Source organism: Candidatus Aminicenantes bacterium, assembly GCA_026393795.1.
GTDB lineage: Bacteria > Acidobacteriota > Aminicenantia > UBA2199 > UBA2199 > UBA2199.
The window spans coordinates 1-52,816 of record JAPKZL010000223.1 but is presented as its reverse complement, the minus strand read 5'-3'; the positions used below and the strand labels follow the sequence as shown (position 1 = coordinate 52,816).

The 52,816-nt window shown below is 56.3% G+C and carries 48 protein-coding genes, 2 tRNA genes and 2 pseudogenes; 21 read left to right on the top strand and 31 right to left on the bottom strand.

Annotated features, from left to right (window positions below; all coding sequences use genetic code 11):
• Window positions 1–29 precede the first annotated feature (29 nt).
• From NTW95_11235 to NTW95_11160, 16 genes and pseudogenes are all read right to left on the bottom strand, one after another.
• Window positions 30–2,051, bottom strand: a complete 2,022-nt coding sequence (locus NTW95_11235; GenBank protein MCX6557984.1) for a tetratricopeptide repeat protein — start codon at window positions 2,049–2,051, stop codon at window positions 30–32.
• Window positions 2,041–3,303, bottom strand: a complete 1,263-nt coding sequence (locus NTW95_11230; protein MCX6557983.1) for a glycosyltransferase — start codon at window positions 3,301–3,303, stop codon at window positions 2,041–2,043. The genes NTW95_11235 and NTW95_11230 overlap by 11 nt, the downstream gene beginning before the upstream one ends.
• Window positions 3,300–4,490: a glycosyltransferase gene (locus NTW95_11225; protein MCX6557982.1), complete on the bottom strand. Its 1,191-nt coding sequence runs from the start codon at window positions 4,488–4,490 to the stop codon at window positions 3,300–3,302. Before NTW95_11225 ends, NTW95_11230 begins: the two co-directional genes overlap by 4 nt.
• Complete coding sequence (locus NTW95_11220; GenBank protein MCX6557981.1) at window positions 4,487–6,250, bottom strand: sulfatase-like hydrolase/transferase; 1,764 nt, start codon at window positions 6,248–6,250, stop codon at window positions 4,487–4,489. Before NTW95_11220 ends, NTW95_11225 begins: the two co-directional genes overlap by 4 nt.
• Before the next feature lie 10 nt (window positions 6,251–6,260).
• Window positions 6,261–7,472 (bottom strand): hypothetical protein, encoded by a 1,212-nt coding sequence (locus NTW95_11215; GenBank protein ID MCX6557980.1) that lies wholly within the window; start codon window positions 7,470–7,472, stop codon window positions 6,261–6,263.
• A 16-nt stretch (window positions 7,473–7,488) separates the two neighbouring features.
• Complete coding sequence (locus NTW95_11210; protein ID MCX6557979.1) at window positions 7,489–8,544, bottom strand: class I SAM-dependent methyltransferase; 1,056 nt, start codon at window positions 8,542–8,544, stop codon at window positions 7,489–7,491.
• Window positions 8,545–8,759: 215 nt separating this feature from the next.
• Window positions 8,760–10,754, bottom strand: coding sequence for a methyltransferase domain-containing protein (locus tag NTW95_11205; GenBank protein MCX6557978.1), 1,995 nt, complete (start codon window positions 10,752–10,754; stop codon window positions 8,760–8,762).
• On the bottom strand, window positions 10,751–11,476 hold the full coding sequence (locus NTW95_11200) for an amino acid racemase (protein ID MCX6557977.1): 726 nt from the start codon (window positions 11,474–11,476) through the stop codon (window positions 10,751–10,753). The genes NTW95_11205 and NTW95_11200 overlap by 4 nt, the downstream gene beginning before the upstream one ends.
• The gene (locus NTW95_11195) at window positions 11,473–12,267 is read right to left on the bottom strand and encodes a class I SAM-dependent methyltransferase (protein MCX6557976.1); all 795 of its coding nucleotides are present in this window, start codon (window positions 12,265–12,267) and stop codon (window positions 11,473–11,475) included. Before NTW95_11195 ends, NTW95_11200 begins: the two co-directional genes overlap by 4 nt.
• A gap of 60 nt (window positions 12,268–12,327) precedes the next feature.
• Entirely contained in the window at window positions 12,328–13,050 is a 723-nt protein-coding gene (locus tag NTW95_11190) for a phosphocholine cytidylyltransferase family protein (GenBank protein ID MCX6557975.1), read from the bottom strand.
• A gap of 2 nt (window positions 13,051–13,052) precedes the next feature.
• Window positions 13,053–14,348 (bottom strand): ABC transporter ATP-binding protein, encoded by a 1,296-nt coding sequence (locus tag NTW95_11185; protein MCX6557974.1) that lies wholly within the window; start codon window positions 14,346–14,348, stop codon window positions 13,053–13,055.
• Between the two features lies 1 nt (window position 14,349).
• On the bottom strand, window positions 14,350–15,189 hold the full coding sequence (locus NTW95_11180) for an ABC transporter permease (GenBank protein MCX6557973.1): 840 nt from the start codon (window positions 15,187–15,189) through the stop codon (window positions 14,350–14,352).
• Between the two features lie 6 nt (window positions 15,190–15,195).
• Complete coding sequence (locus NTW95_11175) at window positions 15,196–15,963, bottom strand: class I SAM-dependent methyltransferase (GenBank protein MCX6557972.1); 768 nt, start codon at window positions 15,961–15,963, stop codon at window positions 15,196–15,198.
• Complete coding sequence (locus tag NTW95_11170) at window positions 15,960–17,075, bottom strand: DegT/DnrJ/EryC1/StrS aminotransferase family protein (GenBank protein MCX6557971.1); 1,116 nt, start codon at window positions 17,073–17,075, stop codon at window positions 15,960–15,962. The genes NTW95_11175 and NTW95_11170 overlap by 4 nt, the downstream gene beginning before the upstream one ends.
• Window positions 17,059–17,508, bottom strand: a complete 450-nt coding sequence (locus tag NTW95_11165) for a hypothetical protein (protein ID MCX6557970.1) — start codon at window positions 17,506–17,508, stop codon at window positions 17,059–17,061. Before NTW95_11165 ends, NTW95_11170 begins: the two co-directional genes overlap by 17 nt.
• Window positions 17,505–18,562 (bottom strand): annotated as a pseudogene (locus NTW95_11160) (DegT/DnrJ/EryC1/StrS family aminotransferase). The gene NTW95_11165 and the pseudogene NTW95_11160 overlap by 4 nt, the downstream one beginning before the upstream one ends.
• A gap of 428 nt (window positions 18,563–18,990) precedes the next feature.
• On the opposite strand from NTW95_11160, the pseudogene NTW95_11155 reads away from it, so the two are divergent.
• The 4 genes and pseudogenes from NTW95_11155 to NTW95_11140 all read left to right on the top strand — a co-directional run bounded on the left by NTW95_11155 (window position 18,991) and on the right by NTW95_11140 (window position 22,692).
• A pseudogene (locus NTW95_11155) lies at window positions 18,991–19,071 on the top strand (prepilin-type N-terminal cleavage/methylation domain-containing protein).
• Window positions 19,051–19,449, top strand: a complete 399-nt coding sequence (locus NTW95_11150; protein MCX6557969.1) for a type II secretion system protein GspG — start codon at window positions 19,051–19,053, stop codon at window positions 19,447–19,449. The pseudogene NTW95_11155 and the gene NTW95_11150 overlap by 21 nt, the downstream one beginning before the upstream one ends.
• Before the next feature lie 59 nt (window positions 19,450–19,508).
• Window positions 19,509–20,912, top strand: a complete 1,404-nt coding sequence (locus NTW95_11145) for an O-antigen ligase family protein (protein ID MCX6557968.1) — start codon at window positions 19,509–19,511, stop codon at window positions 20,910–20,912.
• Window positions 20,860–22,692, top strand: coding sequence for an O-antigen ligase family protein (locus NTW95_11140; protein ID MCX6557967.1), 1,833 nt, complete (start codon window positions 20,860–20,862; stop codon window positions 22,690–22,692). Before NTW95_11145 ends, NTW95_11140 begins: the two co-directional genes overlap by 53 nt.
• Here the strand turns inward: NTW95_11140 and NTW95_11135 are convergent, their stop codons facing one another.
• The 10 genes from NTW95_11135 to NTW95_11090 form a co-directional block, all read right to left on the bottom strand.
• Window positions 22,693–23,373: a DUF1573 domain-containing protein gene (locus NTW95_11135; GenBank protein ID MCX6557966.1), complete on the bottom strand. Its 681-nt coding sequence runs from the start codon at window positions 23,371–23,373 to the stop codon at window positions 22,693–22,695.
• Complete coding sequence (lpxD, locus tag NTW95_11130) at window positions 23,370–24,392, bottom strand: UDP-3-O-(3-hydroxymyristoyl)glucosamine N-acyltransferase (GenBank protein MCX6557965.1); 1,023 nt, start codon at window positions 24,390–24,392, stop codon at window positions 23,370–23,372. Before lpxD ends, NTW95_11135 begins: the two co-directional genes overlap by 4 nt.
• Window positions 24,367–25,254, bottom strand: coding sequence for a YihY/virulence factor BrkB family protein (locus tag NTW95_11125; protein MCX6557964.1), 888 nt, complete (start codon window positions 25,252–25,254; stop codon window positions 24,367–24,369). Before NTW95_11125 ends, lpxD begins: the two co-directional genes overlap by 26 nt.
• A 45-nt stretch (window positions 25,255–25,299) precedes the next feature.
• On the bottom strand, window positions 25,300–25,644 hold the full coding sequence (locus tag NTW95_11120; protein ID MCX6557963.1) for an ATP synthase F0 subunit C: 345 nt from the start codon (window positions 25,642–25,644) through the stop codon (window positions 25,300–25,302).
• Between the two features lie 25 nt (window positions 25,645–25,669).
• Window positions 25,670–26,383 (bottom strand): F0F1 ATP synthase subunit A, encoded by a 714-nt coding sequence (atpB, locus tag NTW95_11115; GenBank protein MCX6557962.1) that lies wholly within the window; start codon window positions 26,381–26,383, stop codon window positions 25,670–25,672.
• Entirely contained in the window at window positions 26,373–26,759 is a 387-nt protein-coding gene (locus tag NTW95_11110; GenBank protein MCX6557961.1) for a hypothetical protein, read from the bottom strand. The genes atpB and NTW95_11110 overlap by 11 nt, the downstream gene beginning before the upstream one ends.
• On the bottom strand, window positions 26,743–26,958 hold the full coding sequence (locus tag NTW95_11105) for an AtpZ/AtpI family protein (protein ID MCX6557960.1): 216 nt from the start codon (window positions 26,956–26,958) through the stop codon (window positions 26,743–26,745). Before NTW95_11105 ends, NTW95_11110 begins: the two co-directional genes overlap by 17 nt.
• A gap of 43 nt (window positions 26,959–27,001) precedes the next feature.
• A complete protein-coding gene (locus NTW95_11100) occupies window positions 27,002–27,358 on the bottom strand; it encodes a hypothetical protein (protein MCX6557959.1) in 357 nt (118 codons plus the stop codon).
• Window positions 27,359–27,419: 61 nt separating this feature from the next.
• Window positions 27,420–29,804 carry a hypothetical protein gene (locus tag NTW95_11095; protein ID MCX6557958.1) on the bottom strand — a complete coding sequence of 795 codons (2,385 nt, stop codon included), beginning with the start codon at window positions 29,802–29,804 and terminating at the stop codon, window positions 27,420–27,422.
• Window positions 29,805–29,838: 34 nt separating this feature from the next.
• Window positions 29,839–29,911, bottom strand: a tRNA-Arg gene (locus tag NTW95_11090).
• 274 nt (window positions 29,912–30,185) lie between these two features.
• Between NTW95_11090 and NTW95_11085 the strand changes: the two genes are divergently transcribed.
• Window positions 30,186–31,052 carry a nitroreductase family protein gene (locus tag NTW95_11085; GenBank protein MCX6557957.1) on the top strand — a complete coding sequence of 289 codons (867 nt, stop codon included), beginning with the start codon at window positions 30,186–30,188 and terminating at the stop codon, window positions 31,050–31,052.
• 34 nt (window positions 31,053–31,086) lie between these two features.
• Here NTW95_11085 and NTW95_11080 read toward each other — a convergent pair whose 3' ends face one another.
• Entirely contained in the window at window positions 31,087–32,199 is a 1,113-nt protein-coding gene (locus NTW95_11080) for a DUF362 domain-containing protein (protein ID MCX6557956.1), read from the bottom strand.
• Window positions 32,200–32,429: 230 nt separating this feature from the next.
• On the opposite strand from NTW95_11080, the gene NTW95_11075 reads away from it, so the two are divergent.
• The 3 genes from NTW95_11075 to NTW95_11065 all read left to right on the top strand — a co-directional run bounded on the left by NTW95_11075 (window position 32,430) and on the right by NTW95_11065 (window position 35,533).
• Window positions 32,430–32,504, top strand: a tRNA-His gene (locus NTW95_11075).
• A gap of 188 nt (window positions 32,505–32,692) precedes the next feature.
• Complete coding sequence (locus NTW95_11070; GenBank protein MCX6557955.1) at window positions 32,693–33,982, top strand: redoxin domain-containing protein; 1,290 nt, start codon at window positions 32,693–32,695, stop codon at window positions 33,980–33,982.
• A gap of 681 nt (window positions 33,983–34,663) precedes the next feature.
• Window positions 34,664–35,533 carry a transglutaminase-like domain-containing protein gene (locus tag NTW95_11065; protein ID MCX6557954.1) on the top strand — a complete coding sequence of 290 codons (870 nt, stop codon included), beginning with the start codon at window positions 34,664–34,666 and terminating at the stop codon, window positions 35,531–35,533.
• A 43-nt stretch (window positions 35,534–35,576) separates the two neighbouring features.
• Here the strand turns inward: NTW95_11065 and NTW95_11060 are convergent, their stop codons facing one another.
• The 3 genes from NTW95_11060 to NTW95_11050 are packed head-to-tail and all read right to left on the bottom strand — an operon-like array spanning window position 35,577 to window position 36,910.
• Window positions 35,577–35,801, bottom strand: a complete 225-nt coding sequence (locus tag NTW95_11060; GenBank protein ID MCX6557953.1) for a hypothetical protein — start codon at window positions 35,799–35,801, stop codon at window positions 35,577–35,579.
• Window positions 35,798–35,998, bottom strand: coding sequence for an Arc family DNA-binding protein (locus NTW95_11055; GenBank protein MCX6557952.1), 201 nt, complete (start codon window positions 35,996–35,998; stop codon window positions 35,798–35,800). The genes NTW95_11060 and NTW95_11055 overlap by 4 nt, the downstream gene beginning before the upstream one ends.
• An 18-nt stretch (window positions 35,999–36,016) precedes the next feature.
• Window positions 36,017–36,910, bottom strand: coding sequence for an SPFH domain-containing protein (locus NTW95_11050; protein ID MCX6557951.1), 894 nt, complete (start codon window positions 36,908–36,910; stop codon window positions 36,017–36,019).
• Between the two features lie 303 nt (window positions 36,911–37,213).
• Between NTW95_11050 and NTW95_11045 the strand changes: the two genes are divergently transcribed.
• The 12 genes from NTW95_11045 (at window position 37,214) to tsaD (ending at window position 49,340) form a co-directional block, all read left to right on the top strand.
• Window positions 37,214–37,582 (top strand): PilZ domain-containing protein, encoded by a 369-nt coding sequence (locus NTW95_11045; protein ID MCX6557950.1) that lies wholly within the window; start codon window positions 37,214–37,216, stop codon window positions 37,580–37,582.
• Window positions 37,583–37,680: 98 nt separating this feature from the next.
• Window positions 37,681–39,090 (top strand): hypothetical protein, encoded by a 1,410-nt coding sequence (locus tag NTW95_11040; GenBank protein MCX6557949.1) that lies wholly within the window; start codon window positions 37,681–37,683, stop codon window positions 39,088–39,090.
• A 39-nt stretch (window positions 39,091–39,129) separates the two neighbouring features.
• Window positions 39,130–40,713: a hypothetical protein gene (locus NTW95_11035; GenBank protein ID MCX6557948.1), complete on the top strand. Its 1,584-nt coding sequence runs from the start codon at window positions 39,130–39,132 to the stop codon at window positions 40,711–40,713.
• Window positions 40,714–40,808: 95 nt separating this feature from the next.
• The gene (locus NTW95_11030) at window positions 40,809–41,462 is read left to right on the top strand and encodes a polyprenol monophosphomannose synthase (protein ID MCX6557947.1); all 654 of its coding nucleotides are present in this window, start codon (window positions 40,809–40,811) and stop codon (window positions 41,460–41,462) included.
• A gap of 1 nt (window position 41,463) precedes the next feature.
• Window positions 41,464–42,012 carry a hypothetical protein gene (locus NTW95_11025; GenBank protein MCX6557946.1) on the top strand — a complete coding sequence of 183 codons (549 nt, stop codon included), beginning with the start codon at window positions 41,464–41,466 and terminating at the stop codon, window positions 42,010–42,012.
• Window positions 42,013–42,193: 181 nt separating this feature from the next.
• Window positions 42,194–43,174: a cysteine synthase family protein gene (locus NTW95_11020; protein MCX6557945.1), complete on the top strand. Its 981-nt coding sequence runs from the start codon at window positions 42,194–42,196 to the stop codon at window positions 43,172–43,174.
• A 94-nt stretch (window positions 43,175–43,268) separates the two neighbouring features.
• Window positions 43,269–44,744 carry a TolC family protein gene (locus NTW95_11015; protein ID MCX6557944.1) on the top strand — a complete coding sequence of 492 codons (1,476 nt, stop codon included), beginning with the start codon at window positions 43,269–43,271 and terminating at the stop codon, window positions 44,742–44,744.
• A 92-nt stretch (window positions 44,745–44,836) separates the two neighbouring features.
• On the top strand, window positions 44,837–45,106 hold the full coding sequence (gene rpsO / locus NTW95_11010; GenBank protein MCX6557943.1) for a 30S ribosomal protein S15: 270 nt from the start codon (window positions 44,837–44,839) through the stop codon (window positions 45,104–45,106).
• An 18-nt stretch (window positions 45,107–45,124) separates the two neighbouring features.
• Complete coding sequence (locus NTW95_11005) at window positions 45,125–47,209, top strand: polyribonucleotide nucleotidyltransferase (protein ID MCX6557942.1); 2,085 nt, start codon at window positions 45,125–45,127, stop codon at window positions 47,207–47,209.
• A 35-nt stretch (window positions 47,210–47,244) separates the two neighbouring features.
• The gene (locus tag NTW95_11000; protein ID MCX6557941.1) at window positions 47,245–47,763 is read left to right on the top strand and encodes a prepilin-type N-terminal cleavage/methylation domain-containing protein; all 519 of its coding nucleotides are present in this window, start codon (window positions 47,245–47,247) and stop codon (window positions 47,761–47,763) included.
• Window positions 47,764–47,833: 70 nt separating this feature from the next.
• Window positions 47,834–48,283, top strand: coding sequence for a hypothetical protein (locus NTW95_10995; protein ID MCX6557940.1), 450 nt, complete (start codon window positions 47,834–47,836; stop codon window positions 48,281–48,283).
• 19 nt (window positions 48,284–48,302) lie between these two features.
• A complete protein-coding gene (gene tsaD / locus NTW95_10990) occupies window positions 48,303–49,340 on the top strand; it encodes a tRNA (adenosine(37)-N6)-threonylcarbamoyltransferase complex transferase subunit TsaD (GenBank protein MCX6557939.1) in 1,038 nt (345 codons plus the stop codon).
• 213 nt (window positions 49,341–49,553) lie between these two features.
• On the opposite strand, the gene NTW95_10985 is transcribed toward tsaD, so the two are convergent.
• The gene (locus NTW95_10985) at window positions 49,554–51,197 is read right to left on the bottom strand and encodes a phosphoenolpyruvate carboxykinase (ATP) (protein ID MCX6557938.1); all 1,644 of its coding nucleotides are present in this window, start codon (window positions 51,195–51,197) and stop codon (window positions 49,554–49,556) included.
• A gap of 131 nt (window positions 51,198–51,328) precedes the next feature.
• Here NTW95_10985 and NTW95_10980 point away from each other — a divergent pair, with 131 nt between their 5' ends.
• Window positions 51,329–52,666 (top strand): hypothetical protein, encoded by a 1,338-nt coding sequence (locus NTW95_10980; GenBank protein ID MCX6557937.1) that lies wholly within the window; start codon window positions 51,329–51,331, stop codon window positions 52,664–52,666.
• The last annotated feature ends 150 nt before the right edge of the window (window positions 52,667–52,816 follow it).

The following is a 52,816-nucleotide window of genomic DNA, read 5'->3' as shown; positions in this document are numbered from 1 at the left end:
CGGCACGTTGATATTCAGTACGCTTAAATTCATTCGAACCGCTCAGAAAATTTATTTCCTGTAATCAGCTTGATGCGTTCAATTAATGCGGTTTGCCTGGTGTTTATGCGCAGGGAGCGTTGATAGAAGGGCAGCGCCTCATCGGAGCGCTGCAGTTCGAAAAAAAGATTGCCGAGCGAATTGAGGATGCGGAAGTCGTTCGCTCCCTCCCGGGCCAGGGTTTCGCTCTTGTTTTTTCCCTCTTTTTCTTTCCCGGCCAGGAAGGCCAGCCTGGCCAGCTGCAATTGTTCGGCGTACCCTGTCGGCGCTGTCTCCCTCGACCAAAGCTCCCAGGCATAAGCGAAGTTGCCGCGCTCTATAAAATAGCGGGCCTGTCCCTTTCGGGAAAGGGATTGAAAAGCGCTTTGGATTTTGTCGATCCGCGCCAGCCAGGCGCCCGCCTGCGGGAATGCGAACGCTTGGGCGGTTTCCCGGGCTTGGGTCCAATTGGCGAAGGCCAGGCAAAGTTCGAGGCGCATGGTTTTTGACTCCAACGCCGGCGCGGCTTGCTCCAGCGTCCGCTGGGCCGCTTCGGCCTCCGCCTGTTCGCCGCGGGCCAGGCGGATCCTCAGGAGCTGCAGCAAGCGATTCTGCGCTTGCAGCGGTTCGAGGGTCAGGACCTTGATTTTTTCCAGCCACTCCAGGCTTTCGTCGTAGCGGGCCTGGCCGCGGGTCAGGTCGGCCAATTGCAGGGCGATGGCCACGGCGGTGGAATTGCCCATGGGGAAGTTCAGGGCCCGGCGCAGCAGGATTTCGCTGTTGACGAAATCGCCGTTTTCGCGGAGCTGCCCGGCATATTTGCTCAGGAAAAAACTGTCATTGGGGCAGGACTTCAGGGCGCTGGCCCAAAAAGCCGTTTCGCTTCGATACTTTTGCCCGTTGCCGCCGATGGCTGCGGCTTGAACCAGGAGCAGCGCGAGCAGGACGAACCTGCCCCAGTGTTTGGGCATGGACCTGAGAAGATGGGCCAAAAGCCAGGCCAGACCGACGGCCGGGATCGCCAGGTAGCGGGTGGAGATGCTGAAGGGGTAGATGGGGGTAAACACCATCAGCAGGTGGCCGGCCAAAAAAGGAACGATCCATATCCAGGCCTGAAGGCACGGGGCCCGCTTCCGTCCCTGCCGCAACAGCAGCAGCAGGAGAAAAAGCAGCAGCACGCCGGCGAGCGAGTAGGCGGGGGTCTTGACCTTGTTGGCGGGCAGGAACAGGTCATAGCGGAAAGGGAACAGCAGGGAGCGGAAATAGTAGCCCAGGACTCCCAGCAAGACGCGGCCATTTTCCCACAACGGCGAGAAGAATCGAACGGGCAGGTTGCCGCGGCCGATGACCGCCGACTTGGCCCACCAGTACAGAAGGGTAACGGCCAGGAAGGTCGCATGCAGCGGAACGGTGATGCGTCTGCGCTTGCCCAGCTCGTGCAAAAGGAGGACCGGTAGAAAAAAAAGAGCGGCTTCCTTGGCGAACAGTGCCAGCAGGTAGCTGGCCACGGCCAGAAGCGCGAAGAAGATATTTCTCCGGGCCAGGAAAAGATCGAAGCAATAGAGGGCCAGCAGGCCGAATAAAAAGATCAGCAGGTCATTGCGGCCGACGACCCAGGTGATGTTGTCCAGGTGGAGCGGGAAAAGGGCGAAGAGCAGAACGGCGCTTCGGGCGATTCCATCGTCAGGGGTTTGCCGGTCGAGAAAAAAATAAAGGATGAACAGCCCGGCGATAAAAATAATCAGGTTCACCAGGCGCAAACGGAAAGGGTTTAATCCCCAGACGGCTTTTTCCATCATGAAGGAGAGGATCATCAGCGGCCGGTAGTAGTCGTAGCCCGCCATTTTTTGGCTGGTCGACGCCCAATAGCCGGAACGGAATGGGGCCAGCCAGGAGAATTCCCCGTCCAGCAGGCTGTTTTCCAGGATGACCGGCTTGGAATCCCAGATCAATTCATGCTTCAGCGTGGGCAGGTAGACCAGCAGCGGCAGCAGGGCCAGGACAAGGAGAAACAAGAGGTTTTTACGCTTCATGGCCGCCGGTCGCCCTGGCCAGAACATGGCACAGGAGGGCGTTTAGCTGCTGCATCTGCCGGGTGGCGGAATAGGCCTGCACGCTCGCGGCTGAGGGGATTCGTGCCGCGAGTGTGCTGCGGTCGCGAATGATTTCTTCGAGGATCGCACCAATCGCCCGCGCGTCGCGTGCCGGCACGACCCAGCCGCCGCCGCATTCCCTGACGATCTCTCCGGCATAAGTTCCGTCATCCAGGGCCAGGATCGGTTTTTGCACGGCCAGGTACTCGAAAAGCTTGCCGGGGGCAATGCCCGGCCTCGCCGCCGATGTGATCAGCAGCAGCAGATCGGCTTGCCGCTGCATGGCCAGGGAAGCCGCGTGCCCTTTTTCGCCGTGGAGGCTGGCGAGCCCCGATCGCCGCAAACGGGCCAAGTCCCTCTTTTCCCCGGTGCTCAAGCGCCCGATAAAGTGCAGGTGCAATTTTTCGGCCAGCCCCGGATCGGCGCCGCGCAATCGTTCCACCGCTTCGGCGAACGGCCGCAGCGAGCGCGTGGCATCCGAAAGCGCGATCCTGCCGGCGTGAACGACATGCAGTCCTTTGCCGGCAAATTCCGTTCCGGCCGGAAAATCGCGCCGGTCGTCCTCATCGTAGCCGTTGGGGATGGTGCTGACGTTGCCAGGTCCGTAGCGGCTTTCGAAATAGGCGCTGAGATAAGGCGAAACGGTGATAAGCGCGGCCGCCTTGGCCACGACCTCGGCCTCGATGCGTTCATATCGGCGCCGCAAGCAGGCGAAGCGATCCAGGCGTTTCGCCTCCACCGGTTCGAAAAGAAGCCCGTCGCGAAAATCGGCCACCAGCGGCACCCGCGCCAGCTGCGCCAACCGCAGGCCGATCTCTAGGCTTTCGACCGGGGGGTAGGTGGCGAGGATGAGCTCCGGCCGGGCTGTTGCCAGGATGGCGTCGGCCCGGCGCAGGACCTCCTGCTGCCAGCGCAAGTAGATGGATGAATAGCGGCCGAAGCGGTTGCTGATTTCGACCGGCAGGCGCCGGCAGAACCATTGCAGCCGATGCAAGCCGCGGCGGTCCAGGTTGTGGCTGGGGTCGTAGACGCGGATCAGGTCCGGTCCCGCCAGGTCCGTCTGCGTGTAGGACGGCGCCAGCACGGTGACTTGGTTGCCCAATCGGGCCAGGTGCCTGTGCATCCGCGCCGGCCGCTGCGAGCCGCCGCTGACCAGCGGCGGGAAATAATAAGCCACCAGCAGGATGTTCACGACCGACTCCCGGTTTTCTTCAGCGCTTCCTGGTACAGGAGCAGGAAACGTTTTCCCACTTCGGCGTAGCTATAATTTTCCTCGGCGAAGCGGCGCGCGGCCCGGCGGTCCAACGACACGTTTCCGTCCAGGATGTCGGACATGGCCTTCGCCAGGGCGGCTTCGTCGCCTGGAGGGACGAGAATTCCCGTTTCCGCTTGCACCTGCTCCGCGATCCCGCCCACCCTTGAGGCGATGACCGGCAGACCGCTGGCCATCGCCTCGGAGATGACGCAGGGCAGGTTTTCGTAATGGCTGAACAAAACGAAGCAATCGGCCTGGCGCATGATTTCGGCCAGGGCGGCCTCGTCCTTCCGGCCCAAAAAGCGCACGAAAGCCTCGCCCAGAGAGAGGGTCACGGCCAGCTTCTCCAACGATTTCCGGTCTTTGCCCTCGCCGACGATGTGCAGGCGGAAATCGCGGCCCTGGCCGCGCAGCACGGCGGCGGCGCGCAGGATCCCCGCCACGTTTTTCAGCGGCGTCAGGCGCGACACATGGAGAAAAAGCGGCAACGATCCGGAGCGCGGCGTAGCGGCCGGGTAAAAGAGATCGCAGCGGACGGCGTTGGGGACGACCCGGTAGCGGCCGCGCAAGCCGTGGCTTTCCATGATTTCCTGGAGATTGCGCGAGACCGTCGTCACGGCGAAAGCCCGGCGGACGACCCAGGCCGTCAGCCGTTTGCGGAAAAAACCGCGGAACTCGCCGCTGGCGCGGTGATAGCCGGACCAATGCTCAGTGAAGATGAAGGGACGGCCCGGGAGGGATGCCTTTATGGCCGCGATCTGCCCCCAGGGGGGATTGACCTGCAGGTGGACGATGTCGGGCGTTCCCCAGCCCGAGCGCAAGGTGCGGATGCCGCGGCGGGCGGCGCGGAAGTAGCGCCAGACGTTGAACAGGCGCAACGGCCGCCAGGGCACCGGAAACGGCCGGAAATAGACCCGCACCGCCAGGCCGGTTTCGTCGCGGCTGACGTCGCAATCGTAGGTTTGCTTTTTCAGCCCGGCATCGGCCGCGATGTACAGCACCGCGACATCGGCCAGCGGCGCCACCGTCTCGGCATGGCGGCGGACGAATATGCCGTTGCCGGGGTCCAAGCGGTCCGGGTACCAGCAGCCGGGCCAGAACAGGACTTTTATCTTGTCGCTCATCTGGGGGCGGCGGGTTCCCGGCTCAGCCGGTAGGCGCTGAAAACGCTTTCGAATTCGGCCTGCAATGGGCTGCCGGCCAGGGCGAATTTTCCCAGCAGGGTTTCCTGGAAGCCCCGCACGATGTACGCGCAGCAGAAGTCTTTCTTGCCCGGGTCGACGACAAACTTGAGAATCGCGCCGGCCTGGTCCTTGTACAAATTCAAGAACTGCTCGCGGCGCACGCTGGAATACTCGGTGAGCGTCGTCACCGCGTTTTTTTGGCCGCCGCTGAAAAGCGACAGCGCGCCGCGGTCGAGCTTTTGCTTCACCCTGAAATTTTCGAGCACGGTCTGGGTGATGTCGATCGTTTCGCCCAGGCCGGAGCTCCTTTTCGGCAATGTGGCGTTGAACACCAGCAGCGGCACCCGGGCGACCTCCTCGTTGTTGTGGAAGCCGTACCAGACCTTGTGGTCGCGAAAAATTTTTCCGTGGTCGGCGGTCAGGATGACCAGGGTGTCCCGGTCCCAGCCCTTGGTCTTCAGGAAATCGTGGATATTCTTCAGGCAGGCGAAGCCGGCCCGGGAGGCGGCAAGCGCCTTGGCTTCCCACTCGCGCACCAGCCATTCCTCGCCGTCATCGTAACGGAAATCGTTCTTCGTGATGCCCTCGCTGATCCGGTCCCGCTGGTTCCTGATCTTCCCCGTTTCCCACAATTTTTCCGGTTTGCTGGTTTCGCAGGCGGGAAACTCGTGGATTAGGAAAAAAAACGGCCGTGGATCGCTGCGCAGCCTCTTGATCTCGCGATGGACCTCGGCGGCGAAATCGACGCGGCGGCTGGAAAAAAGATCGATGAGCCCGTGGGCCGCGTAGATCATGGTTCCATCCTTCTTGAAAGGGGCCCGGTAGATATTGTAATCGATGCCCAGCAGCGCCGGCAGCCAGGAAAAACGGTAATTGAAAAAATACGAACGCAAACCGCGGTAGTTCTTGACGGCATGGTTGTCGGGAACGGCGTTGCCCTGGGAGGCCAGCCAGCGGGTATTGACCCCGTTTTGCTGCAGCAGGGAGAGCAGGTTGGCCGCGCCGGACCGGCCGCTCTTGCGGCCGCCAAACAACGCGTCGAAGTATCCGTAGGTGTAGGTGAAATTGGTCCTGACGTTTTCAAACAGGGCATAGTCGGCGGAAATATCTTCAACGGACAAGGCTGCGCCTGGGTCGTATTCGCGGATGGATGCCGCGCTCAGGCTGTCCAGGACGACCAGGATGACATTTTTCGGCTTGCCGGTGCGTGGTTCATGCGACTGGAGGATGAAATAGGCCTTGGCCGAGACGATGAAGAGAAGCGCGGCCAGCAGGAACCAGCGGCCGATCGGCTCGATGCGGCCGAAGATCGTCAGGTCGCAAAATTTCCGCGCCGCAACGTAGGCCAAGGCCAGGCAGAGCAGGTTGACGATCGCCAGCTGCAGCAGCGACTGGGTTTGAAAAACGAACGGGTTGTTGAAGAGGTTCATCAGGATGGTGTAGGCGATCATGAAGGTGATCGCCCGGGCGTAAAGGATCTTCAGGTTTGGCCTCCGTTTTTCCAGGACACGGGCGGCCAGGCAAAAGGGAGGCAGCGCGATGAGCACCAGAAGCCAATTCAACGAGAGCAGAAAATAGCCGAGGGTAAGCCAGTCGGTCTTGAAAAGGAGCCGGTCCTGCAGGATGGTGCTGAGAAAGACCATCAGGAAAATGAAAGAGGCGAGATGCAGGAGGCCGATGGCTCTGAAAAGTTTTTTCATTTTATTAATTTTAACCCGGCCGCCCGGTTTCTGCCAGATCGAGGAAATCGAGGATCGGCTGCCGGTAGTTTTCAAAGCGGTAATTTTTTTCGTATTCACGGCGGGCGTTGGCGGAAAACTCGTCGTAGTTGGCGGCGATGCGCTCAAGCGCGGCCGGGATTTCGTCCAGGCCGGCGACGCAGATCCCGCAGCCGGGGGTAGCCAGGGCGGCTTCGGTGCTGGGATAGCGGTTGGCGATGACCGGCAGCCCGAACTTCAGGTAGGCGGTTATCTTGCCCGACGACTGCCCGGCGCTGCGGAAATTGGCGTTCAGGTCATTGTACCAGGCGATGCCGACGCTGGCCGACATCAGGATGCGGTCCAGGGCGTCGATTTCGCTGAAGAACTTTTTTAGCACCACGATGTTGCGCGCCCCGCTGCGTTTGGCCAGGGCGCGGATCTCCTCACCGTACCCGCGCAGATGGTTGCCCTGGAAAAACAGATGCCAGCCTTCGATTTTCGTGAATACCTCGGCGATGGCCAGGCTGGAATAATAGGGATTGGCGCCGCCTAGGTGGATGGCGATGCCCCCGTGCGCCGGGATGGCGAATTGTTCGTGCAGCTGGCGGAGCCGCTCCGCCTTCGCCGGCCCGCGGCCGGTCACGGGCAGGTGCAGGGCCGGAACGTTTTCGCCCAGGCGCTGGTCGTGCCGGAACAGCATTTCCCGCTCTTGGGATTGGATGATCAGGCCGCGGATGTCGCGGCTCCAGCCCTGCGCTTTTTCCAGATAGGCGAGGTCAGCGGCAAGCGCGCCGGCGGCAGAGGCTTCGGTAAGCAGGGCCAGTTCCAGGCTGTAATAAAAAGGCTTGGCCATCGGGAAAAGCTCTTTGCACAACAACAGCCCCGGCGCATCGAAGACGATATGGCAATGGTAATCTTGGCCGTCAAAGCGCCTCGCCGCCGCGCTGATGCCATGGACCGGCCGCAGGGCGTTTCGCCACTGCCCCCTGATGGCGCCGGCCAGGCGCTGGCGGGTGGAGGCCAGCGCCTGCCCCCGGTGCGGTGGCCGCCTGATCTCGGTTAGCCGCACATTGGCTTTCTTCAGCACCGGGCTGTTTTTCATCTGCGCATTGCGGACAAACAGATCGATGGCGCAACGGTCGCTCAAAAAATCGAGCAGGTTGATGATCGAGGGGCTGTAGTCGATGTTGTAATTTTGGATGAAGACGGCGATCTTCTTCATAAGCGCCCAGCCTGGGTCATGCCTTGCGGGCGATGACGATCCATTTGCCCGTCGGCGCGATTTTTTCCAAGCCTGAGACAAGCCATCGGCGCCGCTTTTCCCCCGGGCTTTCCGCATCCGATTTTTTCAGTATCTCGGTCGTGAACTTCAGCGGCGTCATCCCCGCATGCTTTAAAAGCAGCGCCAGCTCGCGCCGTGAAAATTCGGTGTGGAACAAAACTTCGCCTGCCCATTGAGCGGTGATCACCCGCGGCCGCAGAAGGCCGGGGCGCAGTCGGCCGAGGAAATATTCCAGCCAGGAAAGCGGACTCCGGCGCCGCAGATAGGCGCGATTCGGGGTTTCCAGGACAAGATGGCCGTTTTTTTTCAATACCCGCGCTGCTTCCCGCATGCCTGCTATCGGGTCAAAAAGATGCTCGAGAATATCGGTAAAATTCACCACATCGAATGTCTCGTCGGCATACGGCAAGGCCGAGGCATTGGCCAGCTGCGCCTCGCCATGAGCGCTGAATTCTTCAACATACGACCTGACCGCGTCGACGCCGAAGTTGACGAATCCGGCTTTTTGGTATTCTTCGGGGATGGCTTCGTTGCATTCGCCCCCGCAGCCGACATGCAAGACCTTGTTCCCGGTATGCGGTAGCGAAGAAACATGACGCAGGATATTTTTTGCTTTCCAGGCGGTGGCTTGTTTTTGGCGGACGAAATCCGCTGCGGCGCGATCGTCCACCATGAACTCCACCCGGCGCCGTTCGCTGGCGCCGTACTTTCTGATGGTTTCCTTCAGTTCTCGCAGATCGCTCGTCCAGCGGGCGTTGAATGCCCGCCGCCGGAAGATCCGATCGGCAATACGGTGCGTCGTCGCCTCAGGCAAGGCCAGGATTTTCGCTTCCGAAAAAAGCAGATGCGCAAGCGCCGGCGGATATTCGGTTTCGGGCGGGACGGAGTCGGGCAGGTAAAAATCGTAATAACCTTCAATCCGCCCATATTCGTTTCCGCACCCGGCGCAGCGCCAGGCGGCCGGCTTGAGCTGCAGCCGGTCATGGCACTTCGGGCAGAGATACGGATTCATTTCAATAGCGTCAGGTTTTTGGGCGGATCGAGGGGTCATGCGTCAGCGATGGGAAAAACAGTCGTTTCCTTCACGCCGAGTCTTTCCAGGAATGGGTACAAAGCCAGTCCGGATGCAAGACCGAGGCGCGAAAAGCGGGTGGCCATCAGCCCGCCTTCAAGGGAAAATACGAAATCCAGCTTTATTTCCGCTATTGAAAGCGGCCGGTTCAGGATTCATTTTTGCAGGATGAAGTAATTGGAAAATGAAGCACCATACAATTCTGAAAATTCATCGACGATCCGCAAGCCCTGAATTTCCAGCCAAAGGCGGAGCAATTTTTCAGGGACGATCACGGGGAAGCGCCACGGCGTTTTCCGCCAGGCCTCGATCGTCTCGATGCTGAAGCCCGTGTCCAGCAGGCAATCGAAGGCGATGTATCCTCCGGGCCGGCAGGCTCGGACGGATTCCCGAAGATAATCGAACGTGGTCAGCAACGGGGTGTAAACGAAGACGGCATGGGCGTGTACCAGATCGCACGAGTTGTTTTTTGTATCTTTCAAGGTGTGGCCGTCGGCGTGATGAAACCGGAATTGGCAGTCATTTTGCTTCGAAAAAGTCCTTTTTAGATAGCGCACCCAATCCCGGGCGGTTTCGTATACTTCATACTGCTGGGGGCGGGCGAGTTCCAGGACCTGGCTCAGGTACATGCCGGTCCCCGCACCAATCTCGCATGCATTCCGGCATTCTTTGAAAACTCCGGCGGCACGCATGCGCTGGATGATCCGATCCCGGCGGCCCCGTTTGCCGGGATGGCTTTCCCGGTTTTCCAGATAATGGCAGAGGGAGCTTTTTTCTTTTTTGGCGGCGGCGATGGTCGGCTTCGCCGGCAGGTAATTTTCACCGTTCTTCTGCAACGAGTGGCCCGAGAAAAGGAATAGCCGGTTGAGAAGCGCAATCAGCTTTGCTGCAGCGAGGGCCTTCGATCGTTTTGCCAGGAGCGAATGAAAAGCATGGTGGCCGTCCGGGCGGCGGCTTCTGGCCCCCCGCTTGAGGAGCTTATCCATTTCGTTGACAGCCGCCCGGGTGGCTTGGCCGGAATTGAAGAGCAGAAAGTCCCGCAGCCTTTCCGGCTCCGGCGGACAGCAGGCCGGGTGCTCGGAAACAGAGACGATGGCGGCGGGGAGCTCGCTGGGCTTCTTGATCAGGATCCCGAACTCGCGCCCGCCGTTGATGGTCGTCAAGGAGCTCCATGAGGCGGTATCCTGATCGGGGAAATACTTTTTTAAATAGCGCGAGAAAAAAAGCGGGGTGTCGATGAAGATGACGGGTTTTCCCAGGGCGAGAAATTCGAAACTGATGCTGGACACGCACGTGACCAGAATGTCAGCGGCAGCCAACAGCGGGTCGGCCACGGGGCTGCGGGAGAGGCGAAAGTTGGGGTAACGGTTTTCCAGCCGGCCGATTTTTTCCATCCAGTCGACGGTCGGGCTTTGCCTCGGGCGGCGATTGGTCTCAAGGCATTCCATCGGCAGCTTGGCAATGACATTGTTTTTCGGGTCGGCGGCCAGAATCTCGATGATCTCGCCGCCGAACTCCTCCAATGAAGCATGCTCATCAAAGGCCGGCGCATAGAGGATGGTTTTTTTCAGGGGGTCGAGACCGAGCCCGGCCAGGGTTTCCGCCCGCTGGAAATGGCCATTCAACAGTCCGTCCGATTTGCTGTAGCCGATGTCAAACAATTCCAAGTGCTCGGGAAGCTCAATTCCCTCGCGCCTTAAAAACTCCCGCAACGCCTGATGGTGCAGCTGGCCGTACATGAAAAAAGCGTCGAATGACTGGAGAATTTTCTGGGTGAAGGTCAGGCCCTTGGAAGGCTGGCCATGAAACAGGCAGATGCTGTATAGGCCATTGACCCCCAGGCTGTATTGCTCGCTGGTCAGGAACAGGTCGGCTTTGGCGAGCAGCCCCATATCGAGGTCACGGCGCCGGACATGCCTTATCTTTCTCTTCAGGTCGGGGAACAAGCGATTGAATTCCGCTTTCGTTTGCCGGCAGTGGGCGATATAGAAGATGGATTTCGGGAAGCGCTCGATGGCGGCCAGCAGAATATTTTTTATGAACTGGATTTCTCCCGGCGAGGCGACTTCGAAAATGATTATCCGGCGCTGGCCGCGGAACAAAAGTTCCGTTTTGATCGACAGGGCGGCCAAACTGTCCCGGATGATCATGGGCGGTCTGTTCCGGCGGATGCTCTCGCCAGTTGGACGGTGAATTTGGCCAGTTCCAGGGTGGAGTCGATGACGGGGATGCCTGCCTTGACCTGGGCGATGTAGCCGAATTCGGTGCAACCCAGGATAATCGCTTCCACTTTTTCCTTTTCCTTCAATTGCTTGATTAGCGTTTTCATTTTTTTTAGGATTGCCGGGCCCAGTTCATTGATCTTGATTTGTTCAATGAGAGCTTCGACTTGCTGCTGGATCGCTGGCGAATGTTGAACATGGATGAATCCCAGCTTTTGCAGGAAAGGCTGGTAGGTCCTATGATGATAGGTGATGGCTCCTCCCAATACGGCCACCCGGCGGATGCCGGGAAAGTTGGAAGCCAAACTCCTGGCCGTTGTCTCCATGATGTTCAGAATGGGGACCGTCACGTGGGGCTGGATTTCAGGGAGGAAAAATGAGGCGCTGTTGCACGGGATGACGATGAAATCGACCGGATAGGCTGCCAGTTTTTGACAATCGGCAATCATCCTGGCTACCGGCGATTCCTCCTGATATAAGAAATGACGGGTGCGGCTGGGGATTTGCGGATCATTGTCGATGATCACGCGCAGGTGTTCCCAATCCTTTTTTGCCGGCGTCGCTTCGATCAGTTTTTTAAAAAAAAGGGCAGTTGCCAACGGTCCCATCCCGCCGAGGACCCCCACTGTTTTTGCTCGGCTCTTGCTCATGGTTGTTTAAAGACGAGAAAATCGTGCGAGCGCATTCCGCCTTCAAATGAAATTGGCTTGATGGCGTCGGCCAGGATGGTAGCCAGGTGCAGCACGTGGAAGGAAAGCGGTCGCGTCCAGTAAACCAGCTTGGCCAACCATTTATTCAACCGCGGCTGGCGGAGGAGTTTCCCCCCCCTTAAAAAACGGTAACTTCTTTTTCTGTAAATGAGCGCAAAACCGATGCTTTTTAAAAGCCGTTCCAATTCGTTGGCGGTGCGGAACAGGGCCCAGTAATCTCCGTTTTCCATGATTTCCCTTTGCTTGAGATTGATGGTGCTTCTGTCCACGATGACCGTCGCCGGGTGGCAACAGGGGCGGATGTGCTCCAGGGTAAGCTGAAACTCTTCATCCGACAAATATTGGCTGACGCCGCTCAGATAAATCAGGTCATATTTGTCCGCGCCCATGAATTCGACGATGTTTTTTTCGATGAGCGATATATTTTTCGATCTGTTTTTTTCAACTTGTTTTTGGGCAACCTGCAAAGCCGAATGACTGAAGTCAACACCGACATAGGCCTTCACTTGTGGCGCTATAGAAAGTGCCCACCGGCCATTGCCGCATCCCAATTCCAAAACCTTCATATCCTTGCGGAAGTTACAGATATTTTGTAGATGACGAAATTCAAAATAGTGTCGGTAGCAAACTTCTATTAGCCCGCCTCCACCCATGCCGTGAACTCCGATCAGTGGCGGAGAAACACCCTGCATATTATTCCAAAAACGGAAAGGAACTTTATTTGGAGGCATTGGTGGGGATGTGGTCAAAAATGTTTTTCCTGAAGAATGGTAGACAACTCATTATCATCTTCATTTAAAGAGTTCCTGCGCCGCCTTCAGATCGGCTGGAGTATCAATTTCGAACCAGCGTGAACCATGGATGTCTACCACCGAAATCAGTCTTTCCTCAAGATGATCCGCAAAGATCAAATCATAATACAGATTGCTTTGCTGATTTGCCAATCCGCCGGACAGCCATTTTTGTATAATCGGTACGGCGGCCATGGAGAGATGAAGGATCCCGATCGACTTAAAGTTTCCCATCTGGGCTTTTTCCGGAGGACGGATGATGCGTAGGGACTGGACTATCCCATGCTGATCCGTTTGCAGGAAGGCCCCATCCATTTGCAGCGCCTGCGAATCCACAAACCACGATATTTCAGCGGGACGGGGCAGGTGTAGAATTTGTCCATCAAATACCACGTCTCCTTCCAGGATCCAGATCGGCCCTGATACTTCTTGCAGGCCCAGATGCAGACTGTACATGCTATTGGTTGATTGGTAGATGGGATTTTCCATATACTCCAAGCGCATGCCAAGAAAGGAATCACCAAAGCAGTCGCGAATTAACTGTCCCAGGTGACCGATGACGATGACAACCCTTTCCACTCCTGCTTCAGCGAGGTGGGTAAGGGCGTTTTCCAAAATAGATTTTCTGTTGACCAGCAACAGGCTTTTGGGCAGGTCCTTGGTGAGCGGGAGCAGCCTGTTTCCGCTTCCCGCCGCTAAAAACAAAGCGTGTTTTGTTTTCATCGTTATTCTCCACGCCAGAATCGCCAGTGGCTGGGCAGGTAAACCTCCCCTCCGCTGTGGGCATATTTTTCGAAGGTGTTTTTGATATTGTGCTTGCAAAAGTTCCCGGTGATATCCTTGCCGATAACTTCAATGGCAGTGATTTCCTGGACATGGTCATCTGACCAGAATCCATCCCTGAGTATCCAAGTTCCCAAGATGTATTTGCCGGGAAAAAGCAATATTTCCGGTATGGTCACTTCATAAACGTAGGTCCCGGGTTCCAAATCCTGCTTCAAGCCCTCCCAGCTTGAACTGAGGTAATGAATGGCGGCATGGTTGATGCTGCTGATTTTCAAGCCGACTTCCACATCCTTGAACTGTTTCAGGCACGTAAACTCGATTCGGGCAATCAGTGGCATTCCCATGGTGAATGTACTGCATGGGCTTTTTTCCGAATTGAACAAAGACAACTTTTTGGTAAAAACATATTCATGCGGGCCAGAGTGGGAGAAATGGGTTAGGTCGATAGAAGAAAGTGTGGAGATATCCTTGGAATAGGCAAGGATAGTCGACGAAACTTCGCCCACGCTTTCAATCCGGCCGGCGTTTAAAAGAACAGCTCGAGAACAAAGGGCGGATATCAAAGACATGTTGTGGCTGACGAAGAGAATGGTCCGCCCCTGGCGGGTGATGTCCTCCATCTTGCCCAGGCACTTTTTCTGGAACTGCGCGTCACCGACGGCGAGGACCTCATCCACCAGCAGGATGTCGGTGTCCAGATGGGCGGCGACGGCAAAGGCCAGGCGCACGTACATGCCGGACGAATAGCGTTTGACCGGCGTGTCGAGGAATTTTTCCACCTCGGCGAAGGCCACGATCTCGTCGAACTGGCGGCGGATCTCGGCGCGCTTCATGCCCAGGATGGCTCCGTTGAGATAGATGTTCTCCCGGCCGGTCAATTCCGGGTGAAAGCCGGTGCCGACCTCCAGCAGCGAGCCGACCCGGCCTTTGAGCAGGAGCCGCCCCGCCGAAGGGGCGGTGATGCGGCTGAGCAGCTTCAGCAGGGTGGACTTGCCGGCGCCGTTGCGGCCGATGATGCCCAGTCGTTCGCCCTGCTTGACGGCCAGGGAGACGTCCCGCAGGGCCCAAAAGTCCTCTTTGGTGACCCGGCCCTGGCGGCCGCGTCTTCGCAGCCGGCGGCCCAGGCCGCGCAGGCTTTCGCCGAGAACGTCGCGCAAGGCCTGGTAATGGGCGCTGCTCTGGTGGCGCAGGCGGTACTTTTTGCCGACGCTTTCCAGGCGGATCACTTCGTTCATGTCAGATCACGTCCGCGAATTCCCGCTCCATTTTGCGGAAATGGGCGAGCCCGCTGCCGAGCAGGACCAGGGAAACGGCCGCGGAAACGAGGAGCGCGGTCAGGCTCAGCGCCGTGCGGCCGCCGCTGACGGCCCAGCGGAAGCCGTCGATCACCCCGACCATGGGGTTCAGGGCGTACAGGGAACGCCAGGCCGCGGGAACGATCGTGCTGGAAAACCCCACCGGCGAAATGTAAAGCCCGAACTGCACGACGAAGGGAATGACATAGCGGAAGTCGCGGTATTTCACGTTCCAGGCCGCGAACCACAACCCGGCGCCCAGGGCGGCGGCGCAGGCGAGCAGCAGCAGGAGGGGCAGGGCCAGCCAGTGCCAATTGGGCCACAGCCCGTGCCAGCCAAGCAGGCCGCACAGGATGACGAAGGAGACGAGAAAATCGACCAGCCCGACCAGGAGACTGGAGATGGGGATGATCAGGCGCGGGAAATAGATCTTGGTGATCAGGTTGGCGTTGCCCACCAGGCTTTGGCTGCTCTCGGTCAGGGCGCTGGCGAAAAAATGCCAGGGCAGCATGCCGCAGAATACCAGCACCGGGTAGGGGAGACCTTCCGCCGGCAGCCGCGCCAGCCGGCCGAAGATGAAGGTGAAGACCAGCATGGTCAAGAGCGGCCGCAGCACGCTCCAGACGATTCCCACCGCCGTCTGCTTGTATTGGACCAGCACGTCGCGCCAGGAAAGAAAGTAAAACAGCTCGCGGTACTCCCACAGATCGCGCCAGAAGTGGCGGACCGATTGCTTGGGCTCGATGATCAGGTCGAAAGGCTCCGCGCTTCTTTTATTCATGGCGATTCATTTTCTTTTTGCGGCGACGGCGCTGAAATGCCAGTGCTGCTCCTGCAACGGCTGATCGGGCTCAAGCCAGGGATGCAGGGAAACGTCGACGAACCCGGCCTGGTGCAGCAGGGCGCACAATTCGCGCGGGAAAAAGAACCTCATCAGGTGACGCTCTTCGCTTTCGGCGATGACGGCTCCCGCCCGCGTATGCTGCAAGCGGTAGTGTATTTCCACGGTTTGCGCCTGAATGTCCAGGCGGGGCTCGGCCGAGCGCAGCAGTACCTCGCCGTCGCCCAAAGGGATTTCCAGCCGCCGCGTCGCCGGCCGTTCGCGCAGGACGCCTGGGCCGTACCAGCCGTCGAAGATAAAGATGCCGCCCGGCCGCAGGCTGCGCATTACGCCGGTCAGGAAATCCTCCATCTCCCGGTCTTCGGCCAAATAGCCGGCTACGGCGAACATGGCAATAGCGGCGTCGAAGTTCTCCCGCCAGCCCATGCGGGTGATATCCTCCTGGCGGAAATCCACGTTCAGGCCGGCGCACGCCGCCTTGTCCCGCGCCGTCTGGAGCATGGCGGCCGAGCGGTCTACGGCGGTCACGGCATAGCCGCGCTGCGCCAGCAGCAAGGCATGGCCGCCGGTGCCGCAGCCCAGGTCGATGATGGCTTTCGGGGTCACGCCTCGGCGCTGAAACAGCTCCTGCAGGTAGGCGCATTCGCCCGGGTAATCCTTTTCGCCGTACAAGGTGTCGTACCAGCCGGCGTACCCGGCGTCGAACACGCTCATGGCAAAATCTCCGCCAGTGCCGCGGCTACTTTCTCCATCTGTGCCTTGCGCAAGGTCAGCCCGGAAGGCAGGTACAATCCGTATTGATACAGCTCCTCGCTGACCGGCAAACTCATTTCTTTGAACCAGGGGAACGGCCGGAAGGCGGGTTGGCGGTGCAGTGGGTAAAAGAACGGGCGTGTCTGGATCCCTTTTTCGGCCAGCTCCTTCATCACCGCCGCGGCCTGGCAGCCGCTTTTTTTCGTCAGCAGGATGCCGAACATCCAGTAACTGTTGACGGTCTGCGGCCGCTGCGCCGGCAGGACGATCAAGCCGCGCCGCTCCAGGTCGGCCAGCAGGGAACGGTAACGTTTGGCCATAACGATTTTTTTCTTCAAGCGGGACTTGGTGTTTGCCAGCTGCCCCAGGCCGATGGCGGCCTGGATATTGGTCATGCGGAAATTGAAACCGAGTTCCTGGTGGACGAAACGCTGCTCGGGCACGAAGGCCAGGTTGCGCAGGCGGCGCATGGCCGCGGCCAGTTCCTCGTCATCGGTCAGGCACATGCCGCCTTCGCCGGTGGAGATCAACTTGTTGGCGTAAAAGCTGGTGCAGCTGACGCGGCCGAAACTCCCGCATTTTTTCCCCCTGTACTCCGAAGCGATGGCTTCGGCGAAGTCCTCGATGACCAATAAGTGGTGGCGGTCAGCAATGGCTTGCAGCCCATCCATGTCAACCGGGTGGCCGTAGATGTGCACGGCCATGATGGCCCTGGTACGGGGGGAGATCCGGGCTTCGATCTGATCGATGGCCATGTTCCAGGTGTCCCTTTCGGCGTCGACAAAAACGGGGACCAGGCCGTTATCGATGCAGGCCAGGGCGCAGGAGATGATGGTGAACGCTGGGACGATTACTTCGCTGCCGGCCGGCAGTGCCAGCGCCCGCAGCGCCAGGATCAGGGCGTTGGTACCGTTGTTTACCGCCACGCCGTGGCGGCGGCCGCAGAGGTCCGCGAAGGCGGATTCGAAAGCGGGAATGAAGCGGCCTTCGGATGAGATCCAGCCGGTCTCCAGGCATTCCCGCACCCAGCGCGCTTCCTGACGGCCGATGAGCGGTTCACTGACCGGTATCATTCTCAATCCCGGCAAAATTCTCCTTGTCGCTGTCGCGGCCCGAATAGGGACCTTGCTTGACCTCGACGATCTCGCTGTCCTGGCGCATGGTGAAACCATGCCCGCCGCTGCAGAGAAAAATGATGTCGCCGGTATGCAGCAGACGGCTGGTCAGGAACTGCTGCTCGTTGCTGTACAGGTTGACCTGGATTTCCCCTTTCTTTATCAGCAGCACTTCCTGGGTTAGAAAGATTTCACGCTGGATCTTCTTGTGAAAATGGGCGGGGATGGTGTGGCCCCGGCGGTGGACGAGGAAGCCTAACTGCTGCGAAAAATCGGCCGGGCTGAAAAAACGGCTTTCGCCGGCGCTGTAATGGCTGCGCAGGATGATGGCGATCGTTTTGCCTTGATGCTGGATTTCTTCAAACGCCGGTTCCGGCGCTGTTTTTTTCATTGGCACTGGCGGATGATGGCCGCGATCATTTCCTGTTCGGCCGCTCCCAGGTAAGGGTGCATGGGCAGGCTGAAAATTTCCTTGGCCGCTTTCTCGGCGATGGGGAAGTCACCGGCCTGGTAGCCAAGGCCGGCGAAAGCCTCCTGCAAATGCAGGGGGATGGGGTAATAGATGGCGGTCGGGATGCCGTTTTCACGGAGCTTTTTGATAATCTCGTCGCGGCGCGGATGCAGCACCGAGTATTGCGCCCAAGCCGAAACATTTTCTTCCAGCACCCGCGGCACAGTGACGGTCCCTGCCAGCAGCCGGCTGTAGCGGCCGGCGATCTCCTGGCGCCGTTCGATCTCCTCGGGAAATATTTCCATCTTGGCCAGCAGGACGGCGGCTTGCAGGGAATCCATGCGGCCGTTGATGCCCAGGCGCACGTTGGTGTACTTGTCCGCCCCCTGGCCGTGAACGCGGATGGAGAACAGCTGGTCGCGGATGTCTTTGTCATTGGTGAAGATCATGCCGCCGTCGCCGTAGCAGCCCAACGGCTTGGCCGGGAAGAAGCTGGTGCCGGCCACCTTGGCCAGGGCGCCGGCCTTTTTGCCTTTCTGCTCGGCGCCGAAACTCTGGGCGGCGTCCTCCAAAACGAACAGGCCGTATTTTTCGGCGATGGCCTGAATGGCCCGGTAATCGGCGGGCTGGCCGAAAAGGTCCACCGGGATGATGCCCCTGGGTTTCAGGCGAAGGTTTCGCTGTCGATGTCGACGAAGACCGTCGTTGCGCCCAGCAATCCGATCACCTCGGCGCTGGCGATGAAGGTGAAGGTGCTGGTGAAAACGGCGTCGCCGGGGCCGATATTCTCCACCAACAGCGGCATGAGCAGGGCATCTGTGCCGCTGGCGACGGACAAGGCGTAAGGCACGTTCACGAACGCGGCCAATTTTTCCTCGAGTTCGCGGATTTCGGGGCCCAGGATGTACTGGCCGTGGTCAAGTACTTTTTTGATCCTTTCTTCAAGCTGCCCGCGGATCCTTTTCTGCTGGACTGTCAAGTCGATGAACTGCATATTTTTATCTCCTGTTTGGATTTTACATTTGTCCGCGCCGATTCGGATAAGCTGCCGCCGCTGCGTGCGGGCCGGTCAAACGAGCGAGTTTCTGCCATTGGGAGCCAATCTTGTATCTGAAGTTATGATATATCATTTACGCTCGTTTTTGCAAGCAGTATACTTCGTGGGCAGGCAAAATAAAGTTGGATAATTTGTCATGCTCAAATTGTTCGCTTTATTTGGCAGGCAACCGTTCAAAATTGCCAAAACAATAAACTGTTTGGCTTGGAGTCGATAGGTTGAGAGATATTGACAAAAATTGGCATTTTTTGTGACTTTTTTTGGTAAATACTGAGAAGACAAAAATGGAAACAGGCCTGCAGACTTGCGATTTGATTTGGCAGACAAAATGCTTATAAAAAGTAGATCCTTAAAGGAGGTTCTCAATGAACAAAAAAGGTTTTACATTGATTGAATTGCTAATTGTTGTGGCCATTATCGGAATCGTGGCCGCCATCGCGATTCCCAACTTGTTGGTCGCATTGCAGAAGGGCAAACAAAAAGCGACCATGGGCGATATGAAGTCAGTAGGCACCGCCTTGGAAATTTATACCACCGATAACTCGATGGTTCCCAACGAAGATTTAGCCAACCTCAACACGGCCACTTATTTCATTCCCTTTTACATCAAGGTCCTGCCCACAGTGGATGCCTGGGGAACTGCTTGGGCTTATCTAAGAGGTACAACCCCCAGCGACCAGTATTCGATCACTTCCTGGGGACGGGACAAATCAATCGCTTCCCCTGCTACCAGCATGTATCAAGTGACCGCTCTGTCTGATTTCAACAACAACATCACCTTTTCCAACGGACAGTTCACATACGGGCCCGTTGTAAAAAAATAATTAAGGCGAATTCTTTTTTTAGAAGCGGCTGGAAGTTTTTTCCGGCCGCTTTTTTTTTATTGCTGAATTACACGGTAAGCGGGGTCAAGTACTTATTTTTCCTGCGCCTGGTTTATTTTTTGCTTCTTTTCCTGGTGGCTGCTTTTTTGAGCCGTTTCCGGCTGCAGGCCATCCTGGCGCCGCTGAGCGGCGGCATCGCCCTGATCGTCTTTGTTTACGGGTTCATCCAGAAATTCTTTCTTTTCCCCTGGATCCTGAAGCAGTCGGGCTGGGATATGTCGCCTTATGCGGCGGCGTTGCGCACGCAGGTCGCTTCGGGGCGCATTTTCGCCATCTTTCCCTTGCCGACATTATATGCCATGGTCTGCGGTTTGCTGCTGATTTTCGTCACCCATTATTTTTTCAAGGCGAATGGCTGGCGCAAGGGATACTGGGCCCTCCTGTTCCTGCTGGGCGTTGCCAACCTGTTCTTCACCCAATCGTTCGGCGGCATTATCTTTTTTACCGTCGGCATGCTGTTTTACCTTTTCATTTCCGGCATATTCAAGATCAAGTACCTGGCCCCCCTGCTCATGGTCCTGGCTCTGCTTTTTTCCCTGGTCTTGGCCATGCGCTTCTCCGAGGCCCGGCAGTTGAAGCCGGTCAAACTGCGTTTTGACAACTGGCTGCAGGCCGGGCGGATCATCGCCCAGGCGCCGCTGCTGGGCGTCGGGCTGGGCAACTATGAAACGGCCGTGCCGGCGCATGTTTATCCCGGTGAACCCGCTTCTATTTACGCCCATAACTTCTTTCTGCAGCTGACGGCCGAAATCGGCGTTCCCTGGCTGATCCTGCTGCTGCTGCTCGCCGTGCCCTGGCTGAAGGATAATGGCCGCCAGCTTCTGCAAAGGGAAAATGCCCTTTTCACCGCGCTCGCCATCCTGATCCTCCTTTTCAATCTTTTCGACGTCGGCAACTATTTCTTCGCCGCTGGCATCGGTTTTGCCGTCGCCTGCTCGCAGCTGTCCGACCTAGGCGGGCGGAAGCGCGGGCTCTATTTTTGGCCGGCGGCCGTACTTGCCATCGTGCTGCTGGTCAATGAGATCGGCGTCGACCGGCAAAAGACGGCCGATCTCTGGCTGGTCCGCGGCGAGTTCGGCAGGGCCGAGGGCTGCTGCCGCCAGGCCCTGCGCATCAATCCCCTTTCATACCGGTCATGGCTGGGCATGGCCGCCATCGCCCAAAAAAAAGGTGACTCTGAAGCGGCGGAGCGCAGCTACGGAAAAATCCTGGAAATCTATCCAGGGCAGGCTTATGCCAATTTCATGTTCTCGCATGCCGCTTTCCGGCGCAACGCCTACCTGACCGCCCTGCTCTACGCCGGCCGGGCGGCGGCAGCCAATAAAAAAAACCATGAATACCAGAGGTGGCATGAATATATTAAAACCCATCTTGCGGATCGGATCCCGCTTTCAGGAAATTGAATTTTCGTTTCTCCTGGCCTGGGCATTGCTCTTCCCGGACAAGCAATCCTATCTTTATTACTTCGGCTTCACCACCCTGCTGGTCTTGTTCTGCCTGAAAAAAATCTTCACCCTGAAGAATATCTCCGTCATGCGCGTTTCGCTCTTCCTGCTGTTGTTCAATACTGTTATGGTCGGCAGCGCTTTTTTTTCGCCGCATCCGGGCAAATCGCTTTTGTTCCTCTGCGACATTCTGCTGCTTTCGCTGTGGTTTTTCTTTTTCGACATAGAAAAAATAGACATCGACCGCTACCTGCGCCTGCTCGCTTTTGTCATTTCGATCGCCTCCCTGGCGATCGTCATTCTGCTCGCCTTGCGGGCTGGCCACAGCCCGCCGGGAACAGTTTTCAACAACCCCATTTTGCAGGGCATCGCGGCGGCGCTGGCCGTCCTGTTTTTCCTCCATGCCCTGTTGCTGAAGTTTACCTTCGTTGACCTGGCGCTGCTGCTCATCAACACCGGGGCCGTGATCGTCAGCGCTTCCAAGGCAGCTTCCCTCGGTCTGGCGTTGTTTTCAGCCGCCATGATCCTGGCCAGGAACAAGAGATGGCTGATCTATTTCATGGCGCTCGTGCTCCTGCTGGCGCTGGTTCCCAATCCGTTGCGGCACATGGTCGGCCATTCGCTGCGCCACGATACCTACGTGCTCAATCGCCTGGATATCTGGAGCATGTCGGCCCGCATGTTCCGCGCCCATCCCTGGACCGGCATCGGGCCAGACCTTTTCGACGAGGCGGCCAAGCGATTTAATTTTCCCCAGGAAAAGGGCCCGGCCCGCTATGCCAAGCTGCCCGAATCGCCGCACAGCGACTATTGGAAGATGATCGTCGAGACCGGCCTGGCCGGCCTGATCTTTGTCCTGCTGTTCTTGTTTTTTACCATCCGCCGCCTGCTGGTGCCCCCCTGGTTCGACTTGCCCAAGGTATTGCTGGCCTTTTTGCTGCTGCAGATGCTGTTCTTCAACTTCGTCTTTAACAACTTTTTCCTGCTGGTCACGCTTTTCCTGCTGTACGCCTTTTTTTGGCGGCGTATGTTTTTTGTCTCGCTGGCGCCCGCGCTCAAGGTTTTTTTGGCGGGATTGTTGTTCGTGCTTTTCATCCAGTTTTACTTGCTGCCTCTTTGCGCCGACCGCATGCTCAGAGCGGCAACTGGGGAAAAAGACATTCCTCGGCGCTTTGCCTTGCTGAACCGCGCCGCCCTCTTCAGTCCGCTGGATGAGCGGATGCCCCTGGCGCGCGCTCAAACCCTGCGCGGATTTTTCAAGGCCGCGAACAGCCTGGAGGCATGGACGGCCGCCTGGGAAGACCTGCGTTTGGCCCAAAGACTGAATCGCAACAGCAGCGAGGCTTGCGTTTTGGAAGCGGCATTGTTCGGGGATATCCGGGAAAAAAAGATCGTCTACCCCGCCCTGGCCGAGGAAATGCTGGCGCCGCTGCGCCGGGCCCAGGAGCTCGATCCGTTCAACCCTTTTTTGCGCCTGCAGCAAGCGGTGATCTTAAACGAGTTTGACCGCCGGGCGGAGGCGCGACGCCTGGCGAACGCCGCCCTGGGGCTGGAGCCGGATTACGTTGCCGCCCTGTTTTTCATGCGCCGCCTGGACGGTTCTGGCGAGAGCGAAGCCGCTTTCCAGAAGCGCATCGCGGGAATTCTGGCCAAGGCGAAAGCCCTGCGCGTTCAACCCGGCTCTTATCTGTACAACCTGTATTGCCTGCCGCCGGCCGCGGACGGCAGCGGGCGCTGATCAGTCGTTTTCGGCTTCAAGGCGGATGAACAGATAGGGGTTGCGATAGTCGTTGGTGCGAATCTTGACCAGGTTACTGAAAGGTCCTTTGACGAACGGGGTGAAGGTGAGGGTGATCTCGGTGGTCTTCTTGGCGCCGACAAGATTGGTCTTGAATTGCAGCGAGACCTCCGGGCTGCAGCTGATCTCGATCACGCGCAAATCGCTGGTGCCGCTGTTGCTCAGGTTAAGCTTGCGGCTGTAGGTCTTGCCGATTGTTACCGATTCGAAATCGATACGCTCCGGCTTGAGGTCGGCCTGGGCGAAATCCTTGATGATCACGGTGCCGCTGAAGGTCAGGCGGACTTCCGCGGCTTCAACGTCGTTGCTGGTCACGGTGATGGTCTTGATAACCTTGCCGTTGTAGCCGCTGGTATTGAATTTGCCGGCGATGGTCCCCTTTTCGCCGGCTTGGTACTCCTTTTTAACCAGCCCGGCCGTGGTGCAGCCGCAGGAAGGCAGGATGTTCTTTATGATCAAGAGGTCGGAACCGGCGTTTTCAAATTCGAAGTTGACGTCGACGACCTGGCCGCTTTCCACTACGCCGAAATCGACAACCATGCTTTTAAATTTAATCACCGGCTTGGCGAGCATCGGCAATGCCGCCAGCAAGACCGTCAGCCCCAATATGCTTTTTTTCATTTTGCCTCCCATTCTTTGATCTTGGCCTCTATTTTCTGCAATTTTTCTTTCCAGGCGCCGAGGTTCCTTAGCAGGACCATGCTTTTTCTCCAGGCGCCGATCTCCTGGTGGGGGATGCCGGCAACGATCATTTTGCTCTTGACCGATCCGGAAACGCCGCTCTTGGCGGCGATTATGACGCCGTCGGCGATTTTGACATGGTCGGCGATTCCCACCTGGCCGCCCATGACCACCTGGGCGCCGATTTCGGTGGAGCCTGAAATGCCGGTCTGCGAGGAGATGATCGTGTTCTTGCCGATGCGGACATTGTGCCCGATCTGGACCAGGTTGTCCAGCTTCGTGTTCTCGGCCAGGCTGGTCTCCTCGACGGTCGAGCGGTCGATGCAGGTGTTGGCCCCGATCTCGCAGCCGGCGGCGATGAGCACCTTGCCTTTTTGCGGGATCTTTATCGGCGTCCCGTCCGCGGCGTGCCCGTAGCCGAAGCCGTCGGCGCCGATGACGGCTCCGGGATGGATGATCACCCGGTCGCCGATTTCCACGTTTTCGCGGATGACGACCCGGGAATAGATCAGGCAGTCGCGGCCGATCTTCACGTCGCGGTAGATGACCACGCCGGCGTGGATTTCCGTATTTTCGCCGATGTGGCTGTTTTCGCCAACATAGGAAAAGGGGCCGATGCGGACATTCTTTTCCAGTCGGGCTTTTTCCGATATGCTGGCGTTGGCGGCGATGCCGGGGCAGAACGGCTGCTGCGGGTGAAAGAACTCCAGCAGCTTGGCAAACGCCAGCTGCGGATCGGCGACCAGCACCCGGTTCGGGTAGCTGATGGCGCTGTCAACGGCCACGATCAGGGCCGCGGCGCGGATCGTTGACAGGTCGGCGTCCTCCTTGCCCCTGGCGATAAAAGCGATGTCGTCGGCGCCGGCCTTCTGCAGGGACTGGATGCCGCTGATCGCGCGCTCGGGATCGCCGCGCAGCTGGCCGGAAACGATCTCAGTGAGTTTTTTTAGGTTTGTCATTTTCTTCCTTGTCCAGCAGGAAGGTGAATTTCGCCCCATAGAGCATGATGCCCATGGTCAGCTCCATCCAAAATCCGAAAAGGATGATGGCCACGATCGGGCTCTCTATTTTTCGTAAGACCGACACGTGGATCAGGTAATAGGTGTAGGCCCTTTTGAGCAATTCCCACAGCAGGGCCGAAAAAAACGCGGCGATCAGGGCGGCGCCCGCATGGATTCTCTTTTCCGGGATCCACTTGTACAGGATGAAAAAAAACAGGAAGGTGACCAGGAAGGGCAAAACGACGCCGACGAGCAAATTGTCGATGGAAAGGACGAAAGCCGGGTCGATGTGCTTTTTGAAAAAAGGGTTCTCTTCCGCCAGGGTGTTGACGGCGGAGATCAGGCCGGTGACCAGGAATGAAAAAATGAACAGGATGCCGACGATCACCAGCAAGCCGATTTCCTTGATGCGCCGGAGCAGGATGCCGCGCTTGATCTTGATGAAAAACATGTCGTTGACATAATGAATCATCTTTTTGAAAACCAGGATGCCGACGAACAGGAACACGGCCAAGCCGATCAGGCCCAGGTCCTCGACCTGGGCGGTCAACTCGCTGGCTTTCTGGAAAAAAATGGGGGCAATCCGGGAAAAAAAATCAGGAGAGAACGGGTACATGTTTTCCACGGCGTGGCCCGGGTCGCCGACGAACTTGTTGAACAGGAATGAAAAGAAAATCAGCAGGAAGAAAGACGAAAAAATCGAGTAGTAGGCGAGGATGGAAGACTTGTCGATCCCGTTCTCGCTCAGAAAATCTTTCAGCGCCAGCCAGCCGCTCTTGACGACATGAAGCGGCGCCAGCGCCCGGTCGTGTTTTTTCATTGGCTGGAGCGGGGAAAGGCGGTCTGCCTTTCCCCGTCGGCATGATTACTTAACGACAGTGTAATTACCCCATTTGACAAAGAAAAGGATGAGGTCGATCAGCAGGACGTAAATGACCAGGGATTCCATCAGGGCCAGGGCGATGATCAGCAGGCCGCGAATCGAATCGGCCGCGGCCGGGTTGCGGGCGATGTTGTCCGCGGCGGAGCGGAATGCCCGCGATTGGCTGGTGATGCCCACGATGGCCGCCACGACCAAGCAGAGGCTGCCGATGAGGGTGGTCCAGAAAAACATCGATGACGTGATCCCGGGCTGCTCCGTGCCCTGGGCCGGGAGCGCCGAGGCCATGATGAGCAGGGCCAAAATGATCAGAAGCGGTTTTTTTCTCATGTCGTATATCCTCCTCTTTGTTTTATTAATGTTCACTCGCCACGGCGCCGGCAAGGTACACCGACGACAGCATGATGAAAATGTACGCCTGCAACAGGGAGGTGAAGATGGCCATGGCCATCATCGGCAGCGGCGCGATGAAAGGGACCAGCGACACGATGATGATAATGACCAGATCTTCGCCGAAGATATTGCAGAAAAGCCTGACCGTCAGCGACATCGGCCGGGAAAAATGGGAGATGATTTCAATGGGCGCGAACATCCAGGCCATCCACCAGGCCGGGCCGGTGAACGTTTTCAGATAGCCGAAGAAACCGTGTTTTTTCACTCCCTGGGCATGGTAGTAAAGGAAAATGAATATGGCGCAGCCGGCCGGGACGTTCAAATTGGCCGTGGGCGAGCTCATTTCCGGGAACAGGCCGAGCAGGTTGGCCAGGGCGATGAACAGGCCCAGCGTGCCCAGGGCGGGTATGAATTTCCGGCCTTCGGGTCCGATGGTGTCGTCGACATGGTTTCTGAGGAATAGGTAGAGCATTTCCAGCAGGGTTTGCATCTTCTTGGGGAAAAGGGAGAGGTTCCTGACCGTGAGCTTGAAAAAAATGATCAGGATCACGGTGACGATCGCGGCCATGATCAGGTGGGCGGGCAGGGGATCGGCGTGCAGGCGGAAACCCAGCGCTTGGGCGATGAGGCGGATCAGGCGATTGATCCAGACGGCAATCAGGGGATTATGTTCCATGGCTTGCGTTCCCGGAAAAGCGGGCCAGTCCCTCGATCAGGATGGCCAGGTAGATGATGGCGATTCCCTGGATGAAAAAAACAGCGCCGCTTTTCGTCCAGCGGCTGAGCGCGTAGAAGGCCACGGCGATAATCAACAATTTCAGCTGGGCCAATAAAAAAAACATCATCCTTCCTTTGCCTTTTTTCAAGATGCGGTCGGTCGATCGGATCAGCAGCGCGAAAGCGGCGATACTGATGGCGGCGCCCGTGAGGGAAATTATACAATAAACGGCGCTTTTTGTAAAAAAATAGATGAAAGCCATGGCGCTGGCCTCGGCAACGACTGCCTTGAAGGCCACCTGGGCGCCGATACCCGGCCTACTTTTTTTTGTCATCGGACCGGGTGACGGCAAACAGGTTGACAAATCCGGCCACGATCCCGTAGATGATGAAAATGAGGGTCAGATAGGGATCGGTTTTCAGCCATTTGTCCAGATAATGGCCGATGGCGAAACCGACCAGGATCGAGCTGGGAAACATCAGGCCAACCGACGCGTAGGCCGGCCATTTTATCTTGTCGGGCAAGGGCGTCATGGCGTGACCGGCTCAGGCCGCGGCGGGAAGAATCCGGCCGCGGTCAATAATCGTCATCCGCTTCGTCATCCTTCATGTCGAAGCCGTCCAGGTCTTCTTCGGAATCGTCGTCGCCGAAATTCTCCTCTTCCTCGTAGTAGTTCATCGTTTCGAAATTTTCGGCGCCGAACTCGGTTTTGCGTATTTCGATGGTCTTCTGGAATTCATCCTCGTCCTCGAAATGCCTGATGAAATTGGCGTCCAGTTCGCTGTAAAACAGTTCCAGGTAGTCGTCCTCGATATAGCAAAAAACGGACATGTGCTCGTCCGTATCCAGGGCGCCAACCACTTCTATGATCTTGGTCGCGGCGGCTTTCAAGACGTCAAGCGTTTGCCACGAAATGATTTCGATCTGCTCCATCAGCGGATACTCCTTGACGAAATTTTTTATTGTACTTATTTAATTTGATAAATTGTTTTTGTCAAGTGTTTTTCAAATAATTTTTCAGATAGTGCCCGGTCAGCGATTTTCTGTCTTTCATCATGGCGGCGGGAGAGCCGTTGAAAAGCATGTAACCGCCGCCGTCGCCCCCCTCGGGGCCGAGTTCGATGACATGATCGGCGCTGGCGATCAGCGACAGATTGTGCTCGACCGCCACGATGGTGTTGCGGTTTTTCAGCAGGCGGGCGAAGAGCTTGCGGATGACCGCGATATCGTAGGCGTGAAGACCGAACGACGGCTCGTCGAGCAGGAACAGGATGTCCGTTTTTTCCTGATCCAGGTATTTCAGCAGCTTGAGCTTCTGCAATTCCCCGGTGGACAGGCAGCTGACCTTCTCCCCCAGCTGCAGGTAGCCCATGTCGTTGTCCTGCAGGTTTTTCAGCGTCTTGAGCAGCTGGGGGAGATCGGCGCCGAAATCGCGGACGAATTCATCGATGGTCAGGGCCAAAACGGCGGCGATGTTTTTATCCTTATGGGTGATCTTCAGGATGTCGGGGGTGAAGCCGCTGCCCTGGCAGTGGCGGCAGGTGGTTCTGACCGCGGGCAGGAATTGCATTTCAATCTCCAGATAACCCCGGCCCTTGCATTCGGGACAGCGCCCCAGCGGAGAATTGAAAGAAAAATGGCCGGGAAGATACCCCAGCAGGCGGCTTTGTTTCAAGGCGGCAAAAAATTCCCGCAACGGCGGGAACACATCGAAAAATCCGGCGACGTTGGTGCTGCCGCGCCTGGCGCCCACGCCCGGGTCGAGATGGACGACTTCGCTGTGTCCGGAGTCGGCTCCGTGCTTCAGGTAGATTTCATCGTAGAGCAGCGTGCTCTTGCCGGCGCCGCTGACTCCGGCAATGACGGTGAATGCCCGGCGCGGGATGCGGAAATCAAAATGTTTCAAATTGTGGCTGCCGGCGTCCCGGCAGGTCCAGAATTCCAGTGCGGCCTTCGCTTGGGCCGGCCGCTTCGCCGCCAGACGGAAGTACTTCTGGGTGGTGGTCACCTGCGAGTTGAAAAAATCATCCTTGCTCCCGGAATAGACGATCTCCCCACCGGCGACACCCGCCCGCGGCCCCAGCTCGATGACATGATCGGCATAGCCGACCAGGTGCGGGTTGTGCTCGACCAGGATGACGGTGTTGCCGTTTTCTTTCAGTTTTTTAAGGAAAAAATCCATCTTTTCGTAGTCAACGGGATGCAGGTCGGCGGAAGGCTGATCGATGATCAGCAGCGAATCGGAGAGGGTGGAGCCCATGATGAAGGCCAGGTTGATGCGCTGGTATTCGCCCTTGGAAAGGGTGAAGGTGGGGCGGTTCAGGTGGATGTAATGAAGCCGGCTGCGGCGCAGATACTCCAGCTTGGCCGCGATCTCCGCGAAGACCTCGGGGGAAATCCTGTTCCGGTAAGCGTCGCCGTCCAGATCCTTGATCCAGTCGTCGGCGGCGCCGATGGTCATGGCCAGCAGGTCGGCGATGGTCCGGCCTTTGATCCGGAACGAAGTGGCCAGACGGCTGAAGCGGCTGCCGCGGCATTCGCGGCAGGGGGTGGACCCGGAGCCGCTTTCGTCCGTTTCGCCCAGCCCCTTGCAAACCGGGCAGGCGCCACGGCCGCTGTTGAACGAAAAAAGGTTTTCGTCCGGACTTTCATACTCCTTGCGGCAGCGGGGACAGAAGAGCACGACCGGGAAATACAGCGGCCGGCGGTCATGGTACACGGTTACCGTGTCACGGCTCATGGCCATGGCCGCGTCGACGGCCTCAAAAATCCGGCTGCGGTTCTCGGCCCGGTTTTCCAGCTCGTCGACCAGGACCCGAATCGGCACATTCCGGCTTTGACTGTCGATGGCCATTTTGCGGCCCCGGCGAACCTGGAAATAGTAGCCGCGGTTGATCAGGAAAGCGACATCGCCCTGGTAGGAAAAACAGACGCGCAGGCTGCCGGGCTTGAGCGCCAGCAGCGTCTGGATGATCTCGTCGATGCTGAACTTCTTGATTTCGGCGCCGCAGCCCGGGCAGTAAAAATCGGCGATCTTGGCGTAAAGGATGCGCAGGTAATCGAAAATGTCGGAGGCCGTGGCCACGATAGAGCGGGGATTGCGGACCGGTTTTTTCTGGCGGAAGGCGAGCGCCGGCGGCAGGTTGTCGATGCGGTCGATGTCGGGCTTATCGATCCGGTCCAGGAACTGGCGGATATATGGGGAAATGGATTCGATGTAGCGGATGTAGCCTTCGGCGTAAAGGGTATGGAAGGCCAGCGATGACTTGCCGGCGCCGCTGACGCCGACAATGGCCGTTATCTTCCCCAGCGGGATTTCGGCGTCGATATTTTTCAGGTTGTTGGTGCGGATGCCCCTGAGGATGATGTTCTTTTCCATGCCCGTCGTTCGTTCCTGTTAAAGACAAGATAAATACGCCCGGAGAGACTCGAACTCCCAACGCACAGCTTCGAAGGCTGCCGCTCTATCCTTTGAGCTACGGGCGCGGCGGTAGAAGCGATTATAGCCTGATTCTAAGATTGCAGCAATAAAAAGAATAATTTGGATTTTGAGTTTAAAAAATATCGATGTCGGAAATTTTAAACTCACCCCCAGCCCCTCTCTTTTCAAAAGAGAGGGGAGTGCCATAACTCCCCTTCTCTTGCCAAGAGAAGGGCAGCACAAACAATCTGGCCACGAAGTGGACGGATTTGGTTTGTCTGCCACCTGAGGGGGGTGGGGGATGAGTTTGGCACGGTTGAAGTGTGCTATAATCCGCCCATGCCAAAAAACATCATTTTCAGCCAGCCGGTTTTGGAGCTTATTCAAAAACGCTATTCTTGCCGCAGTTTCGATGGCCGCGGGTTGGAGCCTGATATTCTGGTGGCGCTGGAAAAATTTTCGGCTGCCCTGGAACTACCCTTTAAAAACAGTGTTCGTTTCGGCGTCATCGACAAAGAGCGGGTGCGAGCTGAAAATGTTTTTTCCGGCGGCAGCTACGGGCTGATCAAGGGGGTGCGCTTCTATCTGAGCGCCCTGGTCAAAAAGGGCTCGCTCCACTGCTGGGAAGATGTCGGTTTCGGGCTGGAGGCGATCGTCCTGTACGCCACCTCCCTGGGCCTGGCCAGCTGCTGGATCGGCGGCATATTTGACCGCAAGCATTTCGGCCGCAGCCTCGGCATCCGGCCCGAGGAAATGCTGCCGGCGGTGGTCGCCGTCGGCCGGCCGGCCGAACAACGCTCCCTGCGCGACCGCCTGGTGCGCTGGAGCGCCCGGGGCGACCGGCGCAAGGCCGCGACCGAGATTTTTTTCCAGGACGATTGGCAGACCCCGTGGCGCAGCGCCGATTCCCCGCGCTGGGCGCCGGTCCTGGAGGGTGTACGCCTGGGGCCTTCGGCCTCCAACAAGCAGCCCTGGCGCATCGTCTTGAAGGAGGGTGGCTTTCATTTTTTCCTCAGCCGCGACAAGGCCTACAGCGCCTTGATGCCCCTCGCCGATTTGCAGCGCATCGACCTGGGCATCGCCATGTGCCACTTCCAGCTGGCGGCGACTGAGCTTGGCCTCTCCGGCGAATGGCGGGATATGGATCCCAGGTTGCCGGATACTCCCGCTAATTTCGAATATATTGTTTCGTTTACGATTCGGTAGGGGCACAGCGCGCTGTGCCCCTATGTGGCCGTTGCTATTTCCCTTTCAAGGATCCTTCATCCAAATATTTTTGAAACAGCCGTCCCCATTGGGAATCCTTGAGCCAGCGGCGATAAATTTTATTCTCCTTGAACGGCCAGTGCAGCACGTCGTGGTAGAAATAGGAATAGAAGTTGCCCAGGTAGAGGATGGGCGGACGGGTCATGATTTTCTGCAAGAAGCGAGTGGGGCCGAACCAGGTGAACCAGCCCACGGCCCGGTGAAAACTGGGGCCGACTTCGAAGTGCCAGTTCTCCCGGGCCGCGTCCAGATCGCCGGCGATTTCGATCTCCTCGGGTTTGCCGATGCCCAGGCCGCTTTCGTGGGCCAGGCGGATGTACTTGATCGACATCGGGTCGAAGCCCATCAGCTTGGCAGCCACGGCGTCGATGGCCACCTGGTCGCCGCTGGCCAAGATGACGTTCTTTTCCTCGGGGCGCATCACGCGCGGACCCGGGCCGTTGCCGGCCATTGTGCCGTCCATCATGCAGAAAAGGCCCGGGTGGATCTCCTTCTGGATGGCCAGCAGGTCGACCAGCGTCTCGTGGATATGGGTGTGGGTCTGGTGGCGCTTGTGGTTGAGCAGGCCGCCGAAGGCGTTCTTCATGGCGCCGGTGGTGGTGGTATAAATGTGGCACTTGACCGTCGGCAGGTGGATGATGTTCTTGCCGATGAAATACTCGGGAATGCGCAGCTCGTCGCCGTAGATCTTTTCCAGGGCTAGCATCCGGGCCTTCGGCCTGTATGGCACCCACTGCATGTCTTCGGCGCGGAAGTTGAAGAGGACCTTGATGCCGTAATCCTTGAAGATCGGCTTGTAACTGTTCAGGTCCTCGCCCTTGAAGGCGTCGGTCACTTCGGTCTTGTTCTGGACGCAGGCGATATCGCTGAAACCGTGTTTTTTAAGAGCCAGAATGACCGCCTCCAGCTGCCAGGGGGTGGTGTTGGCCGAGGGGAGAGGGTAGTGCCAGGAGATGTTGTCCTTGATGATGGTGCTGGATCCCTTGTCCAGGATAGCGCTTCCGCCGGCCAGTTCGAAGAGGCGGATGTAATCATCCAGGACCGTTTCGGAACCGGTTCTCAAGATCGCGACCTTGGTTTTAGTCATTATATCTTTATTCCTAGTGAGATTTTCTTCATTATAATGGAGTCGGCCATAAAAATCCATCACACAACGGGAGATGCTTAAAATTTTATGACAGTCTCTGCTTAAAAAAACTCACCCCCGGCCCCTCTCTTTTCAAAAAAAGAGGGGAGCGCCGCTAATCCCCTGGCCGGGGCCAGCGTAAAAAAGTGGTTGACAGCAAGGGGGGGAATGCTATACAATCACAGGGCGTGGTGAGTGTAGCTCAATGGTAGAGTATCGGACTGTGGATCCGATCGCTGCGGGTTCAAATCCCGTCACTCACCCCAGTTCCCACCTGCGTTTCCAGTCATTTTACCCTGCCCGAATCCGATAGAGTGTGTCCTATTTTGTGCTGACAGAAATTTGCCCGAAATGAACCGCTATGGGACAGCCAGCGACTGGCCCCGTTTCCTTAATCCCTCTTTTGACCATTTTCCCCTTTGTGCATATAATGCTTTTTCAGGAGGAGAGAAAAATGTCAGGTTTAAAGAAAGCACTTATGGGTATTGTTTTTCTTGCCCTCCTTGCTCATATGATCAGGAGCACACCTTTGCGGAATGACCCTGCCGCCAGAAAAATCATGGAGAAGTGTATACGCATGTACGGGAACCTGAAGACGTATCAGGAGCAGCTCAAAGTCCAGATCAGCTCAAAATACCAGGGTCCGAAAATCATCAATGTCGGCGGAGCCGTCGGGAATGTCATCGACATCTGCATTGCCAGACCCAACCGCCTCCGTTTTTGGCAGTCGGGAGAGTTTTCTATTGCGGGCACGTCTCTGGTGTGTGACGGGAAAAGGATCTGGGAATATATGCCCATGTTTAACAAGTTCACCAATGACGAGGCGCCGAAAACGCTGAAAGAAATCGCTGATTCCGACGATTTTATGTTCGACGCACAGTATACGAGCATGAAAAACGGTTTTGTCATTCCCATGCTTTTTGATCCGGAAACAGCGCAAAAGAACCTGGATAACTACCCGGTCGCGGCGTTCGCCAATGAAAAGGAAACTCATTCGGGAAATCTCCTGCATATCGTTCTGGAAAGAAAAGTTGAAGACGATGAGTGGTTGGTCAACTTGTGGATCGATTCCAAAACGTTCCTGATCCACCATGTGAAGGAGAAGAAAATCCAAAACATCAAAATGGGAGGGAATGCCCTTAAACACGAGACTGTTTATGAATATTTTCATAATGACATCCGCATCAATCAGCCGATTCCCCCCGGGGCCTTCCGTTTTATCCCCCCTCCCGCCGCTGTGGAAACGTTCAATCTGTTTGATTCCTTTCCTATCCACGAGAAAGGACCGGAGCCTGAAGAGTTCATGGAAGGCAAAGCGATGCCGGGCATCGCGCTTCCGGGAATGAATCGGGGAGATGAATACAATTTGGCGGACATAAAAGGACGAGCAGCCGTTTTCTTTATTTTTAACGGAAAAAACTTCGATCGTTCGTATAACATCGGGAAGCACCTCCAGACTCTTGGCAAACTCGTTGCTGAATTCTCGAAGAGGCCCGTTGTTTTTCTTGGAATCAGCATGAAATCGACGCGTGAGGAGACCGCAACCGCTATACGTAAGATGGGAATGAATATTCCTGTGGCTATTGATTTTCACGGATCGGTGGGATCGGCTTTCCATTTCAACTGCATCTCCCCGCCCTTTTGGGTGATCATCGATCACTCCGGAGTGGTGAAAAAAATTTTTGTAGGCAACTATTCCCGGCAAAAACAGATCATGGCGCACGTGCTGAATTCACTGCTCTGAAAAAATATTGATTCGGTCGTTTTTGTGTGTACTAAAGTGTGCTTAAATTTTAACCGATTCCATCCGTGAATAGATAGGCATATGTGCCTAAGACGCTGTACAGGCTTGATAATACAGCGTTTTGAAATATCCTAAGCGGGACTGTAACGGCGGGACAAGTTGCTGGATTCACTCATCGCCCTTCGTTACAGACAAACTAAATCCGGCGTTACAGACAAACTAGATCCGTACACTGCGTGTCTGGATAGTTTGTGCTGTAAATCCGGCGTTACAGACAAACTAGATCCGTACACTGCGTGTCTGGATAGTTTGTGCTGTAAATCCGGCGTTACAGACAAACTAGATCCGTACACTGCGTGTCCGGATAGTTTGTGCTGTAAATCCGGCGTTACAGACAAACTAGATCCGTACACTGCGTGTCAGGATAGTTTGTGCTGTAGATCCGATCGCTGCGGGTTCACATCCCGTCACTCACCCCAGTTCCTGCCTGCCTTTCCGACCATTTCCCCGTGCTAAGTTTGAGAGAATGCTTGCCGGAATGTGGCTGGCTTTTTTCTCCCGAGCAATTTATTGGATGCTGATTTACGTGCGGCATATTCCGAGCAACAATATTGGGAATTGAAACTTGTAAATCACAATATTCTTCAAAATAGTCATATAATGCATGATGTGGAGACAAAAATGTTTAAACTGAAATTTTCATTGAAGTTTATTGTCGCACTTGTGTTTATCGGGCTTGTTTCCTATTGCTCTTACTTGGCTGGTCAAATATCCAACTATGCCGATATAAAACCAGTCAGTGTGTTGGCGAGCGGAAAACGAGAAAAACCGATCGTTGTTCCCACTTTCACCAAGCAACCAAAAAATAGGTGCCGTTTTGTTTATTCTTATGACTCCGTCGAAGCATTAGGGGAATTCAGGAAAGGTGAACATCTAGATTCTGTGATTTTTGGCTGTAAAACTGATTTCGATATCGCCGTAAAACTGATGCACTGGGTGAGAAGCCAATGGGAGCCGGGGAAACCAAGCCCATATCCCCCCATCAATGCCATGGAAATTTTAAAACGAATCCGCGATGGTGAGACCGGTGGATTTTGTGCCCAATACTGCTATGTTTTTGTTCAGGCTATGCAAAGTTTTGGATATAAGGCAAGATATGTCACAATCAGAAATCATGAAGTGTCCGAAGTATTTTTACCTTCTATGAACCGGTGGGTATGCTTTGATCCATTTTATGACAGTTATTACGTTAACGAAAAGGGGTTTCCATTGTCAGCGGGGAAAATATCTGCCGCCTATAGAATCAGCAAAAAAATTAGTATGATCGGCAGCAAGAAATCCGAAATAGGATCCAACCACTTCGCCAGGTTTGAGTATTTTGCTGTTTGGATAAAAAATGATCATGTGGGCAATCCAATAAATTTTGATGGTATTGAACGATACAAGGTTTATCTGGTCAATTCCAAAGAGGATATTGCTGAAGTGCCTCCCTATGCCAACTATTCCTTTTTTATTGAGGATTTTTATGAAGGGTCCTGGTTTGCAGATTGAGCGGCATGTTTGAGATTCCTTCTTTATCAGATAAATGGGGGCGTCAGAATACCAGCGGCCATTTCTTTTTGATCGTTGCCAGGTCTTTTTCCTTGGCGATGTAGCTCTCGACGTAGCCGCACTGGCCGCAAACGAAGTTGTCGAGCGCGGCGCTGCGGAACAGCGAGACCGGGATGGCGTTGCTGTCGTGCATTCCCGACTTGTTGGCCACGGTGCTGCCGCTGTAGATTTCTTTTCCCCCGCAGCGGGGGCAAACGCCTTTTTTCATGGTTCCTCCTTGATGGCTGGCGGCGACTCGCCCAGAGGGGCCGGGACCGGCGCTTTTTTACGGCGCCGGTTGATGGCTTCGTTGAGAATGGACTCGATCTGGCCGTTGACGCTGCGAAAATCGTCGGCGGCCCAGCGCTCGAGTTCTTCCCACATCTCCTGGCTGAGGCGCAGCAGGAATGATTTTTTCGCAGGCATGGCCTTGCGCCCGGCCGCTTATTTGTACAGCGTCCCGGCGTTGATCACCGGCTGGGCTTCGGCCTCGCCGCACAGCACGACCAGCAGGTTGCTGACCATGGCCGCCTTGCGCTCCTCGTCCAGGTCGACGACCTTCTTGCTTTTCAGCTCGTCTAGGGCCATCTCGACCATGGAGACCGCGCCGTGGACGATCTTGCGCCGGGCGGCGATGATGGCTTCGGCCATTTGGCGGCGCAGCATGGCATTGGCGATTTCCGGTGCGTAGGCCAGGTGGGTGAGCCTCGTCTCGTCGACCTGTACCCCGGCTTTGGCCAGCCGGTCTTGGAGTTCCTTTCTCAAGACCTGGGCCACTTCGTCCATGCCGCTGCGCAAGGTGACCTCTTCCTCCTCGCCGTGGTCGTAGGGGTAGCAGTTGGCCAGGTGGCGCAGGGCGGCAGCGCTCTGGATCTTGACATAATGCTCGTAGTGGTCGACGTCGAAAAGGGCGTGGGCCGTGTCCACGACCCGCCAGACGACGACGGCCGCGATCTCGATGGGATTGCCGCGCTTGTCGTTGACCTTCAGCTTTTCGATCTCGAAGTTGCGTATGCGCTGGGAAATCGTGTACTTGCCGCGCGGCTGGGCCAGCTGCAGGGGGTTGGTCCAGTGAAAGCCGTCGTTACGGATTGTCCCCTTGTATTTGCCGAAAAGGACCAACACCTTGGCTTCGTTCGGTTGCAGGGTGAAGTAGCCCGGGGGCAGGATGCCGGCGACGACTATCAGCAGGGCGATGAGCGGGATTAGCCGCAGCGCCGACCATTGGACGGTGTTGACTCCTGAGAAGAAGATCAACAGAATGGCGGCGATCAGCAGCACATGGATGGTAACGACCGTCCATCCCTTGAACGACTTACCTTGTTTCTCGTTTGACATGAGTACCTCCTAAAATGGATATCAAAATGATATCATAAATATAGCATTTATTTTTCTATCCGTCAACAAAAAAAATTTGCAATGGGAATTGATAGTTTTAACTGTAAATAATTTACCCATTTCGATCGACTGTTTTTTACCAATCATCCGGAACCAAAAAAAGATCCAGGCAAAATGCGGGGAAAGTGAGTGTTGGAGCTTATCGGGATGAAAGTTTTCTGTCCAGCGCCGTCTAATGGATTTGGCACGCGATTTGCTATTCAATTTCGGATTGACCCTTTATCGATCTGGGCAGGGATGCTCATGACAAAAAGAAAAGACAAAAGAATAAACAAAAGCCTGCTGGTCAATATCAACCAGAATGGTTTTGAACGCATGGGCGTCACCGTCAACATCTCGCGCCGGGGGATGCTGATCGCCACCACCGATATGTTCCCCGTGAGAAGCGAGTTTCAAATTCTCCTGGCCGCGGCCGACGACATCTACTCCCTCACCGGCTTGGTGGTCTGGAATACGAAGCGGGAGAGCCCGTCGGGAGAAAATGTGCCGGCCGGGTTGGGCGTCAAGATAAAGAGATCCGACCGCGGTTACGCCCGTTTCATTAAAACCGTTGCCCATCAGCGTTTGTTGCCCTTTGGGCCCGTGAATCGGTTTGAAAAAACCGTTCCCTGACCGCGGCGGCCAACCATATTTTTTTCTCGGGTTTCTTTTCCAGGCTCCCAGGACAGACGGTTTTTGACATTGCCGTCCTTTTCTTTTAGAATTTCCCAATGGCAAAAGACAGCGGTCCGGCAATGAAAAACACCTGGTCTAAAAAAATAAAGGTCACGCGGTCTGCCGTATGCCTGCTGGGATTGATTGCTTTCAATTTTTATTTATCGCTAAAGGAAATCTCGTTCATAAAAGATGAGAATCAATTTTTACGCATGGATGCCCGGGAATACATTTCCCTGGCCAACAACCTTTATGAAGGTAAGGGATACCGGGTCAGCAGTGGAATCTGTGTCACGCCCGGCGGGACGGCTTTTCGCACTCCCGGCTATCCTGTTTTTTTGTCGCTTTTCCGCTGGTTGTATGGGAAAGACAAGTTCCTCATGGCCGTTATCCTTTACCAGAACCTTTTTTTCTGCCTGCTGCCGTTGATTTTCTATTGGCTGACCTTCCACGTTTCCTCCTCGCGGCTTCTGTCCTTGTTCTCCGCTTTTCTATGTACGTTTTTCGAGCCGCTGCGGGTCATGGCCAACATCATTCATCCCGAATTCCTGGCCTTTTTTCTCCTGCTCATCGCCTTGCTCGCGCTTTTTTCCCATCTGGCCAAGAAGCAATTGTACAAGCTGCTGGCCTTTTCTTTTTTACTCGCCTCGGCCATCATGGTCAAGCAGAATCTCCTGCTGATCATGCTGGTTTTCCTTTTCCCGCTGCCGCTGATGCTGAAGAGGAAGGAATATCTCGTTGCGCTCATATTCCCGATACTGATTTTTTCAGCCTGGATCATTCGCAACAAGGTGGTCCTGGGCGAATTCCCCGTGTTTTCGACCATCAGCGGTTATAATTTCTACGTAGCCAACAATCCCGCCATTCGCATGGACCTGAACAATATCATGGACTACAAGAACATCATGAATGACCTGTTGAAGCAGGGGGTGAGCGAGGTCGAGGCCGATCGCCACCTGTGGAAGATGGGCTACACCCTTTTCCGTGCCAACGGCTTCACGTGGCATCTAGCCAGAATGAAGGAGAGGATCAACGCCGTGTTCAGGGACTACTACCCGGCGGCGAAAAACGGCATCTTCTATTTTCTTCTGCCTTTTATTTTCCTGATGAAGAAGCGCCGCCGGGCCTTCGCCATGCTGATCGTTCTCCAGCTTGTCTTAGCGCTGTTCATCTATCGGCTGGGGTTTTCCGTCTATGAGCTGAGCATCGCCGCGGTTTTGGACGTGGCTGCTTTGAGTTTTTTCGGCTTGAGCTCCTTGATTATCCTGGCTTGGAAAAAGAACCATAAGGCGCTGCTGGTGCTGCTGATGTACATGCTGATCATGCTGCCGCTGGTCCTCCTGGTCCCCTCGGACAGGCACAGGGTTATCTGCGACGCGTTCCTGATCGTCGGCTATGCCCTGGCACCGATGGTTTTGAGGGAATTGTTCGCCTCCCCTTTGCCCGAATTCAAAGCAAATGTCTGATCGGATACATGGCCGCGCAACGTGGCAGGGAGCCTTTGCATGAGCCGGAGAAATTGGCTCTCGCGCTTGCAGAAAACAAATCCCTATTTCTGGGGCGGCTGCACATTGGTCCTGATTTTTCTGTTGTATGTCCCCGCCTTGGGGAACTATCTCATGGGCGATGATTTTGAATGGCTGGACAGCATCTACCGCGGCTGGCAGCATCCCGGCCAGTTTTTTGAAAAAATAAACAATTTTTTCCGGCCCATGGTGAAGCTCTCTTACCTGCTGAACTACACCCTCTTCGGTACCCGTGTCTTCTATTACAATCTGTTCACCGTCCTCCTGCATCTGGCCAATCTCTGGCTTATGTTTTTGCTGGCCCGCCGTCTCTTCAGGCGAACCCTGCCTTCCGTTCTGCTCGTTCTCGCCTATGGGGTGTCCGCCTACTACAGCGAAGTCACCTTGTGGGCGGCCGGGCGTCCCGATTCGCTGATGATGCTGTTTGTCCTTGCCGCCCTGCTGTTTTTGGCGCGCAACGCTTCCGCCGCCAGAGGAATGCCGTTGGGCAAACACCTGCTTCTGCTGCTGCTGGCCGGCGGCGCCCTGGCGGCAAAGGAGGCGTGGATCGTTTTGCCGTTTCTCGCCCTGGCCCTTCTCTGGCTGGTCATGGAGATCCCATGGAAACGGGCATTCGCTCATTCGCTCGGCCTGTTCATCCTCCTGGGGCTCTACCTGCTGCTTTTCGTGGGCCTCCCCATGCTCAGGGGCAATGCCGCCTTCACCGCCTACGGCCGGGCCGGACTGAGAATGATGGTCGACAAGGCCGCCTTCCTCGTCTGCAAATACATGGGCCTTGGCGAACAGTACCATGGCGGTTGGTTGCAGCTTATCCTGCTGGCGGCGCTGCTGGCGGCGACGCTCTTCACCCTCGTCCGCCGCCGCAACCGCCCAGCTCTCTTCGGCTTATTCTGGATGCTCCTGGGCATCGGCATATCGCTCCCAATTTTCTATGCCGCCGCCCGCTACAATTACCTACCCCTGCTGGGATTCTGGATCATGATCGTCGCCTTCGTCGGTGCTGAATTCGGGGCATTTGCCCAGAATCATCCGCGCCAGCGCCGGCTGGCGATGGTCCTTATCGCCTTGCCGCTGGTTTTTTTTCTGAGCCAGCAGGCGGTCATGCTTCATTGGGAAATAGGCGATTACCGCCTGCGCGGCGACCTGCACCGGCAGCTGGCCGCCATGTACGCGCAGGTCAAAGGAAAAATCGCGCCGGACCAGCCCATCATTTTCGTCGATCTGGGAAAGCGGCGGGCGGTGTTCGAGCTGGCCGACGCGGTCAAGGGTTACAAGAAGATCCTGTTCGTTCGCGACCGAGCGATCTGGCAGGAGGTATTCCTGTCGCCGCTGGCCAATTTTTTGGGCGAGCCATTCTCGCGGCGGATGGCCCCGGTGGGGAAGGGCGAGCTGCTGCCGGCCCTGAAGGGTCAGGCAACCACCCTGGTCTTCACCGACCGCGGATTCGCCCTGGCCGCGGGCAAGGATATTCAAGGCAAGGTTCTGGCTTTCTACGCCCGCTGCGGCGAGCTGCCCTACAAGGTGCAGGTGCTGCGCATGCGGGCAACGGGGGGAGAACCGTGAGAATCGCCCAGGCCGTCACCTTCATCGCCTACCAGGTGCGGGAAAAGACCCTGATCGTCATCCCCACCTACAACTAGAGCGAAAACATCGCCGAAATGCTCAAGCAGATCAACGAGATCGTTCCCGGCGCCCATGTCGTCGTCGTTGACGATTGCTCTCCCGACGGCACTGGCGAGGTCGTCCGCTCGTACCGCGGTGTTGGCGAGACGGTCACGCTGATCGAACGCAGCGGAGAACGCGGGTTGGGCAACGCCTACCGCGACGGGCTGCGCTACGGCCTGGACCATGGCTACGAAGTGTTGGTCACCATGGACGCCGATTTTTCGCACAATCCGCTCCATTTGCCGGCCATGCTCGAGGCCAGCCGCGACAACGATGTCGTGATCGGTTCCCGCTACATCCGCGACGGCGGCACCATCAACTGGCGGATCCGCAGGATCCTGCTCAGCTGGCTGGCCAACCGCTTCGCCCGCTTTGTCCTGAACCTGAAGGGGGCCGATCTGACCTCCGGCTTCCGCACCTACCGCCGCCAGATGCTGGAAGAGATCAAGCCCGAGAAAGTCCGCTCGAACGGCTATTCGTTCCTGGTGGAGATGATCTTTCGTGCCCAGAGGAAAAACGCCCGCGTGGCCGAAGTGCCCATCATCTTTTTCGATCGCAGCATGGGAACGTCCAAAATTTCGCGCCGCGAAGTCTTCAAGAGCATATTCACCCTCCTGCGGCTCCGCTGCAACCGCTTCCGGGAATAGCATGGAAAAAGGCGGGTCGGCGTGGGTCCGGGTGAACTGCCCCTTTTGCGGCAGCCCCGATTCCCGCCTCCGCTATCCCGCCAGCAAGGGGAAAGAGGAGATCGTGAGTACCGAGCATTTCCGCTGCACCTCGACCGCCCTTTCCCGGCACGGCAACATCGTCCAGTGCAGCCGCTGCCGCCTGGTTTTCAGCAATCCCCAGCTCCAGCAGGGGGAGGTGCTGGACATCTACCGCGCGGTTGAAGATCCCCTTTACCTGGAGGAAGCGACGGCGCGGGAGCGCACCTTCGCCCGTTCGCTGCTCCAGCTGCATGCCTATGCCAAGCCTCCTGGACGGCTCCTGGACGTGGGCTGCTATACCGGCGTATTCATGAAAACGGCCGCAGCTGCCGGCCCGGCGCCATGTGCGCGTTCTCCGGTTAGGTTATTTCCTGGACCGGCTGGAGGCGCGGGCGCGTTTTTCGCCCATGCGGAAAATAGTTGTCTGGCTGGAGCGGCGGAGATCCCTGCGCGAACGATTCATTTCCATAGGCTTCCTCGGCTTGGTTAATGTCTTTGCCCGCAAACGCTGACTTTTTATCAAAAGTATTCTCCATACGAACACTCCATTCTCGATCAGCAGATTTGAATGCGGGCCGCCGCGACACTACTCCCTGAGGGGCGGTCCTTTACAGGCACGGCGATTTCAGATAAAATATCCGTTCCAGCGCGGTTTTCAAAAGGAATGCTCCATGAACAGAAAAAAAAAATTCAGCAGCATCGTTGACTGCATCGGCAACACGCCGCTGGTCAAACTGAACCACGTGGCCGCCGGCATCCCCGGCGAGGTTTTCGCCAAGCTTGAATTCCTGAACCCGATGGGCAGCAGCAAGGATCGTATTGCCCGCCACATGATCGAAAAGGCCGAAAAAGAGGGCAAGATAAAAAAGGGCGACCTGATCATCGAAAATTCCTCGGGCAATACCGCCCTGGGCCTGGCCCTGATCGCCATCCAGAAAGGCTACCGGTTGAAGGTGGTTGTTCGCGATCGCATCAGCCGGGAAAAACTCGACCAGCTGAATGCCCTGGGCGTCGAGATCCACATGGTCGACAGCACCCTGCCGCCCGAGTCCCCCGACAGCTACAACAACATCACGCCGCGCCTGGCCCGTGAGACGCCGAACTGCTTTTTCCCAGACCAGCACAACAACCGCGACAACAATGAGGCCCATTACCTGGGCACCGGGCCGGAGATCTGGGAGCAGATGGAGGGCCGCATCGATTATTTCGTCGCCGGCATCGGCACCGGCGGCACCATCGGCGGCACCGCCCGCTTCCTGAAGGAAAAGGACGCGACCATCAAGGTCATCGCCGTGGATCCCCTCGGTTCAGTTTTCTACGACAATTTTCATCATCGCCCGGGCGCGAAATCGGCCCCCTATCTGCTGGAAGGGCTGGGCGACGAATTCATGATCCGCTGCGCCGACTTCAGCGTCATCGACGACATGTTCCAGGTGACCGACAAGGAGGCCTTCCTGGCCGCCCGCGAACTGGCACGGCGCGAGGGAATCCTGGCCGGCGGTTCCAGCGGCGCGGCACTCTGGGGGGTGCGTCAAGTGGCCAAGAGACTGGAACAGCCGGCCCGCATCGTCACAATATTTCCCGACGGCGCTTCCCGCTACCTGAGCACGATCTACAACGACGAATGGCTCAAGGATAAAGGCATTATTTAGCCGTCGACCCGGTCCGCCAAGGGCGCGCCGGCAAGAAATAAGGAACTTTTTTGTTACCATTTCGTATAATAACCTTAACCCCGGAGGCATGACGATGAAAAAATTAGTTTGCTTGACAGTCGCCGTTTTATTGATGGGTTGGCTGATCCCGGCCCAGAATAAAGACGTGCAATCCCTGACCCTTGACGATGTCATCAACCAGGCCCTGAAGAACAACCTGGACCTGCAGATAGAGTTGGCCAACCCGGAGATCGCCCGGGCGCTGTGGAGAAAAAGCACCTCCATGTTCATTCCGACCCTGGCGGTCGATTTCAACCGCGGTTCGACCACGACCCCCAGCTCCAGCATTTTCACCGGCGCCGACATTGAAAAGGCCGATTCGGGGGCGCTGGCCTTTTCCCTTTCGCAGAACCTGCTCTTCGGCGGCAATGTGAGCGTTGAGCTACAGAATGCGCGCAACTCGACCAACTCGCGCTACAGCCAGATCAACCCGCGCTACAATTCGCAGCTCACCTTCAGCCGGGAGAAGTCGCTCTTCGCCCTGAAGCAGCAGGTGATTGACCTGATCTACCAGACCGAGGAAGCCTATTGGAACTTGGTCTATGCGCACCGCAACCTGGCCGTCAAGGAAAAATCGCTGCAGTTGGCCAAGGATTTGCTCAAGCAGAACGAAGTCCAGGTCAAGGTCGGCGTCTCCGCCCCCATGGACATCCTCACTGCCCAGGCCGAGGTGGCCGCCCGCGAGAGCGAAACGCTGCAGGCCCGCAGCCAGATCCAGACTTGCGAAGAAAATCTACGCCGTATATTAAACATCAGCCGCATGCCCGAAGCCATCGTCCCCCAGGACGAGCCGCTGTTCACCCCGATCGAAGTCGATTTCGACGCTTTTTTGGAGCAAGCGCTTGAAAAGAGGCCCGACATCGAGCAAGTGCGGCTCGACTTGAAGAGCAAGAACGTCGAGGTCCGCTACTACCGCAACCAGCTGCTGCCCAACCTGCAGCTCACCGCTTCCTATTACACCAAGGGCTTAAGCGGCACTCCCCAGGACGTGGATTTCAGCCTCCTACCCGTCGATGGTACGGCCGGCACCATTGGCGGCGGTATGAGCGATTCGCTGCGCGACGCGCTGAAGGGGCTCTATCGCAATTACGCGGTCGGCTTGCAGCTGTCCTTCCCGGTGTTCAACGCCTCGGGACGGGCCGACCTGACCCAGGCCCGGTTGAACCTGGAGCAATCGCTGCTGACCCTCAAGAAGACCGAAAGCACGATCTATTCCGAGGTCAAACAGATCATCATGGACCTGGAGACCAATGCCAAGATCGTTGCGGCCAACCGCATTTCGCGGGAGCTGGCCGATCAGAAGCTGGCCGCGGAGCAGAAGAAACTCGCCGTCGGCCTATCGACCAACTACCTGGTCTTGCAGTACCAGCGTGATTTCTCCAATGCCCAGATCGCCGAACTGAAATCGCTGATCGACTACAGCCTGGCCCTTTCCCGGGTCAACCGGGTGCTGGGCACGACCCTTGAAAAGCACAATATCCAATTTGCCGATTTGCTGACGAAAAACTGACCGCGGACGGCTTATTTTGGCGGGATGGTTTACAAGGGAACTCTTTTCTGCTAAAATAGGTTCTAAATTCGTTTGAAGCAAAGGAGGATATTTTGAGCGTTAGCAAGGAAACCAAGCAGAAACTGATCAGTCGCTTTCAGATAAACGACAAGGATACGGGCTCGTCGGAAGTGCAGGTGGCGGTGTTGACCGAAAGGATCCGGCATTTGACCGAGCATTTCAAGACGCACCAGAAGGACAACCATTCGCGAAAAGGGCTGTTGACGATGGTCTCGACCCGGAAAAAACTGTTGAACTATTTGCGCCGGACCAACTACGATAAATACCTAAAAGTAATCCAGGAACTTGAACTGAGAAAGTAAACCATTCAGGAGAAATACATGCGACAAACTATTGAAATTGGCATCGATGGGTCTACACTTAAAATAGACATTCACCGCTGGGCCCTGCAGTCGAACGGTTCGGCGCTGGTCACCTACAAGGACAATGTCATTTTGGTCACCGCCAACATGCGCGAGGAAGCGAAGCCGCAGCAGGATTTTCTGCCGCTAATGGTCGATTTCCGCGAAAACACCTATGCCGCCGGCAAGATTCCCGGGGGCTTTTTCAAGCGCGAGGGACGGCCCTCCGAAAAAGAAGTCTTGCTTTCGCGGTTGATCGACCGGCCCATCCGGCCGCTGTTCGCCGAAAACTACCATCACGACACCCAGGTGATCGCGCTGCTGCTTTCGGCCGACTTCAGCATCGACTATGACGCCCTGGGCATCATCGGGGCTTCCGCCTCCCTGCTGGCGTCGACGATCCCCTTTGACACGCCGCTGGGGGCGGTGAAAATCGGCTGGAAGGACGGCGCCTATTCGATCAATCCCGGCCAGAACATGCTCAAGGATCTGGACATGGTGCTGCTCGTGGCCGGAACCGAACACGAGGTGGTCATGCTCGAAGCCAGTGGCAACGAATTTCCCGAGGGCGTGTTCATCGAGGGCTTGCGCCGGGGCAAAGAAGTGATCGCCACGATCTGCCAGGCCCAGAAGGAACTGATCAATCCCGCCAAGATGGCGGTGCCCGCCAATCCCGAAGCCGAGGCGCTGGTCGAGGACATCCGCAGTCGGTTTTCCGCCCCGCTGAAGGACGCCATTTTCACCCAGGAACGGGTGTTGCGCCATTTGAAGCTCAAGGCCATCAAGGAAGAGCTCCTTCAGGGCAAAGAGGATGAGGTGGAAATCGCCAGGATCAAGGGCGCCTTCGAAAAGGTCGAAGCGCAAATTTTCCGCAGCACGCTGCTGCAGGGAAAAAAGCGGACCGACCTGCGGGCGTTCGACGAGATCCGCCCCATCAGCATAGAGCTGGGGGTGCTGCCGCGCGTGCACGGATCGGCGGTTTTCACCCGCGGTGAAACCCAATCGCTGTCGACCGTGACCCTGGGTTCGGAAGACGACGCGCAACGGCTGGACAACCTCAACGGCGATGAATCGACGAAGAAATTCATGCTGCACTATAATTTCCCGCCCTTCTCAGTGGGCGAGGTCAGCTTCCTGCGCGGCGCCGGCCGGCGCGAGATCGGCCACGGCAACCTGGCCGAAAAAGCCATCAGCAAGATCATGCCCAACAACGAGGATTTCCCCTACACCATCCGCGTGGTCTCCGATATCCTGGAATCCAACGGTTCCTCCTCGATGGCCACGGTCTGCGGCGGCACGCTGGCCCTGATGAACGCCGGCGTGCCCATCAAGGCGCCGGTGGCCGGCATCGCCATGGGCCTGGTCAAGGAGGGTGATGAGTTCGCGGTTCTGACCGACATCGCCGGTTATGAAGACCATTTCGGCGACATGGATTTCAAGGTGGCCGGTACCGAGAAGGGGATCACCGCCATCCAGCTGGATATCAAGATCGGCGGCCTGACCGACGACGTCATCCGCAAGACCATCGACGACGCCCGCAAAGCCTATCGCTTCATTCTCGCCAAGATGAAGTCGGTGATCGCCGCGCCCTCGGAAAAACTTTCCGAGTACGCCCCGGTCATCCTGACCATGTACATCCCTGTCGACAAGATCCGCGATCTGATCGGCCCGGGCGGCAAGAACATCAAGGAGCTGGTGGCGACCTACAACGTCAAGATCAACGCCGAGGATGACGGAAAAGTGTCGGTGGCCGCGGCCAACAAGGAAGTCGGAGAAAAGGTGATCGCCCGCATCGAGGCCATGACCAGCTCGCCCGAGGTCAACAAGGTCTACAGCGGCAAGATCAACCGCATTGAAGATTACGGCTTGTTCGTGGAGATCATGCCCGGCGTGACCGGGCTGTTGCATGTTTCGGAAATCTCCCACCGCCGGGTGCGCGACGTCCACCAGGAATTCAAGCTGGGGCAGATGATCGACGTCAAGCTGCTGGCCCTGGACCGGGACAATAAGATGAAACTGAGCCACAAGGCCCTGGAAAACAATCCAAATCCAGAGGATCGTTGAATCGTTGATTCGCCTCGGGCAGGGCGGGGGTAAAAATGGCCGGCCGGAAAGATAAGCAGGAAGCGGCCCGGGTATCGGCATCAGCCGATGTGCTCCGCCGCCAGCGCGGGTTCACGCTGATCGAAGTCATCACCGTCACCGTCATCATCGCCATTCTGGCCGCTATCGCCATCCCCTTGGCGCACAACGTCTTCCAGCGCGAAAAAGAAATCGAACTGCGCCGGGCGCTGCGCATGCTGCGCACGGCCATCGACGATTATAAAAAATTCTGCGAAGAAAACAAGATCGTCTTCGATGAAGAGACATACGGCTACCCGGAAAAGCTGGACGACCTGGTCAAGGGCATCGAATACAAGGACAAAAAAAATAAAACGCGGATAATGAAATTTCTGCGGCGGATTCCCCTGGATCCGATGAGCGCCACCACCGACTGGGGGCTGCGCTCCTACCAGGACAAGCTCGATGCCAAGACCTGGGGCGGGCAGAACATCTGGGACGTGCATTGCGACTCCGACAAAAAGGCGCTGGACGGTACCTATTATCGCGACTGGTAGGCGGCGCGGCCTTAGTGCCGCGGTTGAGAATCGGGCGCGCTTTTGCTATGATGGAAGCCACGGAGGCAACATGAAAAAAAAGGCAGTGTTGACGATTCTGCTTTTGGTTTTGGCTGTTTCCCTGTTTCCCTACAGCAGCAAGCTCGAGGAAAAACTGTTTTACAGCCTGGGTCACTTCGGCGCCACGTTTCTCTATCAGACCTACCTCAACATCGGCATGATTTCCGACATTTGGACCCACAACATCTACTCTCCCGAAGACGCCAAGTCCCTGCTCGGCACCAACCTGTCGTTCCTGCAGGCTTCCAGGAAGAACCTGCAGGAGCTGACCGAATTTTCCATCAACAATGAAGACCGCGGCACGTTCATGGAAATGATCGCCATCGTCGATGAGCTTACCGGCGAAGCCGATTACATGCTCGCATATGTCGCCAGCCGCTCCCAGGACGACATTGACCAGTATGAAGTGCACCGCAAGCAAGCCTGGGCGAAAATCACCAAGCTGATGGACATCAAGTAAGAGAGTTGGGGGCCCGGCTTTGCTTATTTTAGGGATAGAATCTTCCTGCGATGAAACGGCCGTCGCCGTCGTTGAACGGGGCGAGAAGAACGCCGTCCTGGCCGAAAAAATCAAATCGCAAATCTCCCTGCATTCGCCCTACGGCGGCATCGTCCCCGAAATAGCGGCCAGGACCCATTACGAGGCGATCGACCTGCTGGCCCGCCAGGCGCTGGCTCAGGCCGGGATCGGCATCGACCGCATCGACCTGCTGGCGCTGACGGTCGGACCCGGCTTGATCGGCTCGCTGCTCATCGGCCTGGCTTTCGCCAAGGGGCTGGCCCTGGCCCAGCGCCTGCCGCTGGTGGCGGTTGATCATATCGCCGCCCACATTGAAGCGCCGTTCATCACCCAGGCGCCGATTGCCTACCCGCTGCTGGCCCTGGTCGTTTCCGGAGGGCATACGTCGCTTTTTTACCAGAAAGAAAAATTCTCCGGCCAGGTGGTCGCCAAGACCCGCGACGACGCCGCCGGCGAGATCATGGACAAAATAGCCAAGCATTTCGGCCTGGGCTATCCCGGCGGGCCGCTGCTGGACGACCTGTATGCCAAGGGCGATCCCGGCCGCTTCGCCTTTACCACGCCGCGCATGAGCGACGGCGGGGACGACTTTTCATTCTCCGGCTACAAATCGGCGCTGCTGCGCCAGGCGCAGAGCTTGAAGGTGGAGCCCGGCAGCCGGGAATTTTTCGATTTGCTGGCCTCTTTTTTACGTTCGCTGGTCGATTATTTGCTGAAAAAAACCCTGGCCGCCCTGGAAAAATTCCCGGCCCGCTCGCTCATCGTTTCCGGCGGGGTCAGCCGCAATTCGCTGCTGCGACGTTCTTTCGCGGAAACATGCGCCCCGCTGGGGATCAACCTCTACCTGCCCGAACCGGCTTATTGCACCGACAACGCGGCCATGATCGCCTGGCTGGGCTATGAAAAATACCGGGCCTATCCGAACCTGAACTATTTCGACCTGTACCTCAATTCCTATTCGCGCGCTCTTTCCCGCGAGAGCCGCCGCCACCGCTAGGCCGTTCACTGTGCGAGAAAAAATGAGCTTGGCGTAGGGCGTACGGCTTACGGTGTACGGTAAGAGATAAGCCCCGAACAAGCACCAATTGCAAATGACCCAATGGCCCAGAAAAAAAGGGTCCTCGCAAGTAAAAAGAAGACTACATACTGATGTGTTACTTTTTTTACCGTATGCCGTCCGCCGTCTACCGTGAGCCGGGTCCTTTCTTCGTTACTTCCCCGGGCACTGCCGACGCACCGATTCCGGCAGATTCTTGCTCCCGTAGACACGGTCGAAATGGGCGCTAAATTCCCCGGCCAGCTTCTGCGCCCGCCTGGCGAAGGCTTCGGGGTCCTTCCAGGTGTTGCGCGGCTGCAGGATGGCGTCGGGGACACCGGGGCAGGCGGCCGGGATGCTGATGTGGAAGGTCGGGTCCTCGGCATAGGTGGATTTATCCAGCTCGCCGTTCAGGACGGCCTTGATGATGGCCCGGGTGATGTTGATATCCATGCGCTTCCCCTCGCCGTAGGGGCCGCCGCTCCAGCCGGTGTTGACCAGGTAGACCTGGGTGCGGTGTTTCTTTATTTTTTCTCCCAGCAAAGACGCGTAATCATTGGGGTTGCGCGGCATGAAGGGCTGGCCGAAGAAACGCGAAAATGTTGAAACCGGCTCGACGATGCCGGTCTCGGTCCCGGCCAGCTTGGAGGTGTAGCCCATCAAAAACCAGAACATGGCCTGGTTCTGGTCGAGTTTGGCCACCGGCGGCAGGACGCCGTTGGCATCGGCGGTCAGGAAAATAATGGTCCTGGGGTGCTTGCCGCGGGACGACTTCTTGATCCTGGGCAGGAAGGAGAGGGGGTAGGAGCCGCGCGAGTTCTCGATGAGCCGCGAGTCGTTGAAGTCGAAGGTGCCGTCGGGGTACATCATGGCGTTCTCGACGATGGCGCCATGGTCGAGGTACGGAGCCTCGTGGCAGATAGCGTCGTAGATCTGGGGCTCCTTGGCCGGGTTTAGGTTGATCAGCTTGGCGTAGCAGCCGAACTCGAAGTTGGCGATGCCGTATTTATCCCAGCCGTGCTCGTCGTCGCCGAGCAACGCCCGGTCGGGATCGGCCGACAGGGTGGTTTTGCCCGTCCCGGAAAGGCCCAGGAAAAGGGCGATGTCGCCGTCCAGGCCCTCGTTGGCCGAGGCGTGCAGCGGCAGGATGCCCGCCTTGGGCAGCAGGTAGTTCATGACCGTGAACATCAGTTTTTTGACGCTGCCCATGTAGGCCGAGCCGATGATCACGCCGATGCGCTCGACGAAGTCCACGGCCACCACCATGTCCGAGGCGCTGCCGTCGGGGAGCCGGCGCAGCTTGCCGGCGTACCGTTGCTTATCCAGCTTGTCGGCGGGTAGAACGAGGATGGTGAAGGGCTGGTCGTGGTAGATGCTGCGGACGATGTCGCGCGGCACGGGCCGGAACATGGTGATCGCGAAGAGGGCGGTCTTGGCGTGGTCGCTGACGGTGCGCACCGGCAGCGCGTAGCGGCTGTCGGCGCCGATGACGCGGTCGGTGACGTACAGTTTTTCCTTCTTGCCGGCCAGCGCCAGCGCGTCTTCCAGGATCATGGCGAAGGTCTCGGGGGCCAGGGGCAAGTTGTTGGGCGAGTCCCAGTCGATCTCGGCCTCGATCTCGGGCCGGCGGACGGTCAGGGTGTCCTTGGGGCTGCGGCCGGTCGATTCGATGCGCGTCCAGGTGGCCAGGGCGCCATTCTTGCTGACCAGGACTTCCTTGTTCTTCACGGCAGCCTTGATCAGGTCGCGGCGCTTGGGATTACTATGTACATTTTCTTTTTTGTTGATGAGGTCGGTCAATTTTTCCAGGAAATTCATTCTGCTCTCCTTTTGATAAAGAGGAAATATTATATCATCGGCGCTAAAAAATCAACTTATTTTAAACCGGTAATCCACAACCGCTTATTGTAATTTTTACATATTTCTAATAAAATTTATCATGAAGAAAAATGGTTTTCGTGCAAGTTTTAGACAAGTTGGGACATATGAATATGAACCGCGATTCTAGGCAGAAAATTATCCTGCTGGGGCTTATTTTGATAATTGCTGTATGCGTTTTTCTTCCCTCACTTCGTTTTGGCTTCACCAATTGGGATGATCCGGACCTCATTATCCAGAATGACTCCATCAAAAAGCTGAACCTTCACAATATAGCTCAAATCTTTTCACAATCCTATATTGGTTTGGGAGGCTATACTCCATTGGTCTTGGTTTCCTACGCCATCAATTACAGATTTTCAAAATTAGATCCAAATGCCTATCACGGCAACAATTTAGCCATTCACTTGCTTAACATAATTCTCGTATTTTTTATTATTTGGCGTCTGAGCGGAAGCCACTTCATCACTTTTTTTACCACTTTGGTCTTTGCCATTCACCCCATGAACATAGAAGCAATCGTCTGGATACAAGGTCGAAAAGATCTCCTTTTTTCATTTTTTTATTTTTTGGGTATACTCGCTTATCTCCGATATCTGCGATCATCACAAAAAGTTTTGTTTTTTACATTGACAACTGTGTTCTTTATTCTTTCTTTGTTTTCAAAAATAATTGCCATCTCCTTTCCATTGATTCTTTTTCTTCTCGATTATGTGGAATCTGGCGATCATCAGCTCAAAGAACTCAAAAAAAAGCTGTACTTCTTCTTAATTAGCGCGGTCTTTCTCGTTATCTCTCTGACAACAGCGCCCCTAATCCAATTATCAGGGGTTCCTGAAAATCATTTCTTGTTAAGTGTTTTGAGATTTTTTTACGCGCCTTTCTTTTATATCGGCAAAGCCTTTATTCCAATTGCTTTGTCAGCCCGGTATTCTAATCGATTGATCTTGCAGGCACCCACTGTTTTGATCTCCTTTATCTTTTCTAGTCTGTTCATCACATTCACGTTCATCTTTAAAAAAAAATTTAATAATCAAATCGTTCTGTTTTCATTCAGTTTATTTTTAATAACGCTTCTTCCTAGCATGATATTCAATACAGCTGGAATGCCTTATTCAGATCGATATTTTTATATCCCTGCAATTTGGATTTTTTACATATTTGCCTGGGCGTTTTACTATTTTTTTAATTTGAAATCCAGATTTTCTCGAATCATTAGAATCGGTCTTATAGCACTTTTAATGATAATTATCACGGGTTTGTCGGTTGAAACCAGAAAACATTTGCGAGTATGGGGGGACAATATTCTTCTCTGGACAGACGTGATTAAAAACAATCCCGAAGAAAGCTTGGCTTACAACAACCGTGGAGACGCGTATTTTGCCAATATCAATTGGAAAAAGCGTTGATGGATTTCAATACGGCGATTTCCTTGAATCCAAAATATACGGAAGCCTATTACAACCGTGGGAGCGTATATGTTGCCAACAATCAACCGGAAAAAGCATTGTTGGATTTCAATGTGGCGATCTCCTTGAATCCCATATATTTAAAAGCTT

Excerpts from the sequence above, each read along its gene's own strand:
- NTW95_11210 (MCX6557979.1), bottom strand. The coding sequence starts at position 8,544 with ATGAATCCGTATCTCTGCCCGAAGTGCCATGACCGGCTGCAGCTCAAG.
- NTW95_11225 (MCX6557982.1), bottom strand. The coding sequence starts at position 4,490 with ATGAGCGACAAGATAAAAGTCCTGTTCTGGCCCGGCTGCTGGTACCCG.
- NTW95_11100 (MCX6557959.1), bottom strand. The coding sequence starts at position 27,358 with ATGGAGCAGATCGAAATCATTTCGTGGCAAACGCTTGACGTCTTGAAA.
- NTW95_11025 (MCX6557946.1), top strand. The coding sequence starts at position 41,464 with ATGGAAAAAGGCGGGTCGGCGTGGGTCCGGGTGAACTGCCCCTTTTGC.
- NTW95_11070 (MCX6557955.1), top strand. The coding sequence starts at position 32,693 with ATGTCAGGTTTAAAGAAAGCACTTATGGGTATTGTTTTTCTTGCCCTC.
- NTW95_11045 (MCX6557950.1), top strand. The coding sequence starts at position 37,214 with ATGACAAAAAGAAAAGACAAAAGAATAAACAAAAGCCTGCTGGTCAAT.
- NTW95_11205 (MCX6557978.1), bottom strand. The coding sequence starts at position 10,754 with ATGATCATCCGGGACAGTTTGGCCGCCCTGTCGATCAAAACGGAACTT.
- NTW95_11035 (MCX6557948.1), top strand. The coding sequence starts at position 39,130 with ATGAGCCGGAGAAATTGGCTCTCGCGCTTGCAGAAAACAAATCCCTAT.
- NTW95_11080 (MCX6557956.1), bottom strand. The coding sequence starts at position 32,199 with ATGACTAAAACCAAGGTCGCGATCTTGAGAACCGGTTCCGAAACGGTC.
- NTW95_11185 (MCX6557974.1), bottom strand. The coding sequence starts at position 14,348 with ATGAACGAAGTGATCCGCCTGGAAAGCGTCGGCAAAAAGTACCGCCTG.
- NTW95_11215 (MCX6557980.1), bottom strand. The coding sequence starts at position 7,472 with ATGAAGAAGATCGCCGTCTTCATCCAAAATTACAACATCGACTACAGC.
- NTW95_11170 (MCX6557971.1), bottom strand. The coding sequence starts at position 17,075 with ATGATACCGGTCAGTGAACCGCTCATCGGCCGTCAGGAAGCGCGCTGG.
- NTW95_11110 (MCX6557961.1), bottom strand. The coding sequence starts at position 26,759 with ATGACAAAAAAAAGTAGGCCGGGTATCGGCGCCCAGGTGGCCTTCAAG.
- NTW95_11055 (MCX6557952.1), bottom strand. The coding sequence starts at position 35,998 with ATGCCTGCGAAAAAATCATTCCTGCTGCGCCTCAGCCAGGAGATGTGG.
- NTW95_11020 (MCX6557945.1), top strand. The coding sequence starts at position 42,194 with ATGAACAGAAAAAAAAAATTCAGCAGCATCGTTGACTGCATCGGCAAC.
- NTW95_11085 (MCX6557957.1), top strand. The coding sequence starts at position 30,186 with ATGCCAAAAAACATCATTTTCAGCCAGCCGGTTTTGGAGCTTATTCAA.
- NTW95_10995 (MCX6557940.1), top strand. The coding sequence starts at position 47,834 with ATGAAAAAAAAGGCAGTGTTGACGATTCTGCTTTTGGTTTTGGCTGTT.
- atpB (MCX6557962.1), bottom strand. The coding sequence starts at position 26,383 with ATGGAACATAATCCCCTGATTGCCGTCTGGATCAATCGCCTGATCCGC.
- NTW95_11195 (MCX6557976.1), bottom strand. The coding sequence starts at position 12,267 with ATGCCTCCAAATAAAGTTCCTTTCCGTTTTTGGAATAATATGCAGGGT.
- NTW95_11030 (MCX6557947.1), top strand. The coding sequence starts at position 40,809 with ATGCTCAAGCAGATCAACGAGATCGTTCCCGGCGCCCATGTCGTCGTC.
- NTW95_11180 (MCX6557973.1), bottom strand. The coding sequence starts at position 15,189 with ATGAATAAAAGAAGCGCGGAGCCTTTCGACCTGATCATCGAGCCCAAG.
- NTW95_11105 (MCX6557960.1), bottom strand. The coding sequence starts at position 26,958 with ATGACGCCCTTGCCCGACAAGATAAAATGGCCGGCCTACGCGTCGGTT.
- NTW95_11005 (MCX6557942.1), top strand. The coding sequence starts at position 45,125 with ATGCGACAAACTATTGAAATTGGCATCGATGGGTCTACACTTAAAATA.
- NTW95_11050 (MCX6557951.1), bottom strand. The coding sequence starts at position 36,910 with ATGTCAAACGAGAAACAAGGTAAGTCGTTCAAGGGATGGACGGTCGTT.
- NTW95_11040 (MCX6557949.1), top strand. The coding sequence starts at position 37,681 with ATGGCAAAAGACAGCGGTCCGGCAATGAAAAACACCTGGTCTAAAAAA.
- NTW95_10985 (MCX6557938.1), bottom strand. The coding sequence starts at position 51,197 with ATGAATTTCCTGGAAAAATTGACCGACCTCATCAACAAAAAAGAAAAT.
- NTW95_11065 (MCX6557954.1), top strand. The coding sequence starts at position 34,664 with ATGTTTAAACTGAAATTTTCATTGAAGTTTATTGTCGCACTTGTGTTT.
- NTW95_11220 (MCX6557981.1), bottom strand. The coding sequence starts at position 6,250 with ATGAAAAAACTTTTCAGAGCCATCGGCCTCCTGCATCTCGCCTCTTTC.
- lpxD (MCX6557965.1), bottom strand. The coding sequence starts at position 24,392 with ATGACAAACCTAAAAAAACTCACTGAGATCGTTTCCGGCCAGCTGCGC.
- NTW95_11125 (MCX6557964.1), bottom strand. The coding sequence starts at position 25,254 with ATGAAAAAACACGACCGGGCGCTGGCGCCGCTTCATGTCGTCAAGAGC.
- NTW95_11015 (MCX6557944.1), top strand. The coding sequence starts at position 43,269 with ATGAAAAAATTAGTTTGCTTGACAGTCGCCGTTTTATTGATGGGTTGG.
- NTW95_11135 (MCX6557966.1), bottom strand. The coding sequence starts at position 23,373 with ATGAAAAAAAGCATATTGGGGCTGACGGTCTTGCTGGCGGCATTGCCG.
- NTW95_11060 (MCX6557953.1), bottom strand. The coding sequence starts at position 35,801 with ATGAAAAAAGGCGTTTGCCCCCGCTGCGGGGGAAAAGAAATCTACAGC.
- NTW95_10980 (MCX6557937.1), top strand. The coding sequence starts at position 51,329 with ATGGTTTTCGTGCAAGTTTTAGACAAGTTGGGACATATGAATATGAAC.
- NTW95_11190 (MCX6557975.1), bottom strand. The coding sequence starts at position 13,050 with ATGAAAACAAAACACGCTTTGTTTTTAGCGGCGGGAAGCGGAAACAGG.
- NTW95_11140 (MCX6557967.1), top strand. The coding sequence starts at position 20,860 with ATGAATATATTAAAACCCATCTTGCGGATCGGATCCCGCTTTCAGGAA.
- NTW95_11165 (MCX6557970.1), bottom strand. The coding sequence starts at position 17,508 with ATGAAAAAAACAGCGCCGGAACCGGCGTTTGAAGAAATCCAGCATCAA.
- NTW95_11200 (MCX6557977.1), bottom strand. The coding sequence starts at position 11,476 with ATGAGCAAGAGCCGAGCAAAAACAGTGGGGGTCCTCGGCGGGATGGGA.
- NTW95_11095 (MCX6557958.1), bottom strand. The coding sequence starts at position 29,804 with ATGGAAAAGAACATCATCCTCAGGGGCATCCGCACCAACAACCTGAAA.
- NTW95_11000 (MCX6557941.1), top strand. The coding sequence starts at position 47,245 with ATGGCCGGCCGGAAAGATAAGCAGGAAGCGGCCCGGGTATCGGCATCA.
- NTW95_11120 (MCX6557963.1), bottom strand. The coding sequence starts at position 25,644 with ATGAGAAAAAAACCGCTTCTGATCATTTTGGCCCTGCTCATCATGGCC.
- NTW95_11175 (MCX6557972.1), bottom strand. The coding sequence starts at position 15,963 with ATGAGCGTGTTCGACGCCGGGTACGCCGGCTGGTACGACACCTTGTAC.
- NTW95_11235 (MCX6557984.1), bottom strand. The coding sequence starts at position 2,051 with ATGAAGCGTAAAAACCTCTTGTTTCTCCTTGTCCTGGCCCTGCTGCCG.